Here is a 47,265-nt window from a genome sequence, read left to right as displayed (position 1 = left end):
GTCCGATACCCGCTCATTCGCAGGCGACTTGACCTGCCCCACCCTCGCCACACCACAACCAACGAGACACCGACCACAAAGTCACCGGCATTGGGTCTAGACCTCGACCACCAGTTCCCTGAGGCCCCGGATCACGTAGCCCGGGTTCCACTCGGGTTCGCGGGCCAGGCGCAGGCCGGGGGCGCGGCGCAGGAGGGCGCCGTAGGACTCGGTGAGTTCCAGTCTGGCGAGCGGGGCGCCGAGACAGAAGTGGATTCCGGCGCCGAAGGTGATGTGGGGGTTGTCGGTGCGGCCGAGGTCGAGGCGGTCGGGGTCGGTGAAGCGCTCGGGGTCGCGGTTGGCGGAGCCGAAGAGGAGGGCGACCTCGGAGCCGCGCGGGATGGTGACGCCGCGCAGCTCGATGTCCTCCAGGACCCACCGTTCGAACAGCTGCAGCGGGGTGTCCCAGCGCATCAGCTCCTCGATGGCGGTGGGCAGGAGCGCGTCGGTCGCGCCGCGCAGCCGGGCGAGTTCACCGGGGTTGCGGAACAGCGCCCACCAGCCGTTGCCGGTGGTGTTGACGGTCGCCTCGTGGCCGGCATTGAGCAGCAGCACGCAGGTGGAGATCATCTCCTGCTCGCTGAGCGCGTCGGAGCCCTCCTGGGCCTGGATCAGCGCGCTGATCAGGTCGGTGCCGGGGGCGGTGCGGCGTTCGCGGATGAGGGCGCGCAGGTAGTCGGAGAACTCGGTGCTCGCGGTGACGGCCTTGCGGGCGGCCTCCTCGCTCGGGTTGAGCTCGTACATGCCGGTGATGTCGGCGGACCAGGGCCGGAGCAGGTGCCGGTCGCTCTCCGGCACGCCGAGCATCTCGGCGATGACGGCGACCGGCAGCGGCTCGGCGACGGAGGCGATCAGGTCGCCGCCGCCGACCGTGAGCAGGCCGTCGACGAGTTCCCCGGCGAGCCGCTGGACGGTCGGCCGCAGGCCCTCGACCATGCGCGGGGTGAAGGCCTTGGAGACCAGCCGGCGGATCCGGGTGTGGTCGGGGGCCTCCAGGTCGAGCAGCCCGAAGTCGTTGAGGGTGTGGAAGGGCTCGTGCGCCGGGTCGGGTTCGGGCCGCCCGAACTCCTGGTGGCTGAAGCGGTGGGTGTAGGTGCGCCCGAGCCGCCGGTCGCGCAGGAGCGCGCTGACGTCCTCGTGCCGCGAGACGAGCCACTGCCCGGTCGGCTCGAAGTACGTCACCGGCGCGTGCTCGCGCAACTCGGCGTACGCGTCGTACGGGTGGGCCACGAACGCCGCCGACCAGGGGTCGAACTTCGCCGTCGTCGTCATCGCTCGATCACTCCAGGCCATGAGGGGGGAGCCGGAAGGATCATCGTACGCATGCGGTTCACCCCTTTTTAAGCCCCTTCTTCAGAGCCCCTCCGCCACCAGCCTCCGCACCAGGGCCGGCAGCGCCTGGGAGATCGGCTCGCGGATGACCTCGTCGGCGGCCTCGTCGTACGGCGTCGGCTCGGCGTTCAGGATGATCAGCTTCGACCCCGTCCGCACCGCGTCGTACGGCAGCGCGGCCACCGGGAACACCTGAAGGCTGGTACCGACCGCGATGAACACGTCGCAGGCGCGGGCGATCGAGTCGGCCTGCCCGAGCACCTCCGGGTCCAGGCTCTCGCCGAACATCACCGTGCGCGGCTTCAGGATCCCCCCGCACGCCCGGCAGTCGGGGTCCGGCTCGCCCGCCTCGACCCGCCGCAGCGCCTCCGCCATCGGCCCCGTCGCCCCGCAGCCCAGACACTGCACCTCCAGTGCGGTGCCGTGCAGTTCGAGCACCTTGCGCGGGGCCAGCCCGGCCCGCTGGTGCAGCCCGTCCACGTTCTGGGTGAGCACCCGCAGCGGCAGCCCCGAGCGCTCCAGATCGACCAGCGCCCGGTGCCCGGCGTTCGGCTCGGCCCCCAGCGCGCCCGTCTCCAGCCTCAGCCGCCACGCCCGCCGCCGCACCTCGGGATCGGCGCGGTACGGGCCGATGGTGACCAGGTCCTGGGCCGACGGATCGCGCTGCCAGAGCCCCTGCGGGCCGCGGTAGTCGGGGATGCCCGAGTCGGTCGAGATGCCCGCGCCGGTGAGGACGGCGATCAGGGGGCGTTTCGCGTTCATGCCCCGGACGGTACGGGCGGGCCGGTTCGGGGCGCCACCGAAAATCCGGGTGCGCCGCGTCAACCGCCGCCGCACACTGGGCCGGTCACCCCACCACTTGCCAAGGAGCCCCGTGCAGGGAGCAGTCAGCGTCTCGCCCGTCCAGATTCCCGAGTTGCTGCTCGGGCTGGCCACCGTCCGGCCGGTGTTCCTCTGGGGCGCGCCCGGGATCGGGAAGTCCTCGCTGGTAAGGGAGTTCGCCGAGTCGCTCGGTCTGGAGTGCGTGAGCCTGGTCGGCACCCAGCTCGCGCCAGAGGACCTGATCGGCGTCCCGCAGCTGACCCCGCAGGGCCGCTCCCGGTTCTGCCCGCCCGAGCAGATCGCCCGCGACGAGCCGTACTGCCTGTTCCTGGACGAGCTCAACGCGGCGACCCCGGACGTCCAGAAGGCGTTCTACTCGCTGATCCTGGACCGCCGGATCGGCTCGTACGAGCTGCCGCCCGGCTCGATCGTGATCGGCGCCGGGAACCGAGCCACCGACGGCGCGCTCGCCCGGCCGATGGCGTCCGCGCTGGTCAACCGCATGGTCCACGTGCACCTGCGGGCCAGCGCCGCGGACTGGCTGCGTTGGGCGGCCGGCGCCGGCATCCACCCCTGGGTCATCGACTACGTCACCGACCGGCCCGACCACCTGTGGTCCGCCCCGCCGAAGACCGAGGAGCCGTTCTCCACCCCGCGCGCCTGGCACATGCTCTCCGACGCCCTGCACTCCTTCGGCCCCACCCTGGACGAGGAGACCCTCAAGGTGCTCGCGTACGGGCTGCTCACCCCGCAGCACGCGATCGCCTTCTGCGGCTACGCCAAGATCGTCCGCAACGCGTACGGTCTGGAGGCGATCCTCAAGGGCGACGCCCGCTGGCCGCACCGGCTGGAGGACCGCGACCTGCTCTACTACCTGGCCGACGCCTTCCGCGGCCGCCTGGTCAAGGAGCTGCCCGCCGGCAAGGAGCACGCCTCGGGGGCGCAGCGCCAGACCGCCTTCCGGGCCAAGTCGCTGCTGGTGCAGCTGGCCGAGATCTCGGTGGAGGTCGCCCAGACGGTGATCGCCGACGGCGCGGACGGCAATCCGGTGCTGCCTTCCTGGTTCCTGATCGAGGCGGCCCGGGACATGCCCCGGCTGGTCGAGGCCCGCCGGTGAGTCCCTCCGTCCACAAGGGTGCGAAGAAGCCGGACCCGGGCGCGGAGGTCTTCGCCGAGGGAGTCCGGCTGCTGCGCCGGAATCCGGCCTTCGACGCCGTGCCCGCCGACTTCTGCCGCCGGGACGACTGCGGGCTGGCCCCGCCCGGCGGCTGGGCGGTGGTCGACTCCGACGGCACCGTGCACGTCAACCCGCGCCGCCGGGCCGAGCCGGAGGAGTGGGCCTGGGTGCTGGCGCACTGCCTGCTGCACCTGGGCTTCGGCCACGTCCCGGCCGCCCGGGGTGTCCGGGTCCAGCCCGACGTCTACGAGGAGGCGGCCCGCTGCGCGGTGGTGAACCGTTTCCTCGCGACCTTCCCGGTCGGCCGCCCCCCGGTCGCCCTCCCGCAGGAGTACCCGGGCGGCGACGAGGAGGAGCTGGCCTCCCGCTGGCGCCGCGACGGCCTGCCGCCCGCCGACGCCGGGACGGCCGGCGCCGCGGACCACGACCAGCTGCTGGTCGAGTGGCAGGACCACGGCCACACCCCGCAGGACTGGTCGGCGGCCTTCGCCGCCGCACTCACCCGCACCATGTCCGCCGCGATGGACCGGGCCGGCGGCCGGATCGACCAGGAGACCGGCGAGCTCCTGCCCGAACGGCCGTGGACCAGGGCACTCGGCTGGTTCGTGTCCTCCTACCCGCTGCTCGGCGGCATCGCGGCCGGCCTCACCGTCGTCGCCGACGCCGAACTGGCCCGCGCCCACGGCATCACCATCGCCGCCGTCAACGCCGAGGCCGGCGAGGTCTACATCAACCCGCTGCGCCAGCACACCGACGAGGAGTGGCGGTTCGTCCTCGGCCACGAGATGCTGCACGCCGCCCTGCGACACGGCGAGCGCCGCGGCGGCCGGGACCCGTTCCTCTTCAACGTCGCCGCCGACTACGTCATCAACGGCTGGCTGCTGGAGATGGGCGTCGGCGACATGCCGGAAGGCCTGCTGCACGACCCGCAGCTGAAGGGGCTGTCGGCCGAGGAGGTGTACGACCGGATCGTCCGCGACGAGCGCCGGATCCGCCGGCTCGCCACCCTGGCCGGCAAGAACCGCCCGGACATCCTCGGCGCACCGCTGGACCGCGGCCCGCGCGACTACGTGGACCTCGACGACTTCTACCGCCGCGGCCTCCAGCAGGGCTTCGAGCTGCACCAGCGCGAACGCGGCCTGCTGCCCGCCGGGCTGGTCGAGGAGATCCGCGCCCTCGCCCATCCGCCGCTGCCCTGGGACGCCCGGCTGGCCCGCTGGTTCGACGAGTTCGTGCCCCGCCCGGAGCCGGTCCGCAGCTACTCCCGCCCGGCCCGCCGGCAGTCCGCCACCCCGGACATCCCCCGGGCCGGCCGCTACCACCCGCCCGAGGAGGTGCCGCGCTGCACCTTCGGCGTCGTCCTGGACACCTCCGGCTCGATGAACCGGGTCCTGCTCGGCAAGGCACTCGGCGCGATCGCCTCGTACGCGGCCGCCCGGGACGTGCCCGCGGCCCGGGTGGTGCACTGCGACGCCGCACCGCACGACGCCGGGTACGTCCCGGTCGGCGAGATCGCCGGCCGGGTCCGGGTGCGCGGGCGCGGCGGCACCGTACTCCAGCCGGGCGTCGACCTGCTGGAGCGGGCCGAGGACTTCCCGCGCGGGGCGCCCGTGCTGGTGATCACCGACGGCGCCTGCGACGTGCTGCGGGTACGCCGCGAGCACGCCTTCCTCGTCCCCCGGGGCGCCGGGCTGCCGTTCACCCCGCGCGGACCGGTGTTCCGGATGAGCTGACGGGCGGCCCCTCCCCCGTGGGAGCGGCCGCCCGTACGGGGCGCCCGGTCAGACCACTGCCGGGCGGGGCCCGGCGGCGCGGCGAACCAGCGGGGCCAGCGCCACCAGGTAGCAGACCGCGGCCACCGGGATCAGCGCCAGGTCGACCCCCGAGGCGGCGGTGCCGACCAGCATCAGCACCGGGCTCCACCAGGGCAGCGTCCGGGCCGCGCCCACCGCGGCGGCGACCAGCAGGGCCAGCAGGCCGACGTAGAACAGCAGCGGGCCGATCTGGTAGACGACCGGCAGCGCCCCGGGGACGCTCTGGACCCGGTCGAACATCCGCGACTGCTCGGCCTTGTCCGCCGCCGCCAGGCCGACGTACAGGTCGATCCCGATCTGCACCAGCGAGGCCGCCAGGCCGGCGAACGCCGTCCCGAGCGCGGCACCGGCCGCGAGCCGCCCGGCCGTGGTGCCGCGCTGGGCGAGCAGCCCGCGCAGGGCGAGCAGGACCGGGGCGAACAGCAGCAGCCCGGCGAACATCGCGGTGTGGCCGACCGTCCAGCCGAGGCCGGGAGCCCGGGAGCCCGGGACCAGCCGGATCCCCCCGTAGAGAGCCATCAGGGCGGGGGCGCCGACGACGGCGTAGGCGGTGCGGCGGTTCTGCTGCGGGGTGTTCATCCGACGATCTCCTGTGGTGATCCGCGGCCCCGGCAGGTGGCTGGTGGCCCGTGGTCCGTTCCGACACCGCAGATGCTGTCCGCCGCACCCCTCGTCGCGGATCGCCCGTACCGGCGAACCCGCCGCCTCCCCCGCACGGGGGAGTCCCGGCCGGGCCCCTCCCGCCGGCCAGGACCCCGTAGGAGAGTCCCTACGCCTCCCCCGCCACCACCGCGCCGGCCTCGTACGCGAACACCACCGCGTGCACCCGGTCCCGCAGCCCCAGCTTGCTCAGCACATTGCTGACGTGCGTCTTCACCGTGTGCTCGCTGACCACCAGCTCGGCCGCGATCTCCGCGTTGGAGAGCCCGCGCGCCAGCAGCCGCAGGGTCTCCTGCTCGCGCAGGGTGAGCTGCTCCAGCAGCTTGGACGGCGGCCGCACCGCCCGCTCGGGCGAGCCCGGGCGGCGGGCGGCGAACTCGCCGATCAGCCGCCTGGTCACCGAGGGCGCGAGCAGCGCCTCCCCGGAGGCCACCATCCGCACCCCGTGCGCCAGGTCGTCCCGCCGGACGTCCTTGAGCAGGAAACCGCTGGCGCCCGCGTACAGCGCGTCGAAGACGTAGTCGTCGGCGTCGAAGGTGGTCAGCATGATCACCTTGGTGGACGGGAACTCGGCGCAGACCCGGCGGGCCGCCTCCAGCCCGTCCATGACCGGCATCCGGACGTCCAGCAGCAGGACGTCCGGGCCGTGGGCGCGGACCGCCTCGACCGCCTCGGCGCCGTCACAGGCCTCGGCCACCACCTCGATGTCGGGCTGCGCGTCCAGGATCATCCCGAACCCTGCCCGCACCAGCTCCTGGTCGTCCGCGACGACCACCCGAATCGGCTTCATCCGCCCGCCTTCTCCACCACGCCCGCCACCCCCAACGGCAGCCGGGCACTCACCAGGAAGCCCTTGTTCTCCGGTCCGGGTCCGGCCTCGGCCCGTCCGCCGCAGGCCGCCGCCCGCTCCCGGATGCCGACCAGCCCGCGGCCGCCGGACCAGCCGTTCACCGCGCCGCCGGCGGTCACCGGCAGCCCGCGCCCGTTGTCGGACACCACGACCTCCATGGTGTCCCCGGACCGCCGCACCCGGACCGCCACCCGGTCGGCGCCGGAGTGCTTGACCGTGTTGGTCAGCGCCTCCTGCACGATCCGGTACGCCGCGGCCTGGACGTCGGCGGGCACCGCGCCCAGCCCGTCGGCCAGTTCGAGCTCCACCGCCGGTCCGGCCCGGCGCACCCGCTCGGCCACGTCGGCGAGTTCGGCCAGCCGGGGCTGCGGGGCCAGCTCAGGACCGGCCCCCTCCTCCTTCAACACTCCGAGGACGCGCCGCAGTTGGACCATCGCGTCGCGGCCCGTGTCGGCGATGGCGTCGAAGGCGCGGATCGCCCGGTCCGGGTTGGCGTGCACCACCAGCGGCCCGGCCTCGGCCTGGATGATCATCAGCGAGACGGCGTGCGCCAGGATGTCGTGCATCTCCCGGGCGATCCGGGCCCGCTCCTCCACCACCGCGCGGCCCGCCTCACTGGCCGCCCGTTCCCCCGCCTCGCGGGCCCGCTCGGCCTCCAGCCGGGTCAGCCGCCGCTGGGCGCGCACCAGCGAGCCGAAGACGAACGAGCCGACCGAGGTGAGCAGGCTGAACAGCATGCCGTTGGGCGAGTGGGTGCCGATCACGTTGGCGATCACCACCACCGCCAGCACCGTCCAGCGCTGCCGGTCCGGGGAGCGCTCCGCCACCGTGTAGATGCCGATCACCCCGGCCAGCGGCACCTGTGGACTCGCCGAGTGCGCCACCACGGACAGCGCCATGATGGCCACACTGCCCGCCGCCAACGCGGCCAGCGGCGCCCGGCGCCGCCAGGGCAGCGACAGCGCGGTGGACACCGCCAGCAGGTAGATCCAGCACGGCCAGGCCCGGTCGTCGTTGCCGACCGCCCAGAGCGAGATCCCGGCCGATGCCACGGCCAGCAGCGAGTCCAGCACGTACGGACTCAGCCCGGCCGACCAGCTCCGCCAGCGCGCCGCTCGCACCACCGCCGCCCCTCCCCCGGGTCCGGGGGCACCGCCCCCGCGGAGAAGATCATGCCCTACCGGCAGGACCTCCGGAACGGCCCGGTCAGACACCGCCGACCGACACCCCGCCGGCGCCCGTACCCGCCGTGATGCTGCGCGCCGCCCCCGCGGCCGCCATCGCGCCCCGTACCCGCTTCATGCCCGGCCCCCTTCGAAAGCCCCGTCGTCCCGACCCGCGAAGCCTCCCCCGGCCGCCCCCTCCTCCGCCTCCCCCACCGGAGCGGTTCCGGCCCCTCCCCCGCACGAGGGAGGGGCCGGAGCCGGGAACGACGAAGGGCCCGGAGGCTTGATGCCTCCGGGCCCTTCGTTGCTACTGAGTAGCGGGGACAGGATTTGAACCTGCGACCTCTGGGTTATGAGCCCAGCGAGCTACCGAGCTGCTCCACCCCGCGTCGGTGAACACGACTCTACGCGACTTCCGCCGGGGAACCTAATCCGTTTCCCGCGGGGCCACCGGGCCCCGGGCCCCGCAGCGGGAACGCCGCAGGGCGGCCACCCCGCAAGGGGTGACCGCCCTGACAGCCGAACGTCGGACTCAGCCGGTGTACGGGCCGTAGTCGTAGTCGTCCAGCGGAACCGCCTGGCCGGAGCCGGCGCCGAAGGGCGACAGGTCGTAGTCGTCGTAGCCGACGGCCGAGTACATCGCGGCCTTGGCCTCCTCGGTCGGCTCGACCCGGATGTTGCGGTAGCGGGGCAGACCCGTACCGGCCGGGATGAGCTTACCGAGGATGACGTTCTCCTTGAGGCCCAGCAGCGGGTCCGACTTGGCGTGGATCGCCGCGTCGGTGAGGACCCGGGTCGTCTCCTGGAAGGAGGCGGCCGACAGCCAGGACTCGGTGGCCAGCGAGGCCTTGGTGATACCCATCAGCTGCGGACGGCCGGAGGCGGGGTGACCGCCCTCGGCGACCACGCGACGGTTCTCCGTCTCGAAGCGGCCGCGCTCAACGAGCTCGCCCGGGAGCAGCTCGGCGTCGCCCGACTCGATGATCGTCACGCGGCGGAGCATCTGCCGGATGATGATCTCGATGTGCTTGTCGTGGATCGACACACCCTGCGAGTTGTAGACCTTCTGGACCTCGGCGACCAGGTGGATCTGGACGGCACGCTGGCCCATGATGCGCAGGACGTCGTGCGGGTTGGTGGCACCCATGGTCAGCTTCTGGCCGACCTCGACCGCCTCGCCCTCGCTGACCAGCAGCTTCACACGCTTGGAGACGGGGTAGGCGATCTCGTCGCTGCCGTCGTCCGGGGTGATGACGAGCTTGCGGGTCTTCTCGGTGTCCTCGATCCGCGCCCGGCCGGTGGCCTCCGAGATCGGGGCCACACCCTTGGGGGTACGGGCCTCGAAGAGCTCGACGACACGCGGCAGACCCTGGGTGATGTCGTCACCGGCCACACCACCGGTGTGGAAGGTACGCATCGTCAGCTGGGTACCGGGCTCACCGATGGACTGGGCGGCGATGATGCCGACCGCCTCACCGATGTCGACCAGCTTGCCGGTGGCCAGCGAACGCCCGTAGCAGAAGGCGCAGGTGCCGACGGCCGACTCGCAGGTCAGGATCGAGCGGGTCTTGACCTCGCCGATGCCGTGGCGGATCAGCTCGTCGATCAGCACGTCGCCGAGGTCGGTGTTGGCGGTGGCAAGGAGCTTGCCGTCCACCGTGATGTCCTCGGCGAGCATGCGGGCGTAGACGCTGGTCTCGACGTCGTCGGCCTTGCGCAGGACGCCGTCCGCACCGACGGTGCCGATCGCCAGCTTCAGGCCGCGCTCGGTACCGCAGTCCTCCTCGCGAATGATGACGTCCTGGGAGACGTCGACCAGACGACGGGTGAGGTAGCCGGAGTCGGCGGTACGGAGGGCGGTGTCCGCCAGACCCTTACGGGCACCGTGGGTGGAGATGAAGTACTCCAGCACGGTGAGACCCTCACGGAACGACGCCTTGATGGGTCGCGGGATGGTCTCGTTCTTGGCGTTCGACACCAGACCACGCATACCGGCGATCTGGCGCATCTGCATCATGTTTCCACGAGCACCCGAGTCGACCATCATGAAGATGGGGTTCGTCTTCGGGAAGTTCTCGTTCATGGCCTCGGCGACCTCGTTGGTCGCCTGGGTCCAGATGCCGATGAGCTCCTGCTTGCGCTCGTCGTTGGTGATCAGGCCGCGCTCGTACTGACGCTGGACCTTCTCCGCCTTCGCCTCGTAGCCCTCGAGGATCTGGGGCTTGTTCGGCGGGACGACGACGTCGGAGATCGAGACGGTGACACCCGAGCGGGTCGACCAGTGGAAACCGGCCGCCTTCAGGTTGTCCAGGGTCGCCGCGACGACGACCTTGGGGTAGCGCTCCGCCAGGTCGTTGACGATCGCGGAGAGCTGCTTCTTGCCCACCTCGTAGTCGACGAACGGGTAGTCCTCGGGCAGCAGCTCGTTGAAGAGCGCGCGGCCCAGGGTGGTGGTCAGGCGGAACGGCTCGCCGTCGAACCAGGCCGTCTGGCCCTCCTCGTCCACCGGCGGGGTCCAGCCGCGCGGCGGGACGGTGCCGGCCGGCAGGCGCAGCTCGATCGGGGCCTGGACGTCCAGCTCGCGGGCGTCGAAGGCCATGACGGCCTCGGCGGTCGAGGAGAAGGAACGGCCACCGCCCTTCACCGTCTCCCGGTCCGAGGTCAGGAAGAACAGACCGAGCACCATGTCCTGGGTCGGCATGGTGACGGGGCGACCGTCGGCCGGCTTCAGGATGTTGTTCGAGGACAGCATCAGGATGCGGGCCTCGGCCTGCGCCTCCGCGGAGAGCGGCAGGTGGACGGCCATCTGGTCACCGTCGAAGTCCGCGTTGAACGCGGTGCAGACGAGCGGGTGGATCTGGATGGCCTTGCCCTCGACCAGCTGGGGCTCGAAGGCCTGGATGCCGAGGCGGTGCAGGGTGGGCGCACGGTTCAGCAGGACGGGGTGCTCGGCGATGACCTCTTCGAGCACGTCCCACACGACCGGGCGGGCCCGCTCGACCATGCGCTTGGCCGACTTGATGTTCTGCGCGTGGTTCAGGTCGACCAGGCGCTTCATCACGAACGGCTTGAAGAGCTCCAGCGCCATGGCCTTGGGCAGACCGCACTGGTGCAGCTTGAGCTGCGGGCCGACGACGATGACCGAACGGGCCGAGTAGTCGACGCGCTTGCCGAGCAGGTTCTGGCGGAAACGACCCTGCTTGCCCTTCAGCATGTCGCTGAGGGACTTCAGCGGGCGGTTGCCCGGGCCGGTGACCGGACGGCCGCGACGGCCGTTGTCGAACAGGGCGTCGACGGCCTCCTGGAGCATGCGCTTCTCGTTGTTCACGATGATCTCGGGCGCGCCGAGGTCGAGAAGCCGCTTCAGGCGGTTGTTGCGGTTGATCACGCGGCGGTACAGGTCGTTCAGGTCGGAGGTCGCGAAGCGGCCACCGTCCAGCTGCACCATCGGACGCAGGTCCGGCGGGATGACCGGGACGCAGTCCAGCACCATGCCGTTGGGCTTGTTGGTGGTCTGCAGGAACGCGGAGACGACCTTGAGGCGCTTCAGCGCACGGGTCTTCTTCTGGCCCTTGCCGGTGCGGATGATCTCGCGCAGGCGCTCGGACTCCTCCGCCAGGTCGAAGGTCTCGAGGCGGTCCTTGAGGGCCGCCGCGCCCATCGAGCCGGAGAAGTAGGTGCCGAAGCGGTCGCGCAGCTCGCGGTAGAGCAGCTCGTCGCCCTCGAGGTCCTGGACCTTGAGGTTCTTGAAGCGGGCCCACACCTCGTCGAGGCGGTCGAGCTCGCGCTGCGCGCGGTCGCGCAGCTGCTTCATCTCGCGCTCGGCGCCCTCGCGCACCTTGCGGCGCACGTCGGCCTTGGCGCCCTCGGCCTCCAGCTCGGCCAGGTCGGTCTCGGCCTTCTTGGCACGGGCCTCGAGGTCGGAGTCGCGGCGGTTCTCGATCTGCTGGCGCTCGACCGAGACGTGCGCCTCCAGGGACGGCAGGTCGCGCTGGCGGCGCTCGTCGTCGACCCAGGTGATCATGTAGGCGGCGAAGTAGATGACCTTCTCGAGGTCCTTCGGCGCCAGGTCGAGCAGGTAGCCAAGGCGGGACGGCACGCCCTTGAAGTACCAGATGTGGGTGACCGGGGCGGCCAGCTCGATGTGGCCCATCCGCTCACGGCGCACCTTGGCGCGGGTCACCTCGACGCCGCAGCGCTCACAGATGATGCCCTTGAAGCGGACGCGCTTGTACTTGCCGCAGTAGCACTCCCAGTCCCGGGTGGGGCCGAAGATCTTCTCGCAGAAGAGTCCGTCCTTTTCGGGCTTCAGGGTGCGGTAGTTGATGGTCTCCGGCTTCTTGACCTCGCCGTGCGACCACTGGCGGATGTCGTCGGCGGTGGCCAGGCCGATGCGGAGCTCGTCGAAGAAGTTGACGTCAAGCACTGGTCGTCAAGCCCTCTTTCGTAAGTCGAGAGTCGTTCATGTGGTCTGAGGGGGGCCTGGGGGCGGGCCGGCTGCTCGGGCAGCCGGCCCAACCTCCGTCAGACCTCTTCGACGCTGCTCGGCTCGCGCCGGGACAGGTCGATGCCGAGCTCCTCGGCGGCGCGGAACACGTCCTCGTCGGAGTCCCGCATCTCGATGGACTGGCCGTCCGAGGACAGCACCTCCACGTTGAGGCAGAGCGACTGCATTTCCTTGATGAGGACCTTGAAGGACTCGGGAATGCCGGGCTCGGGGATGTTCTCGCCCTTGACGATGGCCTCGTAGACCTTCACGCGGCCGAGGACGTCGTCGGACTTGATGGTGAGCAGCTCCTGCAGCGCGTAAGCAGCGCCGTACGCCTCAAGGGCCCACACCTCCATCTCACCGAAGCGCTGACCACCGAACTGCGCCTTACCACCGAGCGGCTGCTGGGTGATCATCGAGTACGGACCGGTCGAACGGGCGTGCAGCTTGTCGTCGACCAGGTGGTGCAGCTTGAGGATGTACATGTAGCCGACCGAGACCGGCATCGGGAACGGCTCGCCGGAGCGGCCGTCGAACAGCCGGGCCTTGCCGGTGGAGTTCACCAGGCGCTCACCGTCACGGGTGAGGGTGGTGTTGTCCAGCAGGCCGGTGATCTCGTCCTCGCGGGCGCCGTCGAAGACCGGGGTGGCGAGGTTGGTGCCGCCCTGGACGGTGTCGGCGCCGATCGCCTGGAGGCGCTGGGCCCACTCGTCGGCGAGGCCGGAGACGTCCCAGCCCTGCTTGGCGAGCCACCCGAGGTGGATCTCCAGGACCTGTCCCGGGTTCATTCGGGACGGGACACCCAGCGGGTTGAGGATGATGTCGACCGGGGTGCCGTCCTCCAGGAACGGCATGTCCTCGACCGGCAGGATCTTCGAGATGACGCCCTTGTTGCCGTGACGGCCGGCGAGCTTGTCACCGTTGGTGATCTTGCGCTTCTGGGCCACGTAGACGCGGACCAGCTGGTTCACGCCCGGGGGCAGCTCGTCGCCCTCTTCGCGGTCGAAGACGCGGACGCCGATGACCTTGCCGGACTCACCGTGCGGCACCTTCAGCGAGGTGTCGCGGACCTCACGGGCCTTCTCACCGAAGATCGCGCGGAGCAGGCGCTCCTCCGGGGTCAGCTCGGTCTCGCCCTTGGGCGTGACCTTGCCGACCAGGATGTCGCCGGTGACGACGTCGGCGCCGATGCGGATGATGCCGCGCTCGTCGAGGTCGGCGAGGACCTCCTCGGAGACGTTCGGGATGTCCCGGGTGATCTCCTCGGGGCCGAGCTTGGTGTCACGGGCGTCGACCTCGTGCTCCTCGATGTGGATCGAGGAGAGGACGTCGTCCTGCACGAGGCGCTGCGACAGGATGATCGCGTCCTCGTAGTTGTGACCCTCCCACGACATGAACGCCACGAGCAGGTTCTTGCCGAGGGCCATCTCGCCCTCGTCGGTGCACGGGCCGTCGGCCAGCACCTGGCCGGACTCGACCCGGGCGCCCTCGTCCACGAGCACCTTCTGGTTGAAGGCGGTGCCCTGGTTGGAGCGGGTGAACTTGGCGGCGCGGTACGTGGTGTACGTGCCGTCGTCGTTGGCGACGGTGACGTAGTCGGCCGAGACCTCCTGGACGACACCGGCCTTCTCGGCGGTGATGACGTCCGCGGCGTCGACGGCGCAGCGGTACTCCATGCCGGTACCGACCAGCGGAGCCTCGCTCTTCAGCAGCGGCACCGCCTGGCGCATCATGTTCGAGCCCATGAGCGCGCGGTTGGCGTCGTCGTGCTCGAGGAACGGGATCATGGCGGTCGCGACCGACACCATCTGGCGCGGCGAGACGTCCATGTAGTCGATCTCGGTGCCCGGGATGTAGTCGATCTCGCCGCCACGGCGGCGGACCAGGACACGCGGCTCGGCGAAGGTCAGCTCCGTCGTCAGCGGGGCGTTGGCCTGCGCGATGACGTAGCGGTCCTCCTCGTCGGCCGTGAGGTAGTCGACCTGCTCCGTGACGACACCCTCGATGACCTTGCGGTACGGGGTCTCGATGAAGCCGAACGCGTTGACCCGGCCGTACGAGGCCAGCGACCCGATCAGACCGATGTTCGGGCCTTCGGGGGTCTCGATCGGACACATGCGCCCGTAGTGCGAGGGGTGCACGTCACGGACCTCGAAGCCGGCGCGCTCACGGGAGAGACCACCGGGGCCGAGGGCGGACAGACGGCGCTTGTGGGTCAGGCCCGACAGCGGGTTCGTCTGGTCCATGAACTGCGACAGCTGGCTGGTGCCGAAGAACTCCTTGATGGAGGCGACGACCGGCCGGATGTTGATCAGGGTCTGCGGCGTGATCGCCTCGACGTCCTGGGTGGTCATGCGCTCGCGCACGACGCGCTCCATACGGGCGAGACCCGTACGGACCTGGTTCTGGATGAGCTCGCCGACGTTGCGCAGGCGACGGTTGCCGAAGTGGTCGATGTCGTCGACCTCGACCACGATGTCGCGACCGGTCTGGTCGTTCCACTCGGTCTCACCGGCGTGCAGCTTCACCAGGTACTTGATCGCACCGATGATGTCGGGCTCGGTGAGCACGCCGGAGTCCAGCGACTCGGCGTTGCCCAGCTTCCGGTTGACCTTGTAGCGGCCCACCTTGGCGAGGTCGTAGCGCTTCGGGTTGAAGTACAGGTTCTCCAGAAGCGTCTGCGCGGCCTCGCGCGTCGGCGGCTCGCCAGGACGCAGCTTGCGGTAGATGTCCAGCAGCGCGTCGTCCTGGCCCTGGGTGTGGTCCTTCTCCAGGGTGTTGCGCATGGACTCGTACTCGCCGAACTCCTCGAGAATCATCTCGTTGGTCCAGCCGAGCGCCTTGAGCAGCACGGTGACGGACTGCTTGCGCTTGCGGTCGATGCGGACGCCGACCATGTCGCGCTTGTCGATCTCCATCTCCAGCCAGGCACCACGCGAGGGGATGACCTTGCAGGAGTAGATGTCCTTGTCGGACACCTTGTCCAGGGTGGAGTCGAAGTACACGCCCGGGGAGCGGACCAGCTGCGACACGACGACACGCTCGGTGCCGTTGATCACGAACGTGCCCTTGTGGGTCATGAGCGGGAAGTCGCCCATGAAGACCGTCTGAGACTTGATCTCACCGGTCTCGTTGTTGGTGAACTCGGCCGTGACGAAGAGCGGAGCCGCGAACGTGAAGTCGCGGTCCTTACACTCGTCAATCGAGTTCTTCGGCGGCTCGAAACGGTGGTCGCGGAAGGTCAGCGACATCGACCCACTGAAGTCCTCGATCGGGGAGATCTCCTCGAAGATCTCCTCCAGACCGGACTTGGTGGGGACGTCCTGACCGTTCTCCAGCGCCGCCTCGACCCGGGACTTCCAGGCCGCATTGCCGAGCAGCCAGTCAAAGCTCTCGGTCTGCAGGGCCAGGAGGTTGGGGACCTCGAGGGGCTCCTTGATCTTCGCGAAGGAGACGCGGAGCGGGGCGGTGGATGCGGCGGAATTGTTCGAGGCGTTGCGCGGCGCGGCCAAGAGGGGGGTCCTTCCGAGGGCTCGGAGCTCACTACGCGCGTACCAGCCGGGCCTTCACGGGCTTGGTCCCGCCTCCCTCGCCACTGGCCTCCGCCGGGATCGGAATCCCAGGTCAGAGCCGCTTTGCGGAGGCGATGCCAGACCCCTTCAGGGCAACGCAAACTCCGGGCGACGAGTCACGGAGCAGCTAACAGGCAGCGCAAAGGGACAGTGTAGCCAAAGGGCACACTGCTGTCCAGCTCTGATTCGGAAACCGAATCGGAGACTCCTCCCGGTAGCCGGCGGACGCGAACGCCCACCGGGTACTGCACCGGCCCGGGCACTGCCCGGGCCCCATAACTCACGTGGAGTCATTTCCCGCCTGAGCCACTGGTTATGCATCCAGAGGCAAACCAACCGGGCGGACTCGCGCCTTGAGAATCGCGCGCCTCGCCGGGTTCGTCAAGGGCCCGCAGGCGGTGCGGACCTCGACCCGTCCATCGGCCGGACGCCCCCCGGCGTTACAGAAGCCGTGGTGGGGGCCACAGTCGATGACGGTGATCACCATACCCGTCCGCACCGACGCTGCCGAGTGGGCTCTCGGCCACACCGGCGCGTCCCGGCCGCGGACCGGCCCAGGGGCCGTCCAGGGCCGCCCAGGGCCGGGAACGCGAAAAAGCCGGGCCGACCACCCACAAGGGTGATCGGCCCGGCTTCAGGCCCCCTCAGAGGGGGCGAGAAGTCACTTGACGGTGACCTTGGCGCCGGCACCCTCGAGGGCGGCCTTGGCCTTCTCGGCAACGTCCTTGGCAACCTTCTCCAGGACCTTGGCACCAGCGGTGTCAACGAGGTCCTTGGCCTCCTTCAGGCCGAGGGAGGTCAGGGTGCGCACCTCCTTGATGACCTGGATCTTCTTGTCGCCGGCACCATCGAGGATGACGTCGAACTCGTCCTGCTCCTCGACGGCCTCAACGGCGGCCGGGCCACCGGCGGCGGCAACGGCGACCGGGGCGGCGGCGGTGACGTCGAACTTCTCCTCGAAGGCCTTCACGAAGCCAGCGAGCTCGATGAGGGTGAGGTCCTCGAACTGCGCGAGCAGCTCGTCCTGGGACAGCTTCGCCATGATGGCGTCCTTCCACTAAATCGGCAGGTGATGCCGTATGTACGGGTGGGGCGGGCACGGGCCCGCAGCGAGGCGTGAGCCTGCCGATTACTCGGCGGCGGCGTCCTCGGCGGCGGGAGCCGGCGTACCGGCACCGCCCTGCTCGACCTTGTCGCGCAGCGCGTCCACAGTGCGGACGAGCTTCGACGGCAGGGCCTGGAAGAGCGCGGCAGCCTGGGACTGCTTGGCCTTCAGGGCACCCGCCAGCTTGGCGAGCAGCACCTCGCGGGACTCGAGGTCCGCGAGCTTCTTGATCTCATCGGCGGACAGCGCCTTACCGTCAAGGACACCGCCCTTGATGATGAGAGCGGGGTTCTCCTTGGCGAAGTCACGCAGAGCCTTCGCCGACTCCACCGGGTCACCGGTGACGAAGGCGACAGCCGTCGGACCGTTGAACAGGTCGTCGAGCTCCGAAATCCCGGCCTCGTTGGCCGCGATCTTGGTCAGCGTGTTCTTCACCACGGCGTACTCGGCGTTCTCGCCGAGCGAGCGACGCAGGGTCTTGACCTGCTTCACCGAGAGACCGCGGTACTCGGTCAGCAGCGCCGCGGAGGAGCCACGGAACTTGTCCGTGATCTCGGCGACGGCAGCAGCCTTGTCGGGCCTTGCCATAGGCTTACGCCTCCTTCCGTGATGTCGAAATCCGGCCGACCGCGAAAGTCGACCATTCACGCCTCGAACCAACCGGACGGAAGGAAAGCCTGCGGAAAAGCAGATGAGCCCCGGTGCGCAGGGCGCACGGGGCTCGAAACGACCTCAACGGATGTTCGCGCGAACGCGGACCCGGAAGTCGAAGCTCCAGACACACCTGCGCGGGCTGCCTGCGACGAAGCGCAGATCCTTCGGCCACCGAATCCCTCGCGAGCACGGTGACAACCAGCGGTCTTTGGCTTCGGTAACAGTAACCGGACTCGGCCGTCCGGGGCAAATCGCCCCTGAACGGCCGATCCCCGCCGGGCCGGCCGGGCCGGACGGGGCTCAGCGGGCCAGTGGGGAGACCGTCCGGGGCCCGGTGTCCACGGTGTCCGCCTCGGCCGGGGCCTGCACCGAGAGCAGGGCGCCGGCGAAGTCGGAGTAGAGGATCGAGTCGTCCGCCTGGCCGCTGTCACCGCTGCCGGTGCGCTGGAGCCGGACCAGCTGGTCCTTGTCGTTGAGCCAGAGGTCCACGGTGAGCGAGATCGAGCCGCCGGGGGCCAGCGCGGCCCGCAGGCCGTCCCGGCGGGCCTGGGTCAGCTGGGTCTGGGCGGCGGCGTAGCGCTCGGCGGTCGTGGTGATCCGGTAGTGCTCGACCGTCGAGTCGTCGAACTTCTCCTCGCCGACGAACCGCGGGTCCACCCCGTCGGCGGTGGCGGCCGCCAGCGCCTCGACCGGGTTCAGCAGGTCGATCAGCCCCGCGTACGGGACCTCCCGGTGGCCGTCCGGGTCCGGCGGGACGGAGAAGCGCTCCCAGTGCCGGCCGCCCTGGCGGGCCGCGGTGGCGGCGTCACCGCCCTGGTAGGCGACGGTGTCCACGACGATCAGCTGCTCGGCGTCGGCCGGGGTGGAGCGCTTGATCTGGAGCGCCGTCTTGGGCTGCCAGAACAGCGGCCCGGCCCCGGCGTCCGCTCCCAGCCGGTAGCTGACCTTGGCCCGGCGGGCGGTCTGCATGGCCAGCTGGGCGGAGACCAGGACGCCGTGCGGCGAGCGGTCGCTGGGCTTGGCCGCCTCGGTCGACGAGGAACTGGTCGGGCTCGGGCTGCCGGAGGGCGTGGCCGGCGTGCCGCCACCCCCGCCGCAGCCGGCCAGCCCGCTCGCCAGCAGGACGACCGCGGCCAGCGCCGCCAACCGCCGTCGTCCCGCCATCGTCTGGTCCCCTCTCGCCCCGGCGCCGCGTCGGCGGCTTTCGTTCCGGCCACCTTGCCACCCTGCCCCGGATCAGCCGGTGGCGCCCCCCTTGCCCAACTTCGCCGGCTCGGCCAGTTCCACCGTGTCAGCCGAGCAGTTTGAGGAGGTCGGTCTCGCTGCCGAGGTCGGTGGCGGCGGGGGCGTCGATCTTCGAGGCCTTGCCGAGGTCCGCGTACTTGACGGTGACGGCGTCGTGCTCGCCGTTCTTGTCGCCGTACTCCTGGTACTGGACGAGTTCCTGCCGGCCGTTGAGCCAGAAGTCGATGGTGAGGGTCCTGCCGTCCTCTTCCAGGGACTTCTGGACGGCCGTGCGCTGGTCGGCCGTGAGCCCCGGCATGCCGGCCACCATGGCGGAGGCTTCCTCGACCACCCGCAGGTGGGTGGCCTGGACGCCGTCGAGGCTCTCCTGGCCGACCTTGGCGGGCTTGCCGCTCTGCGCGGCGAGCCCGAGCTGGGCGACCGGGTTGAGCAGCTGGCTCATCAGCAGGACGCCGTTGCCGAGTTCGTTCGAGGCGGGCAGCTTGATCCAGTGCTTGCCGCCCATGGCGGCGGCCTCGGTGTCGCCGCCGCCGAGGTAGCCGTCGGTCCCGATCACCCGGAACCGGATCTTCTTGGTCTCCACCTCGCCCGTCAGGTCGACGGCCGTCCGGTTCGGGTCCTTCCAGTCGGCGTCGCCGCTGCCCGCGGTGTGGGTCGAGCCGTCCGGGGAGACCATGGTGACCTTGCCGTTGCCGGCCTTCTGCATCACCAGGGCGGAGGCGGCCAGCGCGGCCTTGGGGTCTCCGGTCGGCGCCGCGTCGCCGCTCTTGGCGTCGCCGCCCTTGCTGCCGCAGGCGGTGACGGCACCGAGCAGCACGGCCGCGGTGACGACGGTCGAGGCGAGGCGCGCAGCGCGCATGGAGTCCCCCGTGAGATCCGAACGATCCGATGAAGAACCGATTTTCGGCTTCTTCTCACGCGGACTCTAACGGATCGCCAGATCCCCCACGTGCCGTACAGCCCCCTCCCGTCACCCGGTTTCGACAGGGGGCGCGTCGCCTTCTCCGGGGGTCGAGACATCCGTCGTGGTCACCGTGGTGCCGTCGCTCCCCCGGGCCGTCTCACGCAGTCTCAGCAGCCGCTCACCGGGCCCGACCCAGACGTCGTAACCGATCACCGACACCCCTCGCCGGCTGTACCAGTCGACCACCGCGGCGAGTCGCGCCGGGGTCAACTCCTGGTCCGCGCCGAAGTATTCGGCCACCGGCGTGGTGCCCTGGTAGTGCGCCACGGTCATCCCGGCCAGTTGCTCGCCGCCGAGCGAACCGAGCGTCCCGGCCTGCGCGATCTCGTACGCACGGCTGCCCGGGTTGGTGACCAGGGCGGTCATCCAGCCACCCGCGTAGCCGCCGGGGCCGGTGGTCGCCCGCGGATCGAGCGACTCGGCGCCGTCCCGGTCCGCGTGCTTGGGCGGGGCGCCCTGGTAGCTGAGGTCGAGTGCGCCGTCCTTCAGGGTCAGCTGCCCGGTGCCCTGCTCGTCGGTGACGGTCAGGGCGCCCTCGTCCCGGGCGCCCCAGGTCAGGGTGCCGCTCGCGGTGCGGCGGCCGGCCGGGCCCTCCTCGACCACGTCGATCCGGGCGCCGCCGGCGTCGTCCAGCGCCTGGGCGGCGGCGAGCACCACCTTGCGGGGCGGCACGGGCGCGGGGTCGCCGTCGGGGGTGCGGGTTCCCGGGGCGGCCAGCAGGCTGCACCCGGTGGTGGCACCGATCAGCAGCAGGGTGGCCACCGCGGCGGCGGGGCGAAGGGTGGGCGGCACGGCACGCTCCGACGGTCACACGTTCTGCACATGATCTGACCGGCAGAGCGTACGACGCTTCGGTCAACCGTTCCCATCCACCCCCGTCCCGATCCGGAAACGACTGCGGGCCCGCACCCCCGGTGAAGGGGGTACGGGCCCGCTGTACAGACTGCTTCAGAGCCGATCGGCTCAGACCGCGGCCGGGTCCTCTTCGGTGAAGAGGTTGCGGGTGCGGTTCGGGTCCACGGGGATGCCGGGGCCGATCGTGGTGCTGATGGCGGTCTTCTTGATGTAGCGGCCCTTGGCGGCGGACGGCTTGGCGCGGAGCACCTCGTCCAGCGCGGCAGCGTAGTTCTCGACCAGCTGCTCGTCGGTGAAGGAGGCCTTACCGATGATGAAGTGCAGGTTCGAGTGCTTGTCGACGCGGAACTCGATCTTGCCGCCCTTGATGTCGTTGACAGCCTTGGCGACGTCCGGGGTCACGGTGCCGGTCTTCGGGTTCGGCATCAGACCACGGGGACCGAGCACGCGGCCGAGGCGGCCGACCTTGCCCATGAGGTCCGGGGTGGCGACGACGGCGTCGAAGTCCAGGCGGCCCTTGGCGACCTCGTCGATCAGCTCGTCGGAGCCGACGATGTCGGCGCCCGCAGCACGCGCGGCCTCGGCACGGTCACCGGTCGCGAAGACCAGGACCCGAGCGGTCTTACCGGTGCCGTGCGGGAGGATCACGGTGCTGCGGACCATCTGGTCGGCCTTGCGCGGGTCGACGCCCAGACGCATGGCGACCTCGACGGTGCCGTCAAACTTGGTGGTGCTGGTCGCCTTGGCGAGGCGGATGGCCTCGAGGGGGGCGTAGAGGCGGTCGCGGTCGACCTGAGCGTCCGCGGCCTTCAGAGCCTTGCTGCGCTTCACTGCTGCTCCTGAATGGTGATGGGAGTCGTGGTATCACGGGCCTGCGCAGGCCCTACCACAGGGACGAAAAGAGCTGGTCAGCCCTCGACGGTGATGCCCATCGACCGGGCGGTGCCGGCGATGATCTTCTCCGCCGCGTCCAGGTCGTTGGCGTTCAGGTCGGGCATCTTGGTGGTCGCGATGTCGCGGACCTGGGCGCTGGTGAGCTTCGCGACCTTGGTCTTGTGCGGCTCGCTGGAGCCCTTGTCCACACCGGCGGCCTTCAGGATGAGGCGCGCGGCCGGCGGCGTCTTCGTGATGAAGGTGAAGGAACGGTCGTCGTAGACCGTGATCTCCACCGGCACGATCATGCCGCGCTGCGACTCGGTCGCAGCGTTGTAGGCCTTGCAGAACTCCATGATGTTGACGCCGTGCTGGCCCAGCGCGGGGCCGACCGGCGGCGCCGGGTTGGCCGCACCGGCGTTGATCTGGAGCTTGATAAGCCCCGTGACCTTCTTCTTCTTGGGAGGCATGTCTCTCCGGGTCCTTCCGAGAGGTGAGTGCTGGTGTGTGCGGAGCCGGGGCGACACCCGGCCGCCAACACACACATCGAACCAGGCTAACGCCTTAGCGCCGCTGGACCAAAACGGATCCGGGGCAGGGCCCTCGGCCCCGCCCCGGATCCGAAGACCGTGGGACTAGTTCTTCTGGATCTGGTCGAAGGAGAGCTCGACCGGGGTCTCCCGGCCGAAGATCTCGACCAGGCCCTTGACCTTCTTCGAGTCGGGGTTGATCTCGTTGATGGTCGCCTGCAGCGTCGCGAACGGACCGTCGGTGACGGTGACCGAGTCGCCGACCTCGAAGTCCAGCACCTGGATCTCGCTCGGCTTGATCGGCGAGGGCTTGCCGGCCTCCTTGGCCGCCTGGCGCTCGACGTCCGGGGCGAGCATCTTGACGACCTCGTCCAGGGTCAGCGGGTACGGGTCGTAGGCGTTGCCGACGAAGCCGGTGACACCGGGGGTGTTGCGCACGACGCCCCAGGACTCGGGGGTGAGGTCCATGCGCACCAGGACGTAGCCGGGGAGCTTGTTCTGGCGGATGGTCTTGCGGTCGCCGTTCTTGATCTGGACGACCTCCTCCTGCGGCACCTCGGCCTGGAAGATGTACTCCTCGACGTTCAGCGAGACGGCGCGCTGCTCCAGGTTCTGCTTCACCCGGTTCTCGTAGCCGGCGTAGGTGTGGATCACGTACCACTCGCCCGGCATGAAGCGCAGGTCCTCGCGGAACTTGGCGACCGGGTCGACCTCGACGGTCTCCTCAGCCTCGGCCTCCTCGGCGTCGGCCTCGGCCTCGGTCTCCTCGGCGGCGGGCTCCACGTCGTCCTCCACGTGCAGCGCCGCCTCCTCGGCGGGCTCGCCGGCCTCGGCCTCGTCGTGCGCCTCGACCTCGTCCTCGTCGCCGTCCACGGCGTCAACGATCTGCTCGGCGGACTCGGCTTCGTCAGCCAGCTCGGCCGCGTCCAGCTCGGCGGCGACATCCGCCTCGCGGACGGTCTCGTCGGCGTCGTACAGGGGGGACTCAGACACGGTGGCTGCTTCTTTCCTGGAGATGGTGAAGGTGGCGCGCTCCGGGGCCGGCTCCGGCGGGCTGCCGCTCGCGCGGGCGCCAGGAGAGGACTCGGAGACTTCAACAGTACCGAGTCCACGGTAGCGGCCGCGTACGTCCGGCGCAGACAGCACGACCCGGGCCGATGATTCGGCCCGGGTCGGGAGACTGCTACGGAGGTGGGACGGCCAGGTCAGCCGAAGACCAGGAGGCTCAGCTTGGAGAGGCCGTAGTCGAGGCCGGCCACGAAGCCCATCACGACCACCACGAACACGACGACGACGGTCGTGTACTGGGTGAGCTCGCTGCGGGTGGGCCAGACGACCTTGCGCAGTTCGGCGATGATCTGGCGGTAGAACAGGCCGATTCGGGCGAACGGGCCCATCTTGCCGCGCTTGCCGGACTTCTTGTCACCGGCGCGGGCGGCGCGCTTGCGCTCGCGGCGCGAGAGCGACTTCTCCTCGCCCTCCGCGGGCGTGGTGTCGGCAGCGCCGTCGGCCCCCTCAGGGTTGCCGCTCTCAGGCGTTGCGGTGGAGCCCGTGGTCTCCGTCACTCGTCCTCACCTGAATCCGGGTCCGGCCGAGCGGCTCGCGCCCGATGGGGCACGAAACGGCCGGCTACAAGCGGTGCTGATCGGTGCCCTCTCCGCATCAAGCCCGCTCGCTCTGTGGAGCGAACGGGCTGAAAACGGATCAAGCAGCAGGGCAAGAGGGACTTGAACCCCCAACCGCCGGTTTTGGAGACCGGTGCTCTACCAATTGAGCTATTGCCCTACGGGGCCTCGCGACTCCGTAGCGACCAACCTACCGCATCTCCCCCTGCTGTCTGCACAGCTGGTGAAGCTCCGGTTCTTTTTCGGCGGGCCGTCGAGCAGTGAGCATACGTGGTCGAGGGGTGTTTGGTCGAACCTCTTCTTCCGGGGGCACCGGTTGTCCGGCATATGTCCGGCATGCCCGCATGATCACCGGCGGATCGACGGGGGCCGCCATGTGGACGGTCCGGTACGGATGGTGAAACCGCGATGCCCGGTCCGTCCCGGTTCTGCGACGATGCAGGCATGAGCGCTTCCACCCCGCAGCCCGACCGTTCCATCCGCCCCGCCGACCGCCGGGTCTCCGCCCGGGTCGGCGCGATCGCCGAGTCCGCGACCCTCGCCGTGGACGCCAAGGCCAAGGCCCTCAAGGCGGCCGGCCGTCCGGTGATCGGCTTCGGAGCCGGCGAGCCCGACTTCCCCACCCCGGACTACATCGTCGAGGCGGCCGTCGAGGCCTGCCGAGACCCGAAGAACCACCGCTACACCCCGGCGGGTGGCCTGCCCGAGCTGAAGTCCGCGATCGCCGCCAAGACGCTGCGCGACTCCGGCTACGAGGTGGACGCCTCCCAGGTGCTGGTCACCAACGGCGGCAAGCAGGCGATCTACGAGGCGTTCGCCGCGATCCTGGACCCGGGCGACGAGGTCATCGTCCCGGCCCCGTACTGGACCACCTACCCGGAGTCGGTCCAGCTCGCCGGCGGCGTCCCGGTGGAGGTCGTGACCGACGAGACCACCGGTTACAAGGTCTCGGTCGAGCAGCTGGAGGCCGCCCGCACCGAGAACACCAAGGTGGTGCTCTTCGTCTCGCCGTCCAACCCGACCGGCGCGGTGTACACCGAGGCCGAGGCCGAGGCGATCGGCCGCTGGGCGCTGGAGCACGGCCTCTGGGTGCTCACCGACGAGATCTACGAGCACCTGGTGTACGGCGACGCCTCCTTCACCTCGCTGCCGGCCCTGCTGCCCGAGCTGGCCGACAAGTGCATCGTGGTCAACGGCGTCGCCAAGACCTACGCGATGACCGGCTGGCGGGTGGGCTGGGTGATCGGCCCCAAGGACGTCATCAAGGCCGCGACCAACCTGCAGTCGCACGCCACCTCGAACGTCTCCAACGTCGCCCAGCGCGCCGCGATCGCCGCCGTCAGCGGCGACCTGGCCGCCGTGCACGAGATGCGCACCGCCTTCGACCGCCGCCGCAAGACCATCGTGCGGATGCTCAACGAGATCGAGGGTGTGTACTGCCCCGAGCCGCAGGGCGCGTTCTACGTGTACCCGTCCGTCAAGGGCCTGCTGGGCAAGGAGATCCGCGGCCGGCGCCCGGAGAGCTCCGGCGAGCTGGCCTCGCTGATCCTGGACGAGGCCGAGGTCGCGGCCGTCCCGGGCGAGGCCTTCGGCACCCCCGGCTACCTGCGGTTCTCCTACGCGCTCGGCGACGCCGACCTGGCCGAGGGCATCGGCCGGCTGCAGAAGCTGCTCGGCGAGGCCCGCGACTGACACCCGTCGGCGCCCGCTGACGTCCGCTGACGCCCGCTGACACCCGCGCTTCACGTCGGGTACCGCCCTCTTTCACCCCTTCGGGGGACGGAAGGAGGGCGGTTCCCGTTTGGGGGTCCGATGCGGCAGTATCGGCGAATGGAACGCCTGTTGAATCCGCGAGACGTCAGGGACCTCCCGAAGGCCCACCTGCACCTGCACTTCACCGGCTCGATGCGGCCCGCCACCCTGCTGGAGCTGGCCGACAAGCACGGCGTCCGACTGCCGGAGGCGCTCAGCTCCGGCGAGCCGCCGCGACTGCGGGCCACCGACGAACGCGGCTGGTTCCGCTTCCAGCGCCTGTACGACACCGCCCGCTCGGTGCTGCGGGACGAGGAGGACATCCGCCGGCTGGTCCTGGAGACCGCCCAGGACGAGCGGCGGGACGGCTCCCGCTGGCTGGAGATCCAGGTCGACCCGACCTCGTACGCGCCCCGGCTGGGCGGGCTGATCCCCGCGCTGGAGCTGATCCTGGACGCCGTGGAGCACGCCGCCACGGCCACCGGGGTGGGCATCCGGGTGCTGGTCGCGGCGAACCGGATGAAGTCCCCGATGGACGCCCGGACGCTGGCCCGGCTCGCCGTCCGGTACGCCGACCAGGGCGTGGTCGGCTTCGGCCTCTCCAACGACGAGCGGCGCGGCCTCGCCCGGGACTTCGACCGGGCTTTCGAGATCGCCCGCAAGGGCGGGCTGCTGGCCGCCCCGCACGGCGGCGAGCTGGCCGGGCCCGAGTCCGTCCGGGACTGCCTGGACGACCTGGGCGCCGGCCGGATCGGCCACGGCGTCCGCGCCGCCGAGGACCCGAGGCTGATGGAACGGCTGGCGGACCGCCAGATCACCTGCGAGGTCTGCCCGTCCTCGAACGTCTCGCTCGGCGTCTACGAGCGCCCCGAGGACGTCCCGCTGCGGCGGCTGTTCGACGCCGGCGTGCCGCTGGCCCTGGGCGCGGACGACCCGCTGCTGTTCGGCAGCCGGCTGGCCGCCCAGTACGACCTGGCCCGCGACGTCCTCGGCTTCGGCGACGCCGAACTCGCCGAGCTGGCACGGCAGTCCGTCCGCGGCTCGCGCGCGCCGGAGGCCGTCCGCAAGGAGCTGCTGGCGGACATCGACACCTGGCTGGTCAGCGGCACCTGAGGCGTGCCTTGTGGACCAGGCCTAGAGCTTGACGCCGATCATCACCGGCTCGTTCACCAGCTCGACCCCGAAGGCCTCGCGGACGCCGTCCCGGATCTCCCGGGCCAGCGCCAGCAGGTCCTCGGCGGTGGCCGCGCCGCGGTTGGTGAGCGCCAGGGTGTGCTTGGTGGAGAGCGTCGCCGGGCCGCTGCCGTAGCCCTTGCCGAAGCCGGCCCGGTCGATCAGCCAGGCGGCCGAGGTCTTGGTGCAGCCCTCCGGCGCCGGGTAGGCGGGGGCGTTCTCGGTGCCCGGGCGGGTCCGGAAGGACTCGTACTGGGCGGCGGTGAGCACCGGGTTGGTGAAGAAGGAGCCGGCCGACCAGGTGTCGTGGTCCGCCAGGTCCAGCACCATGCCCTTGCCGGAGCGCAGCCCCAGCACCGCGTCGTGCGCCCGCTCCAGCGGCACCCGCTCGCCCTGCTCGACGCCGAAGTGCCTGGCCACCTCGGCGTACTTGACCGGGGTGGAGAGCCCCTCGTGGTCGGCCAGGGCGAACCGCACCCGCAGCACCACGTAGCGGTCCGGCTCGGCCTTGAAGCGGCTGTGCCGGTAGGAGAACGCGCACTCGGCGTTGGGGACCGTGACCACCTCGCCGGCCGTGCGGTCGTAGGCGACCACCTCGGTGATCGACTGGGCGACCTCCTGGCCGTACGCGCCGACGTTCTGCACCGGGGTCGCACCGGCCGAGCCGGGGATGCCGGCCAGGAACTCGACGCCCGCCAGGCCGTGCTCGCGCACCGCGCGGGCGACCGCCTCCGACCAGACCTCGCCGGCCGCCAGTTCCAGCACGGTGCCGTCCAGGGCGAAGCCGGTGGTCGCGATCCGCAGCACGGTGCCGGGGAAGCCGGCGTCGCCGATCACCAGGTTGGAGCCGCCGCCGAGGACCAGCAGCGGCTCGCCGGCCTCGTCGGCCGCGCGGACGGCGGCGATCACCTCGTCGTCGGTGTGGGCGGTCACCAGGCGGCGGGCCGGGCCGCCGAGCCGGAGCGTGGTCAGCGGGGCGAGGGGGGCGTCGTTTTCTACCAGCACGCCCACCAGCGTACGGGTGCGGGGGCGGCCGCCCGGCCGCCCCCGCACCCGTACCGGCCGGTCAGGCCTTCGAGGCCTCGGCGTGGACGGGCGCCGCGTCCTCGGCCCGCTCGGCACCGGCCTCGGCCCGCTCGGCACCGGCCTGCTCCGGCTCCACGGCCGCCGGCTCGTCGGCGACGACCGCGGGCTTCACCCGGCGCGGGAGGAAGAACGCGCAGACCGCCGCGACCGCCACCACCCCGGCGCCGACGTACAGCGCGGGCACCAGCCCGTCGATGAAGGACTGCTCCGACGTGTACCCGCCCTGCGCCGAGAACACCGCCGAGAGGACGGCCACGCCGAGCGCGCCGCCGACCTCGCGCAGCGCGTTGTTGGCGCCGGAGGCGATGCCCTGCTCCTCCGGCCGGACGCTGTCCATCACCAGGGCGGCGGTCGGGGCGAAGTACAGCGACATGCCGATGCCGCAGATCACCACGGCGGGGATCTCGGCGGCGTAGTCGTAGCCGGTGCTGCCGCCGGTGATCGCCGCGTACATCGCCAGGCCGGCGCCCTGCAGCAGCAGCCCGGTGACCACGATCGGGCGGCCTCCGAAGCGGTCGGCCAGGACGCCCGCGATCGGGGCGACGATCAGCGGCATGCCGGTCCACGGGAGCATCCGGATGCCGGCCTCCTGCGGGCTGTAGCCGCCCACGCTCTGCAGGTGCTGGCTGATCAGGAAGATCGAGCCGAACATCCCGAGGAACATCAGCAGGCCGGAGGCGTTGACGGCGGAGAAGGCCCGGCTGCGGAACAGCCGCATCGGGAGCATCGGGTGCCGGGCCCAGCGCTGCTCGTACAGCACGAAGGCGGTGAGCAGCGCGACGCCGCCGATCAGGGAGCCGAGCACCAGCGGGCTGGTCCAGCCGTTCGGGTTGCCGCGGATCAGGCCGAGGACGACGCCGAACAGGCCCAGGCTGACCAGGATCGTGCCGACCACGTCCAGCGCCGGGTTGGCGCCCCGGCTCTCGCGGAGCTTGAGGGCGGCGAGCGGGATCAGGACGAGGCCGACCGGGACGTTCACCCAGAAGATCCACTGCCAGGAGAAGTGCTCGGTGAGCGTCCCGCCGACCAGCGGTCCGGTGGCGACGGCCAGCCCGTTGACGCCCGCCCAGATGCCGAAGGCCAGACCCCGCCTGGCCGCCGGCACCGCGGCGGTGAGCAGGGTGAGGGTGAGCGGCATGGAGACGGCGGCGCCGGCGCCCTGGACGGCGCGGGCGGCGATCAGGGCGCCGATGCCCGGCGAGAGGGCGGCCGCGGCGGAGCCGACGGTGAAGAGCGTGAGCCCGACCAGGAAGATCCGGCGGCGGCCGAACCGGTCGCCGAGCGCGGCGCCGAACATCAGCAGGACGGCGAAGGACAGGGTGTAGGCGCTGACCGTCCACTCCAGGTCGGACAGCCCGCCGCCGAGGTCCTCGCGGATGGACGGCAGCGCGGTGGTGACGACCAGGTTGTCCAGGCTGGCCATGAAGCCCGCGACGCTGGTGATCACCAGGGTCCAAACTCCGAGCCGTCCCAGTCCCTGTTCTTCCGTTCTCTCCGTCATGACTTCCCCCCCAGGGGTCTTAGATAGTTATTGATCACTAACTTTCGAGGCCCGAAAAAGGCCGCACGGACTCCACCGTGCGGCCCGCTACTCCCCGCCCTCGCCGTGCTCTCCGCACTTTCCCTGCTCACCGAAGCCCAGGCCGCTCCAGATCCGGTGGTCCCGGGGGTACCCCAGCGCCACCAGCGTGTTGATCAGCATCCCGTACGCGAAGAACTCCGCGGCGCCCTGCACGTCACCGCCGATCCGGCCCCTGACCCGCTCGAACAGCTCCTCCCAGAGCCTCCGGGCGGTCTCCCCGATCTCGTCCTCGCCGGTCGTCCGGGCCGCGAACACCGAGACGTAGAGCTGCATCTGCATCATGAGCTGCTCGCTGTCCGCGACCAGGCCCAGGTACGCCTCGGACATCGCCTCGGCGGCCGCCGGCCCGGTCAGCCCGACCGAGGCCTCGTCGAAGACCTTCCAGGTCTCCTCGATGCAGCGCTCGGCGGCGGCCGTGAAGATCGCCTGCTTGCCGGGGAACAGCCGGAACAGGTACGGCTGCGAGACACCCACCCGGCGGGCGATCGCCTCGGTGGACGTCCCCCGGTAGCCGCTCCTGGCGAATTCGATCACCGCGGCACGAACGACGCTCTCGCGCCGCTCCTCCGCGCTCATCCGCATGCTCGTCCTCGCCATGGACGTCAAGTTAGTGGCCAATCACTATCTTCGCAAGACCGACGGGCGCGGCGGGAATCCCGTCGGACGGGCCCCGCCGCAGCCGACAGAGGGGTCCTAGGCGAGCCGGACGACCGCCCTGGACATCCCGAGCACCTTCTGCCCGCCGGTGGTGGCCAGCAGGTCGACCTGCACCTTGCGGTCGTCCAGCAGCTTGGCGACCTTGGCCGACACCTCGACCACCGCGCCGACGCCGTCGTTCGGCACCGGGACGGGGCGGGTGAAGCGGACGCCGTACTCGACCACCGCGGCCGGGTCGCCGACCCAGTCGGTGACCACCCGAATGGCCGCGGCCATGGTGAACATCCCGTGCGCGATGACGTCCGGCAGGCCGACCTCCACGGCGAACTTCTCGTTCCAGTGGATCGGGTTGAAGTCGCCGGAGGCGCCCGCGTACCGCACCAGGGTGTCGCGGGTCACCGGGAAGGACTGCGCCGGCAGCTGGGTGCCGACCTCGACCTCGTCGTAGCTGATCGCCATCGTGTTCACTTCCCCGTCTCGTCGGCGGCCCGGGCCACCAGCGTCATGACCGACGTCACCACGTGCTCGCCGATCGCGTCCGACACCTCGCCACGCACGGTGAGCACGTCGTTGCCCGCCAGCGACTTGATGTTGTCGATGGTGACCGCGACCGTCAGCCGGTCGCCGGCCAGCACCGGGCGGGAGTAGGAGAACTTCTGGTCCCCGTGCACCACGCGGCTGTAGTCCAGGCCCAGCTCCGGGTCCTCGACCACCTGGGCGGCCGCCCGGTAGGTGATCACGAACGGGAAGGTCGTCGGGGCGATCACGTCGGGGTGGCCCAGCGCCTTCGCCACCGCCGGATCGGTGAACGCCGGGTTGGTGTCCCCGATCGCGATCGCGAACTCGCGGATCTTCTCCCGGCCGACCTCGTACGGCTCGGTGGGCGGGTAGGTCCGCCCGATGAAGGAGGGGTCGAGTGCCATGGGGCAACTCCTCGGAAGCACGGTGGATCCGGCGGCCGTTGCCGCCGGCGGGGCGCGCATGGGTGCATACGCGAAAAACTCCGGGCCGCACCCCCTGAGGGATGCGGCCCGGAGCTCAAGACCTGTCACACAGGCCCGATGCCCTGCGAGAGGGTCAGCGGGTCTCGCGGTGCGCGGTGTGCGAGTTGCAGCGGGGGCAGTGCTTCTTCATCTCAAGACGGTCCGGGTCGTTACGCCGGTTCTTCTTGGTGATGTAGTTCCGCTCCTTGCACTCCACGCAGGCCAGCGTGATCTTCGGGCGGACGTCGGTGGCAGCCACGGGAGTGCCTTCCTGGGACAACGAATAAGAACACAACAAGAGTAGCCGACCGGGAGTGCGATCTCCCGACCGACTACGCGGGGTAGCGGTGACCGGACTTGAACCGGTGACACAGCGATTATGAGCCGCTTGCTCTACCAACTGAGCTACACCGCCACAGTGATCCGCAGCACAACCGAAGCCGACTGCTTTTCACCAGAGCCCCCATGCGGAATCGAACCGCAGACCTTCTCCTTACCATGGAGACGCTCTACCGACTGAGCTATAGGGGCGAACGAGGAAGAGATTACACGTTCCGCGCCCAGAGGTGAAATCCGTATCCCGACGCGAAGACCGCAGGTCGGCGAGGTGAACGGACGGACGATCCAAGGCCCCGCGTTCGATCGGCCCACCAGCCGCACGGCCCGACCCGATACGACTATTGCCCGCCTCCGAGCGCCCCGACGCCACGCGCCATAGGCTCGACCCTCATTGACGGGGACGGCCCGGGGCGTCAGGACGACCCGGGATCAGGACGGCCCGGCCGACCGGACGGGCCAGCGCGGGAAGGAGCCTGCGATGGACAGCGCAGCCGCCGACGGACCGCACTCCGGCTCCGGCCCGACAGCCAACCCGCTCGGGCACGGACCGGTCCTCCTGCTCACCGGCGCCCGGTTGGCCGACGGGCGGGTGGTGGACGTCCGGATCAGCGGGGACCGGATCCAGGCCGTCGGCACCGTCGGCAGCCTCGGCCCGCTGCCCGCCCTGCCCGGCGCGCCCACCATCACCACCGGCGCCCGGATCGACCTCAAGGGCTACCTGCTGCTGCCGGCCCCCGCCGAGGCGCACGCCCACTACGACACCGCCTTCTCCGCCGCCCTCGCCGCCCCGCCGCCGGAGAGCCCCGCCGACCTCACCCGGCGGGTCACCGAGGCCGCGCTCGCCTCGCTCGGCTACGGCGCCACCGCCCAGCGCACCCACGTCCGGATCGGCGACGTGCACGGGCTGCGCCGGCTGGAGGCGGTGCTCACCGCCCGGCAGGCACTGCGCGGCCTGGCCGAACTCCAGGCGGTGGCGATGCCCCGGCTGCTCACCGGCCGGGCCGGCGCCGACGGCCGGGCGCAACTGCGCGAGGCGCTCAAGCTCGGCGCCACCGCGGCCGGCGGCTGCCCGGAGCTGGACCCGGATCCGGCCGGGTACGTCCACGTGCTGCTGGAGGCCGCCCGGGAGGCGGACTGCCCGGTGGACCTGCACACCACGGCCGGCGATCCGGCCCAACTCGCCCGACTGGTCGGCGCGCTGGCCCCGCTGCGGCCGCGGGTGACGCTCGGGCCGTGCGGGGCGCTGGCCCGGGGCGCGTCCACGGTGCTGGCGACCGGCGGGGTGCGGGTGGTCTGCCTGCCGCAGAACGGCGGCTGCACCGGGCTGGAGGGCCGGTCGCCGGGGCTGCGGCCGGGCCTGCTGCGGGAGTTGACGGACGCCCGGGTGCCACTGGCGGCCGGCAGCGGCGCGCTACGGGACCAGTCCAACCCGGTCGGCCGGGCGGATCCGCTGGAGTCGGCGTACCTGCTGGCGGCGGGCGGCGAGCTGGACCTGGAGGCGGCGTACGACGCGGTGGCGAACCAGGCCCGGGCGGCGCTCGGGCTGCCGCCGGTCCGGGTGGACGCCGGGTTCCCGGCGGAGCTGCTGGCGGTGCGCGGGGACAGCCTGGCCGGGGCGCTCGCGGGCGGCCACAGCCGGCTGGTGGTGCACAGCGGCCGGGTGGTCAGCCGGACGAGCGCGGTGCGGGAGTTCGCGGACACCGTGGCGCTGGCGCTGCCCCGGCAGTCCGGGAGCATCGGCGGGGGCTGAACAGCCCCGAGAAAATTCAAGGGGCGCGCGACAGATGTCGCGCGCCCCTCCCCCACCTGCTGGCCGCCGTTCGACGGCGGCTGGAGCGGTCCCGGGCCTCCCCCACATCGGAGCCGGACCCGCTCGGTCAGCACTGACGCTACGCCCACGGAACACCGCCCCGGGCCCGCCTTGACGTTCCCCTGTCGCTCTCCGAGCCGCTCTTGACGGGTCGTTGACGCGGCGGTGGCCGGGGCGGCGCTCAGGGCTCGTACCGGTACCCGATCCCCGGTTCGGTGATCAGGTGCCGCGGGCGGGCCGGATCGCGCTCCAACTTGCGGCGCAGCCCGGCCAGGTAGACCCGCAGGTAGTTGCCGCGCGCCTCCTGGGCCGGCCCCCACACCTCGCGCAGGATCTGCCGCCCGGGCACCAGCCGGCCCGGGTTGGCCACCAGCAGCGAGAGGATCCGCCACTCGGTCGGGGTGAGCCGCACCGGGCCCCGCGGGCCGGTCACCGTGGTGGCCGTCAGGTCGACGGTGTGGTCGCCTATCACCGGCCGCCCCGGCGGGGCACCGCCCACCGGCCGGCGCAGCACGGCACGCAGCCGGGCCAGCAGTTCCTCCATCAGGAACGGCTTGGTGAGGTAGTCGTCGGCGCCCGCGTCGAGGGCGCCCACCTTGTCGGCGGCACCGGACCGGCCGGAGAGCACGATGATCGGCATCGCGCTGCGGGTGCGCAGGCCGCGCAGCACGTCCATGCCGTCCAGGTCCGGCAGGCCGAGGTCGAGCAGCACGGCGTCGGGGGCGGAGTGCGCGGCGCGGTCCAGCGCCTCGCCGCCACTGGCGGCCGTCCGCACGGCGTACTGCCGGGCGCTGAGGTTGATCCGCAGCGTGCGCAGGAGGGCCGGTTCGTCGTCGACGATCAGGATCTCGCTCATGCGGCCACCTCGCTCCGTTCGGCGGTCGCTTCGCGGGACACGCGGCTTTCGGCGGTTCGTTCAGTTCGTCCACTCATGTACGGGCTCCTCCCGAGTGGCGGCGGGCAGGGTGAGCAGCATGGTGGTGCCGCCTCCGGGGGTGTCCTCGACCTCCAGGCTGCCGCCCATGGCCTCGGCCAGGCCGCGGGAGAGCGCGAGGCCGAGGCCGACACCGGTGGTGTTGTCGGTGTCGCCGAGGCGCTGGAAGGGCAGGAAGACCCGGTCGCGCTCCTCCAGGGCGATGCCGGGGCCGCGGTCGATCACCCGGATCTCGACCTGGTCGGCGTGGTGGCTGGCGGTGACCAGGACGGGCGCGCCGGGCGCGTTGTAGCGCAGCGCGTTGGTGATCACGTTGGCGAGCACCCGCTCCAGCAGCGGCGGGTCGGCGAGCACCGGCGGCGTGGTGTCCAGGTCGAGCGGCTGGATCGGGGCGTACGGGTCGGGGAGGCTGTCGAGCGCCCGGGGCAGGATCTCGTCGAGGTGGGTCTCGGCGAGGTGCAGGGTGAGCGCGCCGGCCTGGAGGCGGCTCATGTCGAGCAGGTTGTCGACCAGGCGGGTGAGCTTGACCAGCGACTCGTCGGCGGTGGCGAGCAGTTCGGCCTGGTCCTCGGGCGAGAACTCGACGTCGGGGCTGCGCAGCGAGCCGACCGAGGCGAGCGCGGCGGCCAGCGGGGTGCGCAGGTCGTGGCTGACGGCGGCGAGCAGGGCGGTGCGCATCCGGTCGGCGGCCTTGATCGGCTCGACCTCGGCGGCGACCACGGCGAGCCGGTCGCGTTCCAGCGCGACGGCGACGTGCGCGGCGAAGGCGGTGAGGACGCGCTGGTCGGCGGCCGGCAGCCGGCGGCCGGTCAGGACCAGGACGGCGTCCGCTCCGACCGGCACCTCGGTGGTCTCGCTCTGCCCGTCGGCGTCGTCCTGGTGCTCGGCCTCGGAGTGGGCGAGCACCTCGTCGTCGACCCGGGAGAGCAGGGCGACGGCCTGCATGCCGAAGGCCGTCCGGGACTTCTCCATCAGGGCGGACAGCGCGTCGGCGCCGCGCAGCACGCTGCCGGCCAGGGTGGAGAGGGTCTCCGCCTCGGCGGTGGCCCGGGCCGCGCGACTGGTGAGCCGGCTGGCGTGGTCGACGATGGTGGCGACGGCGAGCGCGACGGAGGCGAAGACGACCAGGGCGACGATGTTGTTGGTCTCGCCGATGGTCAGGGCGTGTATCGGCGGGATGAAGTAGTAGTTGAGCAGCAGCGAGGCGGTGACCGAGGCCAGCAGGGCGGAGGTGGCGCCGCCGAGCAGGGCGACGATGACCACGCCGAGCTGGAAGATCAGCGCGTCGGTGGTGAGGTTGATGCTCTCGTGTGCCTGGGACAGGATCGCGGTCAGCAGCCAGGGCACCACGAGGCCGGCGGCGTAGCCGGCGATGGTGCGGCGCCTGGAGTGGCGGCGGCCGAGCGAGGGCAGCCGGCCGCGGCCGGTGAACTCGTGGGTGACCATGTGGACGTCGATGTCCTCGGAGTCGTCCACGGTGGTCTCGCCGATGCCGGGGCCGGTGAGGAAGCGGTTGATCCGGCCGCGGCGGCTGGTGCCGAGCACCAGCTGGGTGGCGTCGTGGGCGCGGGCGAAGGTGAGCAGCGCGGTGGGGATGTCGTCGCCGACCACCACGTGGTAGCTGCCGCCGAGGGTCTCGACCAGCTGGCGCTGCTGGGCGAGCGCGCCGGAGGAGGCGCCGGCCAGGCCGTCGCTGCGCGAGACGTGGACGGCCAGCAGGTCGCCGCCGGCGGTGCGGTCGGCGATCCGGGCGGCGCGGCGGATCAGGGTCTCGCCCTCGGGGCCGCCGGTGAGGGCGACCACGACGCGTTCGCGGGTCTCCCAGACGCGGTCGATGTTGTGGCTGGCCCGGTAGTCGCGCAGGCCCTCGTCGACCCGCCCGGCCACCCAGAGCAGGGCGAGTTCGCGCAGGGCGGTGAGGTTGCCGACCCGGAAGTAGTTGGAGAGCGCGGCGTCCACCTTCTCCGCCCTGTAGACGTTGCCGTGGGCCATCCGGCGGCGCAGCGCCTGCGGGGCCATGTCGACGAGTTCGATCTGGTCGGCCCGGCGGACCACCTCGTCCGGGACGGTCTCGCGCTGCGGGATGCCGGTGATCTTCTGGACGACGTCGTTCAGCGATTCCAGGTGCTGGATGTTGACGGTGGTGATGACGTCGATCCCGGCGGCCAGCAGTTCCTCGACGTCCTGCCAGCGCTTGGCGTGGCGGCCACCGGGGATGTTGGTGTGCGCCAGTTCGTCGACCAGCACGACGGACGGACGGCGGGTGAGCACCGCGTCGAGGTCCATCTCGTCGAACTCGGCGTCACGGTAGGAGCGTTGGACACGCGGCAGGACCTCCAGGCCGTCCAGCATGCCCTCGGTGTGGCGGCGGCCGTGGCACTCGATGTACCCGACCGCGACGTCGGCCCCGCGCTCCTGTCTGCGCCGGGCCTCGTCCAGCATCCGGTAGGTCTTGCCGACCCCCGGGGCGGAACCGAGGTACACCCTCAGCCGGCCCTTGCGGATGCCGGTGCCGGGGGTGAGGTCGCGGGCCATGGGCACTGCTCTTTCGTTCCTGCGAGGGCTGCCGCCAGGGCGTCCTCGGGCCGGGGTCGGGACGTACGGCGGCCGACCCGGGCGCGGGGGTGGTGCCCCGGCCCGGGTCGGCCTGTTTCACGGATCCAGCCGTTGACCTGTCACTTCTGTTCCGTCGGTCATTCCGGTTCCGCCGGTCACTTCTGTTCCGCGAGTGCCCGGTTCAGCAGGAGGACGTTGACGCCCTCCTGTCCGAGGAAGCCGAGCGAGCGGCCCACGGTGTACTTCTCGACCAGCTTCCGCACCGCGTCCGCCGACAGGTTCCGGGTCTTGGCGACCCGGTTCACCTGCTCCTCGGCGTAGGCGACCGAGATGTACGGGTCGAGGCCGGAGCCGGAGGCGGTCAGCGCGTCGGCCGGGACGCTCTCCGGGGCGACGCCGTCGAACTCGGCGGCGGCGGCGCGGCGGTCGTTGACGGCCTTCAGCAGGTCGTCGCTGTTCGGGCCGAGGTTGGAGGCGCCGGACGAGGACGAGTCGTAGCCCGTCCCGGCCGCGGAGGGGCGGGGCTGGAACCACTTCGGGTCCGGCTGCGCCTCCTCCTTCGGGTCGTCGGGGTTCTTCTTCGGGAGGTTGAAGTTCTGGCCGATCAGGCTGGAACCGACCTCCTTGCCGTCGGACTTCACGAGCGAGCCGTTGGCCTTCTCGGTGAAGGCGACCTGGCTGATCCCGGTGACCAGCAGCGGGTAGGCGATCCCGAGGATCGCGGTGAGCACCAGCAGCGCCCGCAGTGCGGTGAAGTGGGTGCGGACGGTCGTCGGCAGGGGCTTGGACATCGGATTCTCCTCTCTCAGCTCAGGCCGGGGATGAACTGGACGATCAGGTCGATCAGCTTGATGCCGACGAACGGCACCACCAGACCGCCGAAGCCGTAGACCCCGATGTTGCGGCGCAGCAGGGAGCTGGCGTCGGACGGGCGGTAGCGCACACCGCGCAGGGCGAGCGGGATCAGGCCGATGATGACCAGGGCGTTGAAGATGATCGCCGAGGTGATCGCGGACTGCGGGCTGTGCAGGCCCATGATGTTGAGGTGGCTCAGGCCCGGGTAGACCCCGGCGAACATCGCGGGGATGATCGCGAAGTACTTGGCCACGTCGTTGGCGATCGAGAAGGTGGTCAGCGCGCCACGGGTGATCAGCAGCTGCTTGCCGATCTCGACGATCTCGATCAGCTTGGTCGGGTTGGAGTCCAGGTCGACCATGTTGCCGGCCTCCTTGGCCGCCATGGTCCCGGTGTTCATGGCCACGCCGACGTCGGCCTGGGCGAGCGCGGGGGCGTCGTTGGTGCCGTCGCCGGTCATCGCGACCAGCTTGCCGCCCTCCTGCTCCTTCTTGATCAGCGCCATCTTGTCCTCGGGGGTGGCCTCGGCGAGGAAGTCGTCCACGCCCGCCTCCTCCGCGATCGCCTTGGCGGTCAGCGGGTTGTCGCCCGTGATCATGATGGTCTTGATGCCCATCCGGCGGAGCTCGTCGAAGCGCTCCCGCATGCCCTCCTTGACCACGTCCTTGAGGTGGATCACCCCGAGGACGCGGGCCGGCTTGGCGCCGACCTTGGTGGCCACCACCAGCGGGGTGCCGCCGGCCGCGGAGATCCCGTCGACCAGGGCGGAGACCTCGTTGCCGACCGAACCGCCGTTCTCGGTCACCCAGTTGGTGACCGCGCCGGCCGCGCCCTTGCGGACCTGGTGGACCGCCTCGGCCTCGTCCAGGTCGACACCGGACATCCGGGTCTGGGCGGTGAACGGGACCCAGGTGGCGTGCGTCAGCTCGCCCTGGGCGCGGGCCCGCAGGCCGTACTCGGTCTTGGCGAGGACCACGATCGAGCGGCCCTCCGGGGTCTCGTCCGCGAGGGAGGACAGCTGCGCGGCGCTGGCCAGTTCCTCGGTGGACACGCCCGGGGCGGGCAGGAACTCGGCGGCCTGGCGGTTGCCCAGGGTGATGGTTCCGGTCTTGTCCAGCAGCAGGGTGTTGACGTCGCCGGCCGCCTCGACGGCCCGGCCGGACATCGCCAGCACGTTGCGCTGCACCAGCCGGTCCATGCCGGCGATGCCGATCGCGGAGAGCAGCGCGCCGATGGTGGTCGGGATGAGCGCCACGATCAGGGCGACCAGGACGATCATCGACTGCGGGGCGCCCGCGTAGGTGGCCATCGGCTGCAGGGTCACCACGGCGACCAGGAAGACGATGGTCAGCGAGGCGAGCAGGATGTTCAGCGCGATCTCGTTCGGCGTCTTCTGCCGGGCGGCGCCCTCGACCAGGGCGATCATCCGGTCGATGAACGACTTGCCGGGCTCCGAGGCGATCTTCACCACGATCCGGTCGGACAGCACCTTGGTGCCGCCGGTCACCGCCGAGCGGTCACCGCCGGACTCGCGGATGACCGGCGCGGACTCGCCGGTGATCGCCGACTCGTCGACGCTCGCGACGCCCTCGACGACGTCGCCGTCGCCGGGGATGATCTGCCCGGCCTCGACCACCACGTGGTCGCCGAGCCGCAGCGCGGTGCCCGGCACCTCCTCCTCGGCCTGCGTGGCGGGCCAGTCGGTGAGCCGGCGGGCGACGCTCTCGGTCTTGGTCTTGCGCAGGGTGTCGGCCTGGGCCTTGCCGCGGCCCTCGGCGACGGCCTCGGCCAGGTTGGCGAAGATCGTGGTGAGCCAGAGCCAGACGGTGATGGCCCAGGCGAACACGGACGGGCTGGCGATCGCGGAGACGGTGGTGACCACCGAGCCGACCTCGACCACGAACATGACCGGGTTCTTGACCATCACCCGGGGGTCGAGCTTCTTCACCGCGTCCGACAGGGACGCGACGATCAGCTTCGGGTCGAGCAGGCCGCTGGCCACTCTGTGCTGCGCGGCGGGCTCGGCCTTGTCGGCCGGTGCGGGGTTGAGCGTAGGGGTGGACATCAGGAGAGACCTTCCGCGATCGGCCCGAGAGCCAGGGCCGGGAAGTAGGTGAGGCCGACGACGATCAGGATGACGCCCGACAGCAGGCCCACGAACAGCGGCTTGTGGGTGGGCAGAGTGCCCGGGGTGGCCGGGACCGGCTGCTGCTGGGCGAGCGAACCGGACAGCGCCAGGACGAAGACGATCGGCAGGAGGCGGCCGAAGATCATCGCCAGGCCGAGCGCCGTGTCGTACCAGTCGGTGTTGACGGTGATGCCGCCGAAGGCCGAGCCGTTGTTGTTGGCGGCCGAGGTGAAGGCGTACAGCACCTCGGAGAAGCCGTGGGCGCCCGAGTTGAGCATCCCGGCCCGCTCCCCCGGCAGGGCCATCGCCAGGCCCGTGCCGACCAGCACCAGGGTCGGCGTGGTGAGGATGTACAGCGAGGCGAACTTCATCTCCCGGCCGCCGAGCTTCTTGCCCAGGTACTCGGGGGTGCGGCCGACCATCAGACCGGCGACGAACACCGCGACGATCGCCAGCACGAGCATGCCGTACAGGCCGGAGCCCACACCGCCGGGCGCGATCTCGCCCAGCATCATGTTGAAGACCGTCAGCCCGCCGCCGAACGGCGTGTACGAGTCGTGGAAGGAGTTCACCGCGCCGGTCGAGGTCAGCGTGGTCGAGGCGGCGAACAGGCCGGAGGCGGCGATGCCGAAGCGCTGCTCCTTGCCCTCCATCGCGGCGCCCGCGGCCTGGAGGGCGGTGCCCTGGTGCTGCGACTCGGCGAAGGTGAGCAGGGCGGTCGAGGCGACCCAGAACAGGCCCATCACCGCGAGGATCGCGTAGCCCTGGCGGTTGTCCCCCACCATCCGGCCGAAGGCCCGCGGCAGCGCGAACGGGATCAGCAGGATCAGGAAGATCTCGACCAGGTTGGAGAAGCCGGTCGGGTTCTCGAACGGGTGCGCGGAGTTGGCGTTGAAGAAGCCGCCGCCGTTGGTGCCGAGCAGCTTGATGACCTCCTGGGAGGCCACCGGGCCGCCCGGGATCTTCTGCACCTCGCCGCTGAGCGTGGCCACCTCGTGGAAGCCGTGGAAGTTCTGGATCACGCCGGAGGCGGCCAGGACCAGGGCGAACACGATCGAGATCGGCAGCAGCAGGCGCAGGTTGATCCGGGTGAGGTCCACCCAGAAGTTGCCGACCCGGTCGGTCCGGTTGCGGGTGAAGCCCCGGATCAGCGCGCCGACGACGGCGATGCCGACGGCCGCGGAGACGAAGTTCTGCACCGCCAGGCCCGCCATCTGCGCCAGGTGGCCCATCGCGGACTCACCGGCGTAGGACTGCCAGTTGGTGTTGGCGACGAACGAGATCGCTGTGTTCCAGGCCTGGTGGCCCTCCATCTGCGGAACGCCCAGGTTCAGCAGCAGGTAGCCCTGGAGGCGGATCAGGCCGTAGAGGAAGAGGACGGAGACGGCCGAGAAGGCCAGCACCGAGCGGAGGTACACCGGCCAGCGCTGATCGGCGTCGCCGTCGACGCCGATCAGCTTGTAGATGCCGCGCTCGACTCTGAGGTGCTTGGTGGTGGTGAGGAGCTTGGCGATGTAGTCGCCAAGGGGGCGGTAGCACAGGGCCAGTGCCCCGACCAGGGCCAGGGCCTGCAGCCAGCCCGCGAGAGTGGATCCCATGTCAGAACTTCTCCGGGAAGATCAGCGCCACGACGAGATAGCCGACGAGCGCGACGGCCACGATCAGACCTGCGATGTTCTCCGCGCTCACAGCTTCTCCACCCCCCGCGCGATCAGGGCGATGACGGCGAACACGGCGACCGTGACACCGACGTAGATGAGATCGGACATGGGCTCCACCAGAGCGGTTCGGGAGACTGCCGCGGGCGGGCCGGGGGCTTCGCGCGGCGCCGGCGGACGACCGGCAGATGCAGCAAAGCAGCCGTCAGAGGCGCGTTATGGCTCCCTGACGCCCTCCATACGGGTGACTGCGGGACGTTGACGCGACCTTGACGCCCGCTTCACCGGGCCGTGACCGTCGTCATCAGGCCGTGATCGGCCCGGCGCCGGAACGCCGGAAGCCCCGGGATTCCGGGGCTTCCGTACGGGTGGGGGGTGCGGGCTCGTGCGGGCTCGTGCGGGCTCATGCGGGCTCGTGCGGCCGGCGCCGACGGGGCCGAGGGGGCCGAGGGGGGGCCGGCTGCTGCTCCGGTCAGACCTTCTCCGGCGCCGGGAGCCGCTCGTACCCGCTCCCCGGGGCAGGCTCACCCCGGCGCACCGCGCCGGGCGCCCGGCGCGACGGGCCGCCCGCGCGCCCGGAGGAGGTCAGCTGCCACGGCACGCTGATCACCATCACGCCCGCCGTGAACAGCAGCCGGCTCTTCAGCCACAGCGCCGACTGGTTGTGCAGCAGGTGCTCCCACCAGTGGCCGACCACGTACTCCGGGATGAACACGGCGACCGCCTCCCGGGGGCTGTCCCGGCGGTGCTCCCGCACGTACGCCAGCACCGGCTTGGTGATCTCCCGGTACGGCGAGTCCAGCACCTTCAGCGGCACCCGGACGCCGGCCTCCGTCCACTGCCGTTCCAGCTCACCGGTCGCCTCCGGCTCCACCGCCACCGTCAGCGCCTCCAGCGAGTCCGGCCGGAACGCCTCCGCGTAGCCGAGCGCCCGCAGCGTCGGCTTGTGCAGCTTGGACACCAGCACGACCCCGTGCACCCGGGCGGGCCGCGCCGACTCGGCCTCCGGATCGTCCACCGCCAGCTCGGCGGCGACGCCGTCGTAGTGCCGGCGGATGCCGCGCATCATCAGCCACAACACCAGCGCGGCGACCACGGCCAGCCAGGCGCCCTGGGTGAACTTGGTGAGCAGCACGATCACCAGCACCAGCGCGGTGACGACCGCGCCGAAGGCGTTGATCACCCAGGAGCGCAGCGCCGAGCGGCGCACCGCCGGATCGGTCTCGGTGGCCAGCGCCCGGTTCCAGTGCCGGACCATGCCGATCTGGGACAGCGTGAAGGAGGTGAAGACGCCCAGGATGTACAGGTGGATCAGGCTGGTGACGTTCGCGTCGTACAGCCACAGCAGCCCGCCGGCCACCACCGCGAGCGCGATGATGCCGTTGGAGAAGGCCAGCCGGTCCCCGCGGGTGTGCATCTGCCGGGGCAGGTAGCGGTGCTCGGCCAGGATCGAGGCCAGCAGCGGGAAGCCGTTGAAGGCGGTGTTGGCGGCCAGGATCAGCACCAGCGCGGTGACCGCCTGGATCGCGTAGAACAGCACGCTGTGGTCGCCGCCGAAGATCGCCGCCGCGAGCTGGGCGATCACGGTCTGCTGGGGCGTGCTCGCGCAGTCCCCGGGGAAGCCGGTCAGCCGGCAGGCGCCGCCCTCGGTGATGTGCACCTTGGCGATCAGCGCGAGGGCGGTGATGCCGGCGAACATCACCACGGCCGTGGTGCCCATCACGGCCATGGTGCGCGCGGCGTTCCTCGCCTTCGGCGCCCGGAAGGCCGGGACGCCGTTGGAGATCGCCTCCACCCCGGTCAGCGCCGTACAGCCGGAGGCGAACGCCCGCAGGCCCAGCATCAGCAGGCCGAGGCCGGCCACCGTGTCCTTGCCGTCCTCCGGGAGGATCCCGTACGAGGCGCTGGACGCCACCGGCGCGTCGCCGAGCGCGACCCGGACCAGCCCGGTGACCACCATCAGCAGGATGCCGCCGATGAACAGGTACGTCGGCGCGGCGAAGGCCTTGCCGGACTCCCGGACGCCGCGCAGGTTCACCGCCATCAGCAGCAGCACGAAGCCCAGCGCCAGCCAGACCCGGTGACCGGCCAGCGACGGCAGCGCCGAGATGATGTTGTCCACCCCGGAGGCCACCGACACCGCGACCGTCATCACGTAGTCGACCAGCAGCGAGGCGGCCACCACCAGACCGGAGTTGGCGCCGAGGTTGCGGGACACCACCTCGTACGAGCCGCCGCCGCTCGGGTAGGCGTGCACCACCTGGCGGTAGGACATCACCACGACCGCCATCAGCGCGACCACACCGGCCGCGACCCACGGGGTCAGGTAGAGGAAGGCGGCGCCACCGACGGTGAGCACCAGCAGGATCTCCTGCGTCGCGTAGGCGACCGAGGAGAGCGGGTCGGAGGCGAAGATCGGCAGCGCCAGCCGCTTGGGCAGCAGCGTCTCGCCGAGCTCCTCGCTGCGCATGGCCCGGCCGATGACGAGGCGCTTCAGCGCCTGGGGCACGTTGAACACGTTGGCGAGCGTAAGTTCGGTCGGACACGACGGAATCCGTTGCGGCACCGGCCCGGCACGTCCCGCCCTCATGGACTTCCCGCAGGTCAGGGCCGCTGCGGGCGGGCACGTGCCGGGCGTATCGAGGGCGTTAAGGCCCCCCCGTTAAGACCGTGTCAAGATGCCAGGTTGTTACCGGGCGTCCAGGGTGTGGACGCCCGGCGCCTCAGCGGTGGCGGCCCGGCGCCTCAGCGGTGGCGGCCCGGCGCCTCAGCGGTGGCGGCCCGGGTCACATCCGCATCCGCAGCCGGCAGACCACCGCGTCGGTGTGCCGCCGCAGCGCGCGGTCGATCACGGCGCCGCGCCGGTTCTGCAGCGCCCGCTGCCACCAGCGGGCCGGCTCCACCTCCGGGATCAGCACCGTCAACCGGTCGTAGACGTGCTCCTCGCCGAGCCGGTTCACGAACGCGGCGATCGGCTGGCCCAGCCGGCGGCGGTCCTCCGGGATCTCCACCAGCGGCACGCCCGGCTGCCACAGCTCCCAGTCCCGCCGCAGCGCCTCCGCCTCGGCCCGCTCGTGCACCACCGTCACCGCCAGCACCTCGTCGCCGAGCGACAGCGCCGCCGACAGGCCGTCCCGGGTCAGCCGGGTGATGGCCGTCACCGGCACGACCACCAGGCTGCGCTGGCGGGTCACCGCGCCCGGCACCCGGCCCAGCTCCAGCCGCTCGCCGATCAGCCCGTAGCTCCGGTGCACCGCCTCGAACAGCGCCACCAGCAGCGGCAGCGCCACCACGATGCCCCAGGCGCCCTCGGTGAACTTGGTGCCGGTCACCACCACCGTCGCGACCCCGGTGAGCAGCGCGCCGAACCCGTTCAGCGCGGCCTTCCACACCCAGCCGGCCGGCCGGTGCACGGACCAGTGCCGGACCATGCCGACCTGACAGATCGTGAACCCGACGAACACGCCGATCGAGAACAGGGGCACCAGGCTGTTCACGTCCCCGCCCGAACCGACCAGCAGCGCCGCCGACACCAGGGCCAGGAACAGCACCCCGTGCCGGTGCACCTGGCGGTCGGCCCGCAGCGCGAACACGTGCGGCAGGTGGTTGTCCCGGGCGAGCAGGTGCAGCAGCACCGGCAGCCCGCCGAAGGAGGTGTTCGCGGCCAGCCCGAGCAGCACCACGGTGGCGAACTGGACGACGTAGAACGCGGCGCCGTGGCCGAGCGAGGCGTCGGCGAGCTGAGCCAGCACCGTGACGCCCTCCACCGGCTGGAGGTGGAAACGGCCGATCAGCACGGCCAGCCCGATCAGCATCACGCCGAGCAGCGCACCGAGCGCCACCTCGGTGTGCTGCGCCCGCTTCACCCGCGGGGTCCGGAACGACGGAACGGCGTTCGCCACCGCCTCCACCCCGGTCAGCGCCGAGCACCCGGCCGCGAACGCCTTGAGCAGCAGCAACGCACCGACGGTCGTGGCGTTCTCGGCCAGCGTCGACGCGTGGCCCGCGGCGGCCGCGGTGCTCGCCGGGCCGTCCCGGAACAGGCCGACCACGATGATCGCCAGGATCGACACCACGAAGACGGCCGTCGGCGCCATGAACCAGCGCGCCGACTCGGCGATCCCGCGCAGGTTCACCGCCGTCACCAGGGCCAGCACGCCCAGGCACAGCCAGACCCGGTCGTCGTACAGGCTCGGCACCGCCGAGGTCAGCGCCGCCACCCCCGCGGTCACCGAGACCGCCACGTTCAGAATGTAGTCGATCACCAGCGAGGCGGCCGCGGTCAGCGCCGTCCGCCGGCCCAGGTGCTCCTTCGCCACCGCGTACGAGCCGCCGCCGTCCGGGAACGCCGCGATCACCTGCCGGTACGACGCCACCAGCACGCCCAGCAGCACCGCGATCGCCACCGTCACCGGCAGCGTGAACCCCAGCCCGTACGCCCCGGCCGCAGCCAGCACCAGCACGATCGACTCCGGCCCGTACGCGACCGAGGCCATGGCGTCCAACGACAGCGCCGCCAGACCGCCCAGCGCACTCAACCGGTGCCGCTCGTCGCCCGCGCCGGCGTCCGGCGGCTCGGGTTCGGCCGTGACGGCCGGGGTGGTGATGGCGCTGGACATCGAACGGAACCTCCGCGATCGGTTGTTCCTCCGATCCTGCGGGCCGCACCCCCGCCCTTCCCCCGACCCCTACGCGTTCCTGACGCCGCCCCAGGAACCATTGACGGGCCCTTGACGCGCCGCGGGAGAGCTCATGGCGGGGGCCGGTGGCGGGGGTGGGTGGGCCGCTGTCCCGGCGGGCGCCGGTTGGGAAGACGACCAGCTCTTGCGAAGAACCCCCGGCGCGCCCTACGCACACCCGGGACACCACCACAATCACGCTGAACGGCCCCACCCACCCCCGCACCCACTCTGCTGCCTGCTGCCCGTAATTGCAAGCAATGCGCAATAAGTGTCCCCGCCGCCGGCGCGGCAGCGCTGCGGCGCTCACGCGGCGGGAAAACGACAACGGCCCCCGATCCGCGTCTCCGCAGATCGGGGGCCGTTCTCTGTCCTGTGGCTGGTGCAGGGTTCGAACCTGCGTAGCTTGCGCGGCAGATTTACAGGCCGCTGGCTAGGTGTGCTCTGACCAGGTGACTCTTGGCCCCGGACCGGATCTGGTCCGCCACTGGTCCGGATCATGGTCCGAGCGTGCCTCGATCAGACCACCTTGAGGCGAGCCGAAGGCCGGGGGTGGGCAGCGACTTCGCTGCCCACCCCCGGCTTTTCGTGTTGCACGTCACGCCTCAACATGCCCCCCGGCGAGCACCGCCAGTGCTCGCACCCCAACCTCGATGACGACCGCGTGGACGGTCCCCCCTCGCGCACGTGCGGCTCGCGGCCGCCAACCGCGCTGGCAACTCGCGACGCAGGAGGCCGACGCCCTCGAAGCCGGACGCGCCGATGAGGGCGCATCCCCCCAACAGGCCCTGGCGCGCCCGGCGGGCAGAACAGGCGACACGCCGAAGGGCGTGGGGGTCCCCAGACGAAATTCGTCCGGGGACCTGTAGTGCATCTACTCTGGAACAAGTGCGAAACCCCTTCGCCGACGGGCGCGTGAGCGCGTGTCAGCGATCCCGGCCGCAAGATGCGGGCGGATTCACGGCGCCCGCTCAGGCGGACGTCGCGATCCCGACCGCAGGGCGCGGCCGGGATGGTTCGAAGGGGTGGAGCATGACCGCGTCTCATCAGCAGCAGCCGGCCGACGAGGATCCGGGCGGCGCAGAGCCGAAGAACGCGGGGAGGCTCCACAGGGATGGGGTGCGCCGACTGCTTGCCATCTGGCGAGGGGTGAAGATGGCGTACGACATCTGGCAGCTGTTCCAGGACTTCTGGAGCTAGCTGCTTAGGGCTTGCAGATGAACTACCCATCTTTTTATGGCTCGTGACGTCATGATGGTGCCATGGGTGTGGTGGAGGGGCTTGAGGCGTCGCTGGCGGTG

At 71.3% G+C, this 47,265-nt stretch carries 36 protein-coding genes and 4 tRNA genes; 6 read left to right on the top strand and 34 right to left on the bottom strand.

What is annotated here, in order from left to right; translation table 11 throughout:
- Positions 1-96 precede the first annotated feature (96 nt).
- Positions 97-1,311 (bottom strand): cytochrome P450, encoded by a 1,215-nt coding sequence (locus ACIQVZ_RS36985; protein ID WP_402456289.1) that lies wholly within the window; start codon positions 1,309-1,311, stop codon positions 97-99.
- A gap of 81 nt (positions 1,312-1,392) precedes the next feature.
- Positions 1,393-2,133 carry an SIR2 family NAD-dependent protein deacylase gene (locus tag ACIQVZ_RS36980; protein WP_402456287.1) on the bottom strand — a complete coding sequence of 247 codons (741 nt, stop codon included), beginning with the start codon at positions 2,131-2,133 and terminating at the stop codon, positions 1,393-1,395.
- A 112-nt stretch (positions 2,134-2,245) separates the two neighbouring features.
- Between ACIQVZ_RS36980 and ACIQVZ_RS36975 the strand changes: the two genes are divergently transcribed.
- The gene (locus tag ACIQVZ_RS36975; RefSeq protein ID WP_350877072.1) at positions 2,246-3,310 is read left to right on the top strand and encodes a MoxR family ATPase; all 1,065 of its coding nucleotides are present in this window, start codon (positions 2,246-2,248) and stop codon (positions 3,308-3,310) included.
- A complete protein-coding gene (locus tag ACIQVZ_RS36970; protein WP_350877070.1) occupies positions 3,307-5,103 on the top strand; it encodes a DUF2201 family putative metallopeptidase in 1,797 nt (598 codons plus the stop codon). The genes ACIQVZ_RS36975 and ACIQVZ_RS36970 overlap by 4 nt, the downstream gene beginning before the upstream one ends.
- A 48-nt stretch (positions 5,104-5,151) precedes the next feature.
- Here ACIQVZ_RS36970 and ACIQVZ_RS36965 read toward each other — a convergent pair whose 3' ends face one another.
- The 16 genes from ACIQVZ_RS36965 to ACIQVZ_RS36890 form a co-directional block, all read right to left on the bottom strand.
- Positions 5,152-5,763, bottom strand: coding sequence for a hypothetical protein (locus tag ACIQVZ_RS36965; protein ID WP_402456285.1), 612 nt, complete (start codon positions 5,761-5,763; stop codon positions 5,152-5,154).
- Between the two features lie 190 nt (positions 5,764-5,953).
- Entirely contained in the window at positions 5,954-6,634 is a 681-nt protein-coding gene (locus tag ACIQVZ_RS36960; protein ID WP_402456283.1) for a response regulator, read from the bottom strand.
- Positions 6,631-7,818, bottom strand: coding sequence for a sensor histidine kinase (locus ACIQVZ_RS36955; RefSeq protein WP_402456281.1), 1,188 nt, complete (start codon positions 7,816-7,818; stop codon positions 6,631-6,633). The genes ACIQVZ_RS36960 and ACIQVZ_RS36955 overlap by 4 nt, the downstream gene beginning before the upstream one ends.
- Before the next feature lie 357 nt (positions 7,819-8,175).
- Positions 8,176-8,249 (bottom strand) — tRNA-Met (locus tag ACIQVZ_RS36950).
- 143 nt (positions 8,250-8,392) lie between these two features.
- Positions 8,393-12,286, bottom strand: a complete 3,894-nt coding sequence (locus ACIQVZ_RS36945; protein WP_350877062.1) for a DNA-directed RNA polymerase subunit beta' — start codon at positions 12,284-12,286, stop codon at positions 8,393-8,395.
- 98 nt (positions 12,287-12,384) lie between these two features.
- Complete coding sequence (gene rpoB / locus ACIQVZ_RS36940; RefSeq protein WP_350877059.1) at positions 12,385-15,861, bottom strand: DNA-directed RNA polymerase subunit beta; 3,477 nt, start codon at positions 15,859-15,861, stop codon at positions 12,385-12,387.
- Between the two features lie 721 nt (positions 15,862-16,582).
- Complete coding sequence (gene rplL / locus ACIQVZ_RS36935) at positions 16,583-16,966, bottom strand: 50S ribosomal protein L7/L12 (protein ID WP_208869184.1); 384 nt, start codon at positions 16,964-16,966, stop codon at positions 16,583-16,585.
- 84 nt (positions 16,967-17,050) lie between these two features.
- Positions 17,051-17,614 (bottom strand): 50S ribosomal protein L10, encoded by a 564-nt coding sequence (gene rplJ / locus ACIQVZ_RS36930; protein WP_063348937.1) that lies wholly within the window; start codon positions 17,612-17,614, stop codon positions 17,051-17,053.
- Between the two features lie 366 nt (positions 17,615-17,980).
- Positions 17,981-18,844, bottom strand: coding sequence for a hypothetical protein (locus tag ACIQVZ_RS36925; RefSeq protein WP_350877057.1), 864 nt, complete (start codon positions 18,842-18,844; stop codon positions 17,981-17,983).
- A gap of 127 nt (positions 18,845-18,971) precedes the next feature.
- The gene (locus ACIQVZ_RS36920) at positions 18,972-19,784 is read right to left on the bottom strand and encodes a hypothetical protein (RefSeq protein ID WP_350877055.1); all 813 of its coding nucleotides are present in this window, start codon (positions 19,782-19,784) and stop codon (positions 18,972-18,974) included.
- 111 nt (positions 19,785-19,895) lie between these two features.
- Positions 19,896-20,681 (bottom strand): hypothetical protein, encoded by a 786-nt coding sequence (locus tag ACIQVZ_RS36915; RefSeq protein WP_402456278.1) that lies wholly within the window; start codon positions 20,679-20,681, stop codon positions 19,896-19,898.
- A 171-nt stretch (positions 20,682-20,852) separates the two neighbouring features.
- Positions 20,853-21,575, bottom strand: coding sequence for a 50S ribosomal protein L1 (rplA, locus tag ACIQVZ_RS36910; RefSeq protein ID WP_350877051.1), 723 nt, complete (start codon positions 21,573-21,575; stop codon positions 20,853-20,855).
- Positions 21,576-21,652: 77 nt separating this feature from the next.
- On the bottom strand, positions 21,653-22,087 hold the full coding sequence (gene rplK / locus ACIQVZ_RS36905) for a 50S ribosomal protein L11 (RefSeq protein WP_063348931.1): 435 nt from the start codon (positions 22,085-22,087) through the stop codon (positions 21,653-21,655).
- Positions 22,088-22,252: 165 nt separating this feature from the next.
- Positions 22,253-23,140, bottom strand: a complete 888-nt coding sequence (gene nusG, locus ACIQVZ_RS36900) for a transcription termination/antitermination protein NusG (RefSeq protein ID WP_402456276.1) — start codon at positions 23,138-23,140, stop codon at positions 22,253-22,255.
- Between the two features lie 212 nt (positions 23,141-23,352).
- Entirely contained in the window at positions 23,353-23,712 is a 360-nt protein-coding gene (gene secE, locus ACIQVZ_RS36895; RefSeq protein WP_350877047.1) for a preprotein translocase subunit SecE, read from the bottom strand.
- A gap of 147 nt (positions 23,713-23,859) precedes the next feature.
- A tRNA-Trp gene (locus tag ACIQVZ_RS36890) sits at positions 23,860-23,932 on the bottom strand.
- Positions 23,933-24,216: 284 nt separating this feature from the next.
- Here ACIQVZ_RS36890 and ACIQVZ_RS36885 point away from each other — a divergent pair.
- A complete protein-coding gene (locus ACIQVZ_RS36885; protein WP_402456273.1) occupies positions 24,217-25,464 on the top strand; it encodes a pyridoxal phosphate-dependent aminotransferase in 1,248 nt (415 codons plus the stop codon).
- Positions 25,465-25,602: 138 nt separating this feature from the next.
- A complete protein-coding gene (locus ACIQVZ_RS36880; protein ID WP_350877043.1) occupies positions 25,603-26,637 on the top strand; it encodes an adenosine deaminase in 1,035 nt (344 codons plus the stop codon).
- Positions 26,638-26,658: 21 nt separating this feature from the next.
- Here the strand turns inward: ACIQVZ_RS36880 and ACIQVZ_RS36875 are convergent, their stop codons facing one another.
- From ACIQVZ_RS36875 to ACIQVZ_RS36840, 8 genes are all read right to left on the bottom strand, one after another.
- Positions 26,659-27,702: a UDP-N-acetylmuramate dehydrogenase gene (locus ACIQVZ_RS36875; protein ID WP_402456271.1), complete on the bottom strand. Its 1,044-nt coding sequence runs from the start codon at positions 27,700-27,702 to the stop codon at positions 26,659-26,661.
- A gap of 61 nt (positions 27,703-27,763) precedes the next feature.
- The gene (locus ACIQVZ_RS36870) at positions 27,764-29,284 is read right to left on the bottom strand and encodes an MFS transporter (protein ID WP_402456269.1); all 1,521 of its coding nucleotides are present in this window, start codon (positions 29,282-29,284) and stop codon (positions 27,764-27,766) included.
- 87 nt (positions 29,285-29,371) lie between these two features.
- Complete coding sequence (locus ACIQVZ_RS36865; protein WP_402456268.1) at positions 29,372-29,962, bottom strand: TetR/AcrR family transcriptional regulator; 591 nt, start codon at positions 29,960-29,962, stop codon at positions 29,372-29,374.
- A gap of 96 nt (positions 29,963-30,058) precedes the next feature.
- Positions 30,059-30,481 carry a MaoC family dehydratase gene (locus ACIQVZ_RS36860; RefSeq protein ID WP_063351327.1) on the bottom strand — a complete coding sequence of 141 codons (423 nt, stop codon included), beginning with the start codon at positions 30,479-30,481 and terminating at the stop codon, positions 30,059-30,061.
- A 5-nt stretch (positions 30,482-30,486) separates the two neighbouring features.
- A complete protein-coding gene (locus tag ACIQVZ_RS36855) occupies positions 30,487-30,945 on the bottom strand; it encodes a MaoC family dehydratase N-terminal domain-containing protein (RefSeq protein WP_402456266.1) in 459 nt (152 codons plus the stop codon).
- A 154-nt stretch (positions 30,946-31,099) separates the two neighbouring features.
- On the bottom strand, positions 31,100-31,264 hold the full coding sequence (gene rpmG / locus ACIQVZ_RS36850; protein ID WP_006604855.1) for a 50S ribosomal protein L33: 165 nt from the start codon (positions 31,262-31,264) through the stop codon (positions 31,100-31,102).
- An 83-nt stretch (positions 31,265-31,347) separates the two neighbouring features.
- A tRNA-Met gene (locus ACIQVZ_RS36845) sits at positions 31,348-31,420 on the bottom strand.
- A gap of 43 nt (positions 31,421-31,463) precedes the next feature.
- Positions 31,464-31,536: transfer RNA gene (locus ACIQVZ_RS36840), tRNA-Thr, on the bottom strand.
- A 286-nt stretch (positions 31,537-31,822) separates the two neighbouring features.
- On the opposite strand from ACIQVZ_RS36840, the gene ACIQVZ_RS36835 reads away from it, so the two are divergent.
- Positions 31,823-33,094, top strand: coding sequence for a hydrolase (locus tag ACIQVZ_RS36835; protein ID WP_350877034.1), 1,272 nt, complete (start codon positions 31,823-31,825; stop codon positions 33,092-33,094).
- 241 nt (positions 33,095-33,335) lie between these two features.
- Here ACIQVZ_RS36835 and ACIQVZ_RS36830 read toward each other — a convergent pair whose 3' ends face one another.
- From ACIQVZ_RS36830 to ACIQVZ_RS36795, 8 genes are all read right to left on the bottom strand, one after another.
- The gene (locus tag ACIQVZ_RS36830; RefSeq protein ID WP_350877032.1) at positions 33,336-34,010 is read right to left on the bottom strand and encodes a response regulator; all 675 of its coding nucleotides are present in this window, start codon (positions 34,008-34,010) and stop codon (positions 33,336-33,338) included.
- A 60-nt stretch (positions 34,011-34,070) separates the two neighbouring features.
- Positions 34,071-36,623 (bottom strand): ATP-binding protein, encoded by a 2,553-nt coding sequence (locus ACIQVZ_RS36825; RefSeq protein ID WP_402456263.1) that lies wholly within the window; start codon positions 36,621-36,623, stop codon positions 34,071-34,073.
- A 176-nt stretch (positions 36,624-36,799) separates the two neighbouring features.
- Positions 36,800-37,435, bottom strand: coding sequence for a potassium-transporting ATPase subunit KdpC (gene kdpC / locus ACIQVZ_RS36820; protein ID WP_350877028.1), 636 nt, complete (start codon positions 37,433-37,435; stop codon positions 36,800-36,802).
- Between the two features lie 14 nt (positions 37,436-37,449).
- Positions 37,450-39,564 carry a potassium-transporting ATPase subunit KdpB gene (gene kdpB / locus ACIQVZ_RS36815; RefSeq protein ID WP_402456261.1) on the bottom strand — a complete coding sequence of 705 codons (2,115 nt, stop codon included), beginning with the start codon at positions 39,562-39,564 and terminating at the stop codon, positions 37,450-37,452.
- Positions 39,564-41,225, bottom strand: a complete 1,662-nt coding sequence (kdpA, locus tag ACIQVZ_RS36810) for a potassium-transporting ATPase subunit KdpA (RefSeq protein WP_350877024.1) — start codon at positions 41,223-41,225, stop codon at positions 39,564-39,566. The genes kdpB and kdpA overlap by 1 nt, the downstream gene beginning before the upstream one ends.
- Position 41,226: 1 nt before the next feature.
- A complete protein-coding gene (kdpF, locus tag ACIQVZ_RS36805; protein WP_037971201.1) occupies positions 41,227-41,316 on the bottom strand; it encodes a K(+)-transporting ATPase subunit F in 90 nt (29 codons plus the stop codon).
- Between the two features lie 441 nt (positions 41,317-41,757).
- Complete coding sequence (locus ACIQVZ_RS36800; protein ID WP_402456291.1) at positions 41,758-43,755, bottom strand: APC family permease; 1,998 nt, start codon at positions 43,753-43,755, stop codon at positions 41,758-41,760.
- A gap of 316 nt (positions 43,756-44,071) precedes the next feature.
- Complete coding sequence (locus ACIQVZ_RS36795) at positions 44,072-45,904, bottom strand: APC family permease (protein ID WP_402456259.1); 1,833 nt, start codon at positions 45,902-45,904, stop codon at positions 44,072-44,074.
- Between the two features lie 1,092 nt (positions 45,905-46,996).
- On the opposite strand from ACIQVZ_RS36795, the gene ACIQVZ_RS36790 reads away from it, so the two are divergent.
- On the top strand, positions 46,997-47,164 hold the full coding sequence (locus ACIQVZ_RS36790; RefSeq protein WP_363629358.1) for a hypothetical protein: 168 nt from the start codon (positions 46,997-46,999) through the stop codon (positions 47,162-47,164).
- Positions 47,165-47,265 lie beyond the last annotated feature (101 nt).

This window comes from Kitasatospora sp. NPDC098663 (assembly GCF_044760075.1).
In the GTDB taxonomy this organism is placed as follows: Bacteria; Actinomycetota; Actinomycetes; order Streptomycetales; family Streptomycetaceae; genus Kitasatospora.
Note: the sequence above shows the minus strand (reverse complement) of the source record. Positions and strands in the feature narration are given on the sequence as shown.

Bases quoted from the DNA above. Each gene is read 5' to 3' on its own strand.
- ACIQVZ_RS36985 (WP_402456289.1), bottom strand. From the start codon at position 1,311: ATGACGACGACGGCGAAGTTCGACCCCTGGTCGGCGGCGTTCGTGGCC.
- ACIQVZ_RS36980 (WP_402456287.1), bottom strand. From the start codon at position 2,133: ATGAACGCGAAACGCCCCCTGATCGCCGTCCTCACCGGCGCGGGCATC.
- ACIQVZ_RS36965 (WP_402456285.1), bottom strand. From the start codon at position 5,763: ATGAACACCCCGCAGCAGAACCGCCGCACCGCCTACGCCGTCGTCGGC.
- ACIQVZ_RS36960 (WP_402456283.1), bottom strand. From the start codon at position 6,634: ATGAAGCCGATTCGGGTGGTCGTCGCGGACGACCAGGAGCTGGTGCGG.
- rplJ (WP_063348937.1), bottom strand. From the start codon at position 17,614: ATGGCAAGGCCCGACAAGGCTGCTGCCGTCGCCGAGATCACGGACAAG.
- ACIQVZ_RS36925 (WP_350877057.1), bottom strand. From the start codon at position 18,844: ATGGCGGGACGACGGCGGTTGGCGGCGCTGGCCGCGGTCGTCCTGCTG.
- ACIQVZ_RS36920 (WP_350877055.1), bottom strand. From the start codon at position 19,784: ATGCGCGCTGCGCGCCTCGCCTCGACCGTCGTCACCGCGGCCGTGCTG.
- rplK (WP_063348931.1), bottom strand. From the start codon at position 22,087: ATGCCTCCCAAGAAGAAGAAGGTCACGGGGCTTATCAAGCTCCAGATC.
- ACIQVZ_RS36885 (WP_402456273.1), top strand. From the start codon at position 24,217: ATGAGCGCTTCCACCCCGCAGCCCGACCGTTCCATCCGCCCCGCCGAC.
- ACIQVZ_RS36880 (WP_350877043.1), top strand. From the start codon at position 25,603: ATGGAACGCCTGTTGAATCCGCGAGACGTCAGGGACCTCCCGAAGGCC.
- ACIQVZ_RS36870 (WP_402456269.1), bottom strand. From the start codon at position 29,284: ATGACGGAGAGAACGGAAGAACAGGGACTGGGACGGCTCGGAGTTTGG.
- ACIQVZ_RS36865 (WP_402456268.1), bottom strand. From the start codon at position 29,962: ATGGCGAGGACGAGCATGCGGATGAGCGCGGAGGAGCGGCGCGAGAGC.
- ACIQVZ_RS36860 (WP_063351327.1), bottom strand. From the start codon at position 30,481: ATGGCGATCAGCTACGACGAGGTCGAGGTCGGCACCCAGCTGCCGGCG.
- ACIQVZ_RS36855 (WP_402456266.1), bottom strand. From the start codon at position 30,945: ATGGCACTCGACCCCTCCTTCATCGGGCGGACCTACCCGCCCACCGAG.
- ACIQVZ_RS36835 (WP_350877034.1), top strand. From the start codon at position 31,823: ATGGACAGCGCAGCCGCCGACGGACCGCACTCCGGCTCCGGCCCGACA.
- ACIQVZ_RS36830 (WP_350877032.1), bottom strand. From the start codon at position 34,010: ATGAGCGAGATCCTGATCGTCGACGACGAACCGGCCCTCCTGCGCACG.
- ACIQVZ_RS36825 (WP_402456263.1), bottom strand. From the start codon at position 36,623: ATGGCCCGCGACCTCACCCCCGGCACCGGCATCCGCAAGGGCCGGCTG.
- kdpC (WP_350877028.1), bottom strand. From the start codon at position 37,435: ATGTCCAAGCCCCTGCCGACGACCGTCCGCACCCACTTCACCGCACTG.
- kdpB (WP_402456261.1), bottom strand. From the start codon at position 39,564: ATGTCCACCCCTACGCTCAACCCCGCACCGGCCGACAAGGCCGAGCCC.
- kdpA (WP_350877024.1), bottom strand. From the start codon at position 41,225: ATGGGATCCACTCTCGCGGGCTGGCTGCAGGCCCTGGCCCTGGTCGGG.
- ACIQVZ_RS36800 (WP_402456291.1), bottom strand. From the start codon at position 43,755: ATGCGCAGCGAGGAGCTCGGCGAGACGCTGCTGCCCAAGCGGCTGGCG.
- ACIQVZ_RS36795 (WP_402456259.1), bottom strand. From the start codon at position 45,904: ATGTCCAGCGCCATCACCACCCCGGCCGTCACGGCCGAACCCGAGCCG.
- ACIQVZ_RS36790 (WP_363629358.1), top strand. From the start codon at position 46,997: ATGACCGCGTCTCATCAGCAGCAGCCGGCCGACGAGGATCCGGGCGGC.